57 protein-coding genes (1 of these 57 running past the window's edge) are annotated in these 55577 nt (G+C 63.9%); 28 read left to right on the top strand and 29 right to left on the bottom strand.

What is annotated here, in order from left to right; genetic code table 11:
• Nucleotides 1-336 precede the first annotated feature (336 nt).
• From AB0T83_RS15590 to hslV, 4 genes are all read left to right on the top strand, one after another.
• Nucleotides 337-846, top strand: coding sequence for a putative pterin-binding protein (locus AB0T83_RS15590; protein ID WP_366194143.1), 510 nt, complete (start codon nucleotides 337-339; stop codon nucleotides 844-846).
• An 11-nt stretch (nucleotides 847-857) separates the two neighbouring features.
• The gene (locus AB0T83_RS15595; protein ID WP_366194144.1) at nucleotides 858-3503 is read left to right on the top strand and encodes a hybrid sensor histidine kinase/response regulator; all 2646 of its coding nucleotides are present in this window, start codon (nucleotides 858-860) and stop codon (nucleotides 3501-3503) included.
• Nucleotides 3504-3651: 148 nt separating this feature from the next.
• Nucleotides 3652-4266 (top strand): response regulator, encoded by a 615-nt coding sequence (locus AB0T83_RS15600; protein ID WP_366194145.1) that lies wholly within the window; start codon nucleotides 3652-3654, stop codon nucleotides 4264-4266.
• A 67-nt stretch (nucleotides 4267-4333) separates the two neighbouring features.
• Nucleotides 4334-4888, top strand: coding sequence for an ATP-dependent protease subunit HslV (gene hslV / locus AB0T83_RS15605; protein WP_366194146.1), 555 nt, complete (start codon nucleotides 4334-4336; stop codon nucleotides 4886-4888).
• Here the strand turns inward: hslV and AB0T83_RS15610 are convergent.
• The 4 genes from AB0T83_RS15610 to AB0T83_RS15625 form a co-directional block, all read right to left on the bottom strand.
• The gene (locus AB0T83_RS15610; RefSeq protein ID WP_366194147.1) at nucleotides 4885-6120 is read right to left on the bottom strand and encodes an MFS transporter; all 1236 of its coding nucleotides are present in this window, start codon (nucleotides 6118-6120) and stop codon (nucleotides 4885-4887) included. The two genes, hslV and AB0T83_RS15610, sit on opposite strands and share 4 nt — an antisense overlap.
• Nucleotides 6121-6195: 75 nt before the next feature.
• Complete coding sequence (gene hslU, locus AB0T83_RS15615; RefSeq protein ID WP_366194148.1) at nucleotides 6196-7506, bottom strand: ATP-dependent protease ATPase subunit HslU; 1311 nt, start codon at nucleotides 7504-7506, stop codon at nucleotides 6196-6198.
• Between the two features lie 65 nt (nucleotides 7507-7571).
• Entirely contained in the window at nucleotides 7572-8210 is a 639-nt protein-coding gene (locus AB0T83_RS15620) for a Smr/MutS family protein (RefSeq protein WP_366194149.1), read from the bottom strand.
• A 27-nt stretch (nucleotides 8211-8237) separates the two neighbouring features.
• Complete coding sequence (locus tag AB0T83_RS15625) at nucleotides 8238-8903, bottom strand: Tim44/TimA family putative adaptor protein (protein WP_366194150.1); 666 nt, start codon at nucleotides 8901-8903, stop codon at nucleotides 8238-8240.
• Between the two features lie 109 nt (nucleotides 8904-9012).
• Here AB0T83_RS15625 and AB0T83_RS15630 point away from each other — a divergent pair, with 109 nt between their 5' ends.
• Nucleotides 9013-9513, top strand: coding sequence for an FxsA family protein (locus AB0T83_RS15630; protein WP_366194151.1), 501 nt, complete (start codon nucleotides 9013-9015; stop codon nucleotides 9511-9513).
• Between the two features lie 86 nt (nucleotides 9514-9599).
• Nucleotides 9600-10112, top strand: coding sequence for a protein-export chaperone SecB (gene secB, locus AB0T83_RS15635; protein ID WP_366194152.1), 513 nt, complete (start codon nucleotides 9600-9602; stop codon nucleotides 10110-10112).
• Between the two features lies 1 nt (nucleotide 10113).
• Here secB and dnaQ read toward each other — a convergent pair whose 3' ends face one another.
• Genes dnaQ through AB0T83_RS15655 form a run of 4 tightly spaced genes read right to left on the bottom strand, consistent with a single transcriptional unit; the run spans nucleotide 10114 to nucleotide 12833 of the window.
• The gene (gene dnaQ, locus AB0T83_RS15640) at nucleotides 10114-10827 is read right to left on the bottom strand and encodes a DNA polymerase III subunit epsilon (RefSeq protein ID WP_366194153.1); all 714 of its coding nucleotides are present in this window, start codon (nucleotides 10825-10827) and stop codon (nucleotides 10114-10116) included.
• Nucleotides 10820-11371 carry a dephospho-CoA kinase gene (gene coaE / locus AB0T83_RS15645; RefSeq protein ID WP_435891183.1) on the bottom strand — a complete coding sequence of 184 codons (552 nt, stop codon included), beginning with the start codon at nucleotides 11369-11371 and terminating at the stop codon, nucleotides 10820-10822. Before coaE ends, dnaQ begins: the two co-directional genes overlap by 8 nt.
• Before the next feature lie 35 nt (nucleotides 11372-11406).
• Entirely contained in the window at nucleotides 11407-12240 is an 834-nt protein-coding gene (locus tag AB0T83_RS15650) for a shikimate dehydrogenase (protein WP_366194155.1), read from the bottom strand.
• Nucleotides 12237-12833: a Maf family protein gene (locus AB0T83_RS15655; protein ID WP_366194156.1), complete on the bottom strand. Its 597-nt coding sequence runs from the start codon at nucleotides 12831-12833 to the stop codon at nucleotides 12237-12239. Before AB0T83_RS15655 ends, AB0T83_RS15650 begins: the two co-directional genes overlap by 4 nt.
• A 408-nt stretch (nucleotides 12834-13241) precedes the next feature.
• Between AB0T83_RS15655 and hemJ the strand changes: the two genes are divergently transcribed.
• The 7 genes from hemJ (at nucleotide 13242) to AB0T83_RS15690 (ending at nucleotide 20627) form a co-directional block, all read left to right on the top strand.
• The gene (gene hemJ / locus AB0T83_RS15660; protein WP_366194199.1) at nucleotides 13242-13697 is read left to right on the top strand and encodes a protoporphyrinogen oxidase HemJ; all 456 of its coding nucleotides are present in this window, start codon (nucleotides 13242-13244) and stop codon (nucleotides 13695-13697) included.
• 135 nt (nucleotides 13698-13832) lie between these two features.
• Nucleotides 13833-15116: a transcription termination factor Rho gene (rho, locus tag AB0T83_RS15665; protein WP_366194157.1), complete on the top strand. Its 1284-nt coding sequence runs from the start codon at nucleotides 13833-13835 to the stop codon at nucleotides 15114-15116.
• Between the two features lie 19 nt (nucleotides 15117-15135).
• Complete coding sequence (mnmE, locus tag AB0T83_RS15670; protein WP_366194158.1) at nucleotides 15136-16422, top strand: tRNA uridine-5-carboxymethylaminomethyl(34) synthesis GTPase MnmE; 1287 nt, start codon at nucleotides 15136-15138, stop codon at nucleotides 16420-16422.
• 2 nt (nucleotides 16423-16424) lie between these two features.
• Entirely contained in the window at nucleotides 16425-18302 is a 1878-nt protein-coding gene (mnmG, locus tag AB0T83_RS15675; protein WP_366194159.1) for a tRNA uridine-5-carboxymethylaminomethyl(34) synthesis enzyme MnmG, read from the top strand.
• Nucleotides 18299-18913 (top strand): 16S rRNA (guanine(527)-N(7))-methyltransferase RsmG, encoded by a 615-nt coding sequence (rsmG, locus tag AB0T83_RS15680; RefSeq protein ID WP_366194160.1) that lies wholly within the window; start codon nucleotides 18299-18301, stop codon nucleotides 18911-18913. The genes mnmG and rsmG overlap by 4 nt, the downstream gene beginning before the upstream one ends.
• Entirely contained in the window at nucleotides 18906-19706 is an 801-nt protein-coding gene (locus AB0T83_RS15685) for a ParA family protein (RefSeq protein ID WP_366194161.1), read from the top strand. The genes rsmG and AB0T83_RS15685 overlap by 8 nt, the downstream gene beginning before the upstream one ends.
• Nucleotides 19707-19772: 66 nt before the next feature.
• The gene (locus AB0T83_RS15690; RefSeq protein ID WP_366194162.1) at nucleotides 19773-20627 is read left to right on the top strand and encodes a ParB/RepB/Spo0J family partition protein; all 855 of its coding nucleotides are present in this window, start codon (nucleotides 19773-19775) and stop codon (nucleotides 20625-20627) included.
• Here AB0T83_RS15690 and AB0T83_RS15695 read toward each other — a convergent pair.
• Genes AB0T83_RS15695 through rph form a run of 4 tightly spaced genes read right to left on the bottom strand, consistent with a single transcriptional unit; the run spans nucleotide 20602 to nucleotide 23430 of the window.
• Complete coding sequence (locus AB0T83_RS15695; protein ID WP_366194163.1) at nucleotides 20602-20955, bottom strand: YbaN family protein; 354 nt, start codon at nucleotides 20953-20955, stop codon at nucleotides 20602-20604. The genes AB0T83_RS15690 and AB0T83_RS15695 overlap by 26 nt on opposite strands.
• A gap of 3 nt (nucleotides 20956-20958) precedes the next feature.
• A complete protein-coding gene (hemW, locus tag AB0T83_RS15700; protein WP_366194164.1) occupies nucleotides 20959-22122 on the bottom strand; it encodes a radical SAM family heme chaperone HemW in 1164 nt (387 codons plus the stop codon).
• Nucleotides 22115-22723 carry an RdgB/HAM1 family non-canonical purine NTP pyrophosphatase gene (gene rdgB / locus AB0T83_RS15705; protein ID WP_366194165.1) on the bottom strand — a complete coding sequence of 203 codons (609 nt, stop codon included), beginning with the start codon at nucleotides 22721-22723 and terminating at the stop codon, nucleotides 22115-22117. The genes hemW and rdgB overlap by 8 nt, the downstream gene beginning before the upstream one ends.
• Entirely contained in the window at nucleotides 22720-23430 is a 711-nt protein-coding gene (rph, locus tag AB0T83_RS15710) for a ribonuclease PH (RefSeq protein ID WP_366194166.1), read from the bottom strand. Before rph ends, rdgB begins: the two co-directional genes overlap by 4 nt.
• Before the next feature lie 96 nt (nucleotides 23431-23526).
• On the opposite strand from rph, the gene hrcA reads away from it, so the two are divergent.
• Both hrcA and AB0T83_RS15720 read left to right on the top strand, forming a co-directional pair.
• On the top strand, nucleotides 23527-24588 hold the full coding sequence (gene hrcA / locus AB0T83_RS15715; RefSeq protein WP_366194167.1) for a heat-inducible transcriptional repressor HrcA: 1062 nt from the start codon (nucleotides 23527-23529) through the stop codon (nucleotides 24586-24588).
• A 12-nt stretch (nucleotides 24589-24600) separates the two neighbouring features.
• Entirely contained in the window at nucleotides 24601-25203 is a 603-nt protein-coding gene (locus AB0T83_RS15720; RefSeq protein WP_366194168.1) for a nucleotide exchange factor GrpE, read from the top strand.
• Nucleotides 25204-25348: 145 nt separating this feature from the next.
• On the opposite strand, the gene AB0T83_RS15725 is transcribed toward AB0T83_RS15720, so the two are convergent.
• Both AB0T83_RS15725 and mutS read right to left on the bottom strand, forming a co-directional pair.
• Entirely contained in the window at nucleotides 25349-25771 is a 423-nt protein-coding gene (locus tag AB0T83_RS15725; RefSeq protein WP_366194169.1) for a hypothetical protein, read from the bottom strand.
• Nucleotides 25772-25865: 94 nt separating this feature from the next.
• Nucleotides 25866-28493 (bottom strand): DNA mismatch repair protein MutS, encoded by a 2628-nt coding sequence (gene mutS / locus AB0T83_RS15730; protein ID WP_366194170.1) that lies wholly within the window; start codon nucleotides 28491-28493, stop codon nucleotides 25866-25868.
• Between the two features lie 172 nt (nucleotides 28494-28665).
• Here mutS and AB0T83_RS15735 point away from each other — a divergent pair, with 172 nt between their 5' ends.
• Nucleotides 28666-30921: an NADP-dependent malic enzyme gene (locus tag AB0T83_RS15735; protein WP_366194171.1), complete on the top strand. Its 2256-nt coding sequence runs from the start codon at nucleotides 28666-28668 to the stop codon at nucleotides 30919-30921.
• 122 nt (nucleotides 30922-31043) lie between these two features.
• On the opposite strand, the gene msrA is transcribed toward AB0T83_RS15735, so the two are convergent.
• Nucleotides 31044-31715 carry a peptide-methionine (S)-S-oxide reductase MsrA gene (gene msrA, locus AB0T83_RS15740; protein WP_366194172.1) on the bottom strand — a complete coding sequence of 224 codons (672 nt, stop codon included), beginning with the start codon at nucleotides 31713-31715 and terminating at the stop codon, nucleotides 31044-31046.
• Between the two features lie 179 nt (nucleotides 31716-31894).
• Between msrA and AB0T83_RS15745 the strand changes: the two genes are divergently transcribed.
• Nucleotides 31895-32236: a DUF2853 family protein gene (locus AB0T83_RS15745; RefSeq protein WP_366194173.1), complete on the top strand. Its 342-nt coding sequence runs from the start codon at nucleotides 31895-31897 to the stop codon at nucleotides 32234-32236.
• A gap of 225 nt (nucleotides 32237-32461) precedes the next feature.
• Here AB0T83_RS15745 and AB0T83_RS15750 read toward each other — a convergent pair whose 3' ends face one another.
• Nucleotides 32462-33277: an LOG family protein gene (locus tag AB0T83_RS15750; protein ID WP_366194174.1), complete on the bottom strand. Its 816-nt coding sequence runs from the start codon at nucleotides 33275-33277 to the stop codon at nucleotides 32462-32464.
• 104 nt (nucleotides 33278-33381) lie between these two features.
• On the opposite strand from AB0T83_RS15750, the gene dapD reads away from it, so the two are divergent.
• From dapD to AB0T83_RS15785, 7 genes are all read left to right on the top strand, one after another.
• Nucleotides 33382-34209: a 2,3,4,5-tetrahydropyridine-2,6-dicarboxylate N-succinyltransferase gene (dapD, locus tag AB0T83_RS15755; protein ID WP_366194175.1), complete on the top strand. Its 828-nt coding sequence runs from the start codon at nucleotides 33382-33384 to the stop codon at nucleotides 34207-34209.
• Between the two features lie 306 nt (nucleotides 34210-34515).
• On the top strand, nucleotides 34516-34860 hold the full coding sequence (locus AB0T83_RS15760; RefSeq protein ID WP_366194176.1) for a DUF8846 family protein: 345 nt from the start codon (nucleotides 34516-34518) through the stop codon (nucleotides 34858-34860).
• Nucleotides 34857-36008, top strand: coding sequence for a succinyl-diaminopimelate desuccinylase (gene dapE, locus AB0T83_RS15765; protein ID WP_366194177.1), 1152 nt, complete (start codon nucleotides 34857-34859; stop codon nucleotides 36006-36008). The genes AB0T83_RS15760 and dapE overlap by 4 nt, the downstream gene beginning before the upstream one ends.
• Nucleotides 35999-36421, top strand: coding sequence for a GNAT family N-acetyltransferase (locus AB0T83_RS15770; RefSeq protein ID WP_366194178.1), 423 nt, complete (start codon nucleotides 35999-36001; stop codon nucleotides 36419-36421). Before dapE ends, AB0T83_RS15770 begins: the two co-directional genes overlap by 10 nt.
• Nucleotides 36418-37050, top strand: a complete 633-nt coding sequence (locus tag AB0T83_RS15775; protein WP_366194179.1) for a TIGR04282 family arsenosugar biosynthesis glycosyltransferase — start codon at nucleotides 36418-36420, stop codon at nucleotides 37048-37050. Before AB0T83_RS15770 ends, AB0T83_RS15775 begins: the two co-directional genes overlap by 4 nt.
• A gap of 198 nt (nucleotides 37051-37248) precedes the next feature.
• On the top strand, nucleotides 37249-39510 hold the full coding sequence (rnr, locus tag AB0T83_RS15780; protein ID WP_366194180.1) for a ribonuclease R: 2262 nt from the start codon (nucleotides 37249-37251) through the stop codon (nucleotides 39508-39510).
• 76 nt (nucleotides 39511-39586) lie between these two features.
• Complete coding sequence (locus AB0T83_RS15785; protein ID WP_366194181.1) at nucleotides 39587-40858, top strand: lytic murein transglycosylase; 1272 nt, start codon at nucleotides 39587-39589, stop codon at nucleotides 40856-40858.
• 45 nt (nucleotides 40859-40903) lie between these two features.
• On the opposite strand, the gene radC is transcribed toward AB0T83_RS15785, so the two are convergent.
• The 3 genes from radC to dnaK all read right to left on the bottom strand — a co-directional run bounded on the left by radC (nucleotide 40904) and on the right by dnaK (nucleotide 44870).
• A complete protein-coding gene (gene radC / locus AB0T83_RS15790) occupies nucleotides 40904-41680 on the bottom strand; it encodes a RadC family protein (RefSeq protein ID WP_366194182.1) in 777 nt (258 codons plus the stop codon).
• Nucleotides 41681-41724: 44 nt separating this feature from the next.
• On the bottom strand, nucleotides 41725-42879 hold the full coding sequence (gene dnaJ / locus AB0T83_RS15795; RefSeq protein ID WP_366194183.1) for a molecular chaperone DnaJ: 1155 nt from the start codon (nucleotides 42877-42879) through the stop codon (nucleotides 41725-41727).
• Between the two features lie 74 nt (nucleotides 42880-42953).
• Nucleotides 42954-44870: a molecular chaperone DnaK gene (gene dnaK, locus AB0T83_RS15800; protein WP_366194184.1), complete on the bottom strand. Its 1917-nt coding sequence runs from the start codon at nucleotides 44868-44870 to the stop codon at nucleotides 42954-42956.
• 212 nt (nucleotides 44871-45082) lie between these two features.
• Here dnaK and AB0T83_RS15805 point away from each other — a divergent pair, with 212 nt between their 5' ends.
• The 4 genes from AB0T83_RS15805 (at nucleotide 45083) to galU (ending at nucleotide 48482) form a co-directional block, all read left to right on the top strand.
• Entirely contained in the window at nucleotides 45083-45685 is a 603-nt protein-coding gene (locus AB0T83_RS15805) for an alpha-ketoglutarate-dependent dioxygenase AlkB (RefSeq protein WP_366194185.1), read from the top strand.
• 102 nt (nucleotides 45686-45787) lie between these two features.
• On the top strand, nucleotides 45788-46585 hold the full coding sequence (gene cysQ, locus AB0T83_RS15810) for a 3'(2'),5'-bisphosphate nucleotidase CysQ (RefSeq protein WP_366194186.1): 798 nt from the start codon (nucleotides 45788-45790) through the stop codon (nucleotides 46583-46585).
• 6 nt (nucleotides 46586-46591) lie between these two features.
• Complete coding sequence (locus AB0T83_RS15815) at nucleotides 46592-47386, top strand: 3-deoxy-manno-octulosonate cytidylyltransferase (protein WP_366194187.1); 795 nt, start codon at nucleotides 46592-46594, stop codon at nucleotides 47384-47386.
• Between the two features lie 202 nt (nucleotides 47387-47588).
• Nucleotides 47589-48482 carry a UTP--glucose-1-phosphate uridylyltransferase GalU gene (gene galU / locus AB0T83_RS15820; protein ID WP_366194188.1) on the top strand — a complete coding sequence of 298 codons (894 nt, stop codon included), beginning with the start codon at nucleotides 47589-47591 and terminating at the stop codon, nucleotides 48480-48482.
• A 78-nt stretch (nucleotides 48483-48560) separates the two neighbouring features.
• Here the strand turns inward: galU and AB0T83_RS15825 are convergent, their stop codons facing one another.
• The 10 genes from AB0T83_RS15825 to leuD all read right to left on the bottom strand — a co-directional run.
• On the bottom strand, nucleotides 48561-49025 hold the full coding sequence (locus AB0T83_RS15825) for a PTS sugar transporter subunit IIA (protein WP_366194189.1): 465 nt from the start codon (nucleotides 49023-49025) through the stop codon (nucleotides 48561-48563).
• Nucleotides 49026-49066: 41 nt separating this feature from the next.
• The gene (hpf, locus tag AB0T83_RS15830) at nucleotides 49067-49645 is read right to left on the bottom strand and encodes a ribosome hibernation-promoting factor, HPF/YfiA family (RefSeq protein WP_366194190.1); all 579 of its coding nucleotides are present in this window, start codon (nucleotides 49643-49645) and stop codon (nucleotides 49067-49069) included.
• A 236-nt stretch (nucleotides 49646-49881) separates the two neighbouring features.
• Nucleotides 49882-50640 carry an LPS export ABC transporter ATP-binding protein gene (gene lptB / locus AB0T83_RS15835; protein ID WP_366194200.1) on the bottom strand — a complete coding sequence of 253 codons (759 nt, stop codon included), beginning with the start codon at nucleotides 50638-50640 and terminating at the stop codon, nucleotides 49882-49884.
• A 20-nt stretch (nucleotides 50641-50660) separates the two neighbouring features.
• On the bottom strand, nucleotides 50661-51173 hold the full coding sequence (locus AB0T83_RS15840; protein WP_366194191.1) for an LptA/OstA family protein: 513 nt from the start codon (nucleotides 51171-51173) through the stop codon (nucleotides 50661-50663).
• A 21-nt stretch (nucleotides 51174-51194) separates the two neighbouring features.
• On the bottom strand, nucleotides 51195-51797 hold the full coding sequence (lptC, locus tag AB0T83_RS15845; RefSeq protein WP_366194192.1) for an LPS export ABC transporter periplasmic protein LptC: 603 nt from the start codon (nucleotides 51795-51797) through the stop codon (nucleotides 51195-51197).
• Nucleotides 51798-51800: 3 nt separating this feature from the next.
• Nucleotides 51801-52772 carry a KpsF/GutQ family sugar-phosphate isomerase gene (locus AB0T83_RS15850; protein ID WP_366194193.1) on the bottom strand — a complete coding sequence of 324 codons (972 nt, stop codon included), beginning with the start codon at nucleotides 52770-52772 and terminating at the stop codon, nucleotides 51801-51803.
• Nucleotides 52769-53383, bottom strand: coding sequence for a ribonuclease D (locus tag AB0T83_RS15855; protein WP_366194201.1), 615 nt, complete (start codon nucleotides 53381-53383; stop codon nucleotides 52769-52771). The genes AB0T83_RS15850 and AB0T83_RS15855 overlap by 4 nt, the downstream gene beginning before the upstream one ends.
• A 148-nt stretch (nucleotides 53384-53531) precedes the next feature.
• The gene (locus AB0T83_RS15860; protein WP_366194194.1) at nucleotides 53532-54443 is read right to left on the bottom strand and encodes a pirin family protein; all 912 of its coding nucleotides are present in this window, start codon (nucleotides 54441-54443) and stop codon (nucleotides 53532-53534) included.
• Between the two features lie 119 nt (nucleotides 54444-54562).
• A complete protein-coding gene (locus AB0T83_RS15865; RefSeq protein WP_366194195.1) occupies nucleotides 54563-55366 on the bottom strand; it encodes a class I SAM-dependent methyltransferase in 804 nt (267 codons plus the stop codon).
• Between the two features lie 152 nt (nucleotides 55367-55518).
• Nucleotides 55519-55577, bottom strand: partial view of a 3-isopropylmalate dehydratase small subunit gene (gene leuD, locus AB0T83_RS15870; protein ID WP_366194196.1) — the end only. The gene runs 547 nt beyond the window's last position; 59 of the gene's 606 nt are visible here — the last part of the coding sequence; its start codon lies off the right edge, out of view; its stop codon occupies nucleotides 55519-55521.

Here is a 55577-nt window from a genome sequence, read left to right on the forward strand (position 1 = left end):
TCAGTCGCTGAAACACGAACACACAAATCTGCGCGTCCCCAATCCCATCATCACCATCAAGAGAGACCGTTCAACAGATCATGCGGGCACCGCCGAAAATGGGTGAAACCGTCGCAATTTCAGGCGATTAGATAATACCGGCGAGGTTTGGGCCCGTGTACCTGTGCGGAATTTCGCACAGCCCAAGGCTGTGGCGTGCGAATTCTCGCGCAATATTCAAGGCCGCCTATGCTTTTGGATAGGGGGCTATGCAAAAGACTTGTTCGCGATTCCAAAGTGCGGACGATATGTTAGTTGACAGCCTTTGTCCCTGCCCGTTGTCCGTTGGAGATTGCAATGACCGTGCCAATCCGTGCATCTGCCGTCCTCCTGGCCCTGGGTGTCGCCACCGGCAGCGCCGCCAACGGGACCTTGCCGATGCCCACCGACACGGTGATCCTGACCCTCAGCGGCAGCATCCAACACACCAATGTCGGTGATCTGGCGCATTTCGACCGGGACATGCTGGCCGGGCTGCCGCGCGTCGAATTCACCACCGAAACCATCTGGACCGAAGAAGCGACCACCTTCAGCGGCGTGCCCCTGCTGGCGGTGCTTAAACATGTGGGCGCACAGGGCAGCCACATCGTGGCCATCGCCATCAACGACTACAGCATGGAAATCCCGATGGAAGATCTGGGCGACTATCCGATCATCGCCGATCAGGTGAACGGGGCGCCCATGTCCGTGCGCGACAAGGGTCCGTTGTGGATCGTCTATCCCTATGATCAGGACGATTCCTTCCAGACAGAGGTGATCTATTCCCGCAGTGTCTGGCAGCTTGGGCATATCCGGGTTCTGCCCTGAGGGTGCGGGAGATGTTTGCGAAGGTCCCTTCGGGCGCGCGTACCGGTCTCAAGACCGGAGCCAAACCGCGCACCACCTTGTTGCACTATGCCACTTTCGTGGTGGCGATCGCGACGCTGGCCGGCATGGTCTGGTTCGTCGCCAGCGATTTCGCCGCCAAGGTCGAAAGCCTGGCCAAGGCGCGGTCGGACAACGTGCAATGGTCGCTGTCGCAGGTCGAAGTCGAATACCTGGTCTTTGACCATGCCCTGCGCGACGTCGGCGTCCATGGCATCGACGCCCTGCCCCAGTTGCGCCAGCATTTCGACATCCTCTACAGCCGCATCGACACCCTGCGCAGCAGCGACCTGTTCCGCGAGGTGCGCGAGCAGGCCGATTTCCAGCCCGCGCTGGCCGAGACGTGGGCCGCCATCACCGACGCCCTGCCCTATATCGACGGGCCGGACCAGATGCTGCTGGACAACCTTGACGCGTTGATCACGCGGTTCGATGCGATCCACGACGATGTGCGGATGCTGGGGCTGCATGGCATCTCGTTCTTTGCGGAACGGTCGGACGAACGGCGGGAAGGCATTGCCGAAACCCTGAACCGCGTGGCCGCGATCACGCTGGTGCTGGTTTTCATCCTGACCTTGCTGATCTTCATGCTGTGGCGGTTTTCGCGGGTGTTGCACAGCCATGCGGAGGATGCCCGCCTGTCCGCCGACCGCATCTCGGCGGTGGTCACCACGGCGCTGGATGCGGTGGTGGTGTCGGACCGCAGCGGCGTTATCCAGGAATTCAACGGCGGCGCGGAGGACATCTTCGGCTATACCCGCGACGAGGTTCTGGGCCGCACCATCGAGGACGTGATGGTGCCCCCGCACCTGCGCAAGGCCCATGCCGAGGGGTTCCACCACTATGTCACCACCGGCGAGCGCCGGGTCATCGGGCGCGGGCGCATCAAGCTGGAAGCGCGGCGCAAGAACGGCAGCACCTTCCCGGTGGAACTGTCGGTCTCGGCCACCCGGCAGCAGGATGGCGCCGAGATCTTCGTGGCCTTCCTGCGCGACATCACCGGGCGGGTCGCCACCGAACAGGCGCTGCGGCAGGCGCGCGACAAGGCCATGGCGGGCGAACGCGCCAAGGCCGAACTGCTGGCCGTCATGAGCCACGAGATGCGCACGCCGCTGAACGGCATGCTGGGCACTCTGGAATTGCTGGGCGAGACCGATCTGTCCGCACGTCAGAAGAAATACCTGTCGGTCGCCAACCGCTCGGGCCAGTTGCTGCTGCATCACGTCAATGACGTGCTGGACGTGGCGCGGCTGGAATCGGGAAAGATGGGCATCGACCGGCGCGTGGTGGATCTGTCGGATCTGGTGCGCGACGTGGTCGAAGGCCAACAGACCGTGGCCGAGGCCGCAGGCAACGCCATAGAGGTCTCGCTGCTGCCGCCGGGAAAATCGCTGGTGGTGAGCGATCCGGTGCGCCTGCGCCAGATCCTGCTGAACCTTGTGGGCAACGCGGTGAAATTCACCCGCAACGGCATGATCCATATTTCGGTCGATCGGCTGGGCTATGACGACATGGTGGAAATCAGCGTGTCGGACACCGGGATCGGAATCGCACCCGAGGACATCGAGCGGGTGTTCAGCGATTTCGTCACCCTCGACGCCACCTATGACCGGCAGAACACCGGCACCGGGCTGGGTCTGGGCATCGCGCGGCGCATGGCCCGCGCCATGAACGGCGATATCGGGGTCGAGAGCGAACCCGGCGAAGGCAGCCTGTTCTGGATCCGGATCCCGATGCCCCCGGCACCCGTCGGCGCCACTGCCGAGGTGGATGTTCTTGCGCCGGTGGTGCCACTGCTGCCCGAGGCCACGACCCCGGCGGAGCGGGGTCAGGCACCCTTGCGGATACTGGTGGTGGAAGACAATGAAATCAACCGGTTAGTGGTGCGCGAGATGCTGGAAACCGCTGGGCATTCGGTGACCGAGGCCAAGGACGGCCTGGAAGGCGCTGACGCGGCGCGGGACCACAGCTTCGACCTTATCCTGATGGACATCTCGATGCCGCATATGGACGGGATCGAGGCCACCCGGCTGATCCGCGCCCGCGACGGCGCCTCCTCCGGCGCGCCCATCGTGGCGCTGACCGCCCATGCCATGCTGGAGGAAATCTCGCGCTTCAAGGCCGCGGGCATGGATCACAGCCTGACCAAGCCGATCACGCGCGAGGCGCTGCAAATCGCCCTGAACCTGGCGCGCGGCAAACCGGCCAGCCCAGACGAACCCGCGCAATCCGCACCCGACGCAGACACGCCCGTGGACCAGTCCCGGCTGGACACCATGGCGCAAGAGGTCGGGGCGGATCGTCTGGCCAAGCTGGTCGACGCTTTCCTCGCCGAGGCCGACAGAACCGTGGACGGCCTGACCGCCGCGCCGCAGGCTGCTTCCGACGACCATGCGCTACTGGCGACACTGCACCATCTGGCCGGCTCGGCGGCGGTGTTCGGCGCCCGCGACCTGCACGACTGGCTGGCCGAGATGGAACGACTGGGCAAATCCGGCCAGACCGGCCAGATGCACGACCGCCTGCCCGAGATCGCGGCGATCTGGGCGCGGACACGAAGCCGGTATTCGGATATGCAGACCGCCGACAGCCGGAAATGACACTGGTCAGCCACCCGTCGCGGACGCCGCCTTCCTACTGCCGCTGCGCCCCCGGCCCCAAGCAACTTGAAATTGTTTGCAGAACACGTCGAATTACCTGAATGTCAGGGCAAGACCCCGATCCTTCGGGTGACATGGAGCGTGAATTTTGGAAGTACTCATTGCCGACGATCATGATCTTGTGCGCGAAACTCTTGCGGCCTTTTTGACCGGACAGGGCGGGATCGAGGTGGAAACCGTCGAAAACCTTGATCTGGCCTGCGAGCGGATCAAGGCAAACGGCAGTTTCGACCTGGTACTGCTGGACTACACCATGCCCGGCATGAACGGCCTTGAGGGGCTGCACCGCGCCATGGATATGAACGACGGCAAGCCGGTGGCGATCATGTCCGGCACCGCGCCCAAATCCGTGGCGCAAGAGGCGCTGGATGCGGGCGCCGTCGGCTTTCTGCCCAAGACCCTGCCCGCCAAATCGCTGGTCAACGCCATCCGCTTCATGGCGGCGGGGGAGACCTATGTGCCCGTGGCCTTCATGACTGCCGAGGAAGAGGTCGAGGTCAACCCCATCGCCAAGAAGCTGAGCGAACGCGAGATGCAGGTCCTCAGCGGCCTGTGCCGGGGCATGTCGAACAAGGAAATCGCGCGCGAATTGGACCTGCAGGAGGTCACCATCAAGCTTCACGTCAAGACGCTGACCAACAAGCTGGAAGCGCGCAACCGCACCCATGCGGCGATGATCGCCAAGGAAGCCGGGCTGTTCTAAGCGCGCACCCGCCTTGTTCCCGCGCCGCAGCATTGCCATATACCGCAGCAGCAACTTCGGAGGCGGCATGAGCGACAATGAATTCCCCGGCTGGCATGGCACCACCATCATCGGCGTCCGCAAGGGCGGCAAGGTGGTGATCGCCGGCGACGGGCAGGTATCCCTGGGCAACACGGTCATCAAGGGCACGGCGCGCAAGGTCCGGCGGCTCAGCCCCGGCGGCTTCGACGTGGTGGCGGGCTTTGCAGGCTCGACCGCCGACGCCTTCACGCTGCTGGAACGCCTTGAGACCAAGCTGGAAGCCACCCCCGGCCAACTGGCCCGCGCCAGCGTCGAACTGGCCAAGGACTGGCGCACCGACAAGTACCTGCAAAAGCTGGAAGCGATGCTGATCGTCACCGATGGCAAGGAGCTTCTGGTCATCACCGGGGCCGGCGACGTACTGGAGCCGGAACATGACGTGACCGCCATCGGCTCGGGCGGGAACTATGCGCTGGCGGCGGCGCGCGGGTTGATGGAGTCGGATCTGGACGCCGAAGAGGTCGCCCGCAAGGCCATGGCCATCGCCGCCGATATCTGCGTGTTCACCAATGGCAACCTGACGGTCGAAACCATCGGCTAGACCCGGACCGGGGTTTCGCCGCGCCGGGCACTGGCCGCGAACCCCGCCGCCAGGATCACCGTGTTCACCAGAAAGATCAGTGAATACAGCGGCATCTGGCGATCCATCGGCACGCCGGCGTCGATCAGCGCGCCGGTGACCACCGGGCCGATGGCGCTGCCCAGCACCATGGCCGAGGCTGCTCCGGCGCGGATCGACCCCATGTGACGGGTGCCGTAGAACTCGGCCCAGAAAGCGCTGGCCACGGTCATGAAACCGCCCATGGTCGCGGCCATCAGCATCAGGCCCACCGCCGCCAGTCCCAGCCCCGTACCGAGCCCCAGCACCGCGAAGCCCACTGCCATCGGCAATTGAAACAGCGTCATCAGGCGGCGCGCGCCCAGACGGTCGATCAGGATGCCCGACCCGATGACGGCGCTGACCGACACCAGCGTCGCCAGCGGGAACAGCGTCACAAGTTGCGCATGGGCCAGCCCCTTGGCCTGCGCCAGATGCACCTGATGGAAGTAGAAGGCGGTCATGAAGATTGCCGGGCTCATGACGCTGGGCAAGGCGCACCAGAACAGCGGATGACGCAGCGCCTGCGCGCGGGTCCAGTGCCGCCCGGCCATGCCCGGCGCATGGGTGGCGTCCGACAGGCTTTGCGGAATGCGTTCGCGTCGCAACAATACCAACAGCACCGGGATCGCCAGAAGCGCCAGCACGGCGGCCAGTCCCCACAACATGCGCCACGACATCATCGGCTTCAGCGCCACGAACCCCACCGGCAGCAGCGCCTCGGCGGCGGCAACCCCCAGCGTGGCAAAGGCCAGCGCCTTGCCCCGGTTCGACGCAAACCACCGCGCCATGGCGATACTGGCCAGATTGGTGGACATGCCCTGACCGAAGAACCGCAGCCCCAGGATGACGATCACCAGCATCGCCGGAGACGCCACCGTCGCCATCCCCAGACAGGACGCCGCCATGCCCAGCACGATCAGCGCCCCAAGGCTGCGCACCCGCATCCGGTCGGCCCAGCCCCCGGCCCAGATCATCGCCAGCGCCGACAGCAGCGTGCCGGCACTGTAAAGCGCGCCCCAACCGGCATGACTGAGCCCGAATTCCGCCTGCAACTCCGCCGCGAAGACCGCGATGAAAAAGGTCTGGCCATAGCCCGACCCGAACGCGATCAGAAACCCGGCGCTGAGCCAAGGGGCGTTGGACCGCAGGAAGCGGGGATCGGGGATTTGCATGGTCGGGACTCGGGTTTGGGGGCAGGCGTGCGGTCAGACTATCTGGCCTGACCGCCGCTGCAAAGACCCGCCCGCCTACAACACGTAGCGGCTGAGGTCGGCGGATCTTGCCAGATCGCCCAGATGCTTCTCGACGAAGGCGGCGTTGATCTCGACCTGATCGCCGGAACGGTCCGGCGCGGTGAAGCTGAGATCTTCGAACACCCGTTCCAGGATGGTATAGAGCCGCCTTGCGCCGATGTTTTCAACGCTCTGGTTGACCTCGGCGGCAATGCGCGCCAGCGCGGCGATGCCGTCTTCGGTGAATTCGACGACAACTTCCTCGGTGGCCATCAGCGCCCGGTATTGCAAGGTCAGGGCGTTGTCGGTTTCGGTCAGGATGCGCACGAAATCGCCTTCGGTCAGCGCCCGCAACTCGACCCGGATCGGCAGACGGCCCTGAAGTTCGGGCAGCAGGTCCGAGGGTTTGGCGATGTGGAAGGCGCCCGAGGCGATGAACAGGATGTGATCGGTTTTCACGGTCCCGTGCTTGGTGGATACGGTGGTGCCTTCGATCAGGGGCAGCAGGTCGCGCTGCACGCCTTCGCGGCTGACATCGCCGCCGCGCACGTCCTGCCGGGCGCAGACCTTGTCGATCTCGTCCAGAAACACGATGCCGTTTTCCTGCACCGATTCCAGCGCGGCCTTGGTGACCACCTCGTCATCCAGCAGCTTGTCGGCCTCTTCCGAGATCAGTACCTCGTAACTGTCGCCCACGGTCAGCTTGCGTTTCACCGTGCGCCCGCCGAAAGCCTTGCCGAAGATGTCGCCAATGTTCATCATTCCCGCGCCGCCCATGCCGGGCTGACCGGGAATATCCATCATCGGGAAGGGGCTTGAGGTATCGGTGACCTCCAGCTCGATCTCATGACCGTCCAGATCGCCACGGTGCAGTTTTTCACGGAACTTTTCGCGGGTTCCTTCCCGGGCATCCTTGCCGGCGATGGCCTCAATCACCCGATCCTCGGCGGCCTGTTGCGCCTTGGCCTTCACGTCCTCGCGCATCTGTTCGCGGGTCTGGATGATGGCTGCATCCACCAGATCGCGGATGATCTGTTCCACATCACGGCCCACATAGCCGACCTCGGTGAATTTGGTGGCCTCGACCTTCAGGAAGGGCGCCCTGGCCAGTTTCGCCAGCCGCCGCGAGATCTCGGTCTTGCCGACGCCGGTCGGGCCGATCATCAGGATGTTCTTGGGATAAACCTCGTCGCGCAGGTCATCGGGCAGTTGCTTGCGGCGCCAGCGGTTGCGCAGGGCAACGGCGACGGCGCGCTTGGCATCGGCCTGGCCGATGATGAAACGGTCAAGCTCGGAAACGATCTCGCGCGGGGTCAGGGTGGTCATGGTCCGTCCTTTCGTTGCAGGCGATGTATGGTGCCTGCGGCCCGGTGCCAAGGGGCGCGTGGCAATCAGCGCTGCCGCTTGAGATAGACGTAATAGGCGCCGTCGCCGCCGTGGCGCAGATGCGCGGGCATCACCTGCAGCACCATCGCCGACAGGTTCTGCCCATGCAGCCAATGCGGCACCTGATGGCGCAGCACGCCGCGCGGCACCGGCATGGCATAGCCTTCGTCGCGATCCTTGCCCTTGCCGGTGATGATCAGGACCAGGCGGCGATGCTTGTGATAACTCTCTGCAATGAAACGCAAAAGGGCAGGGTGCGCCTGCGCCAGTGTCATCCCGTGCAGGTCCAGACGGCCCTCGGGACGCAACTTGCCGCGCCGGATCTTGCCCATGGTGCGGGCGTCCACGCGGCTTGGCATGTGCTTGAGATGTTCGGCGATGCCCGGCGCGGGCGTGTGCTGAACCGGGGCGGACGCCGGGGCGCGGCTGCCGATGCGAAAGGCGGGCAGGTCGGGGGCAAGGCTGGCCGTGGGCGCCGGGGCGGGCGCTTTCTGGACACGGGGGTCGGGCATCGGCGTGGCCGAACCCAGAAGATCACCCAGATTGGCCTTTTCCGGCTTCAGGGGCGCAATGCTTTGCGCCACCTGCGACCAGAGTTCGCGATCTTCATCCGTCAGCGAGGAACGGCGGCGACGGCGGGCCATGGCAGAACGCTCCCAACCGGTACGGGATCATTCGCCGGTGGCGACGAGCTGCCAGTTGGGATCGTCGGTGCCCATGACGCGGGCAAAGGTCCAGACATCGCGCTGGCGCTTGATCTCGTTCGGGTCGCCTTCGACGATCTCGCCCGACAGGTTGCGCACCACCGAGGTCAACTCGCCAACAAACCGCACCGTCAGTTCCCCTTCCGAGGTCGCCGGGTCGAAGGCGGCGGTCACCAGCTTGACCTCGCGCACGCCGACGAAACTGGCGTCGATGGACAGGCCCTGTTCTTCCCGCGCGGCGATCACCTCGGCAAAGCTTTCACGCACGTCGTCGGCCAGAAACGGCTCGATCTCGGAAATGTCGCCCTTTTCGAACGCCATCAGGATCATTTCATAGGCACCTCGTGCGCCTTGCAGGAACTCGCCCACCAGGAAGCTGCCGTCGACCCGCTTCATCTCGGCCAGCGCTTGCGCGGCCGGGCTGTCGGGGTCCACATGATCGACGATGTCGTGGTCCGGTCCGCCTTCGATCACTTCAAGATCGGGCCGCGACCTGTCATCGGACTTGGCGCCCGCAGACGTCAGGGGGGGTTTTTCGAAACCCTCACGGGTACCCAACACGCCTTTGAGCCGCAGGACCAGGAATACGGCGATCCCGGCAAGCACGAGGAGTTGGATAATTGACGAGCTCATGGAGACCTCTCAGGGCAATGGGATAGCAGAACGGGCATGAGTTTCTTATGTAGGTGACAGCATATCACAAGTCCACCAACTGGCCGGACGCAAAAACGCGAGAATTCACATGTGGCTACTGTTCGCCTTCATCGCCATCCCCCTGATCGAGATCGGTCTGTTCATCCAGGTCGGCGGCTGGCTGGGTCTGTGGCCCACGCTGGCGATCGTCGTCGGCACCGCCATTGCCGGCACGGCGCTGGTGCGTAGCCAGGGTCTGGCCGCGCTGGGGCAGATCCAACGCTCGTTCGAAGAGATGGCCGATCCCACCGGCCCGCTGGCGCATGGGGCGATGATCCTGCTGTCCGGAGTGTTGCTGCTGACACCGGGGTTTTTCACCGATGCGGTGGGCTTTGCGCTGCTGGTGCCGGCGGTGCGCGAGCGCGTGTTCACCTACCTGCGCAGCCGGGTGAAAGTAACGTCGTTTTCCACCGGCCCGGCGCAGAACAGCGGCCCCATGTCGCGGGGCAGGCCCGGTGACGGGGTGATCGACGGCGAATTCTACGAGGTCGACCCCGACGAGATCGAACCGCGCCCCGGCACCCGGCCGTCAAAGTGGACGCAAGACTGACCCTGCCCCGTGCCGCGCAATGCTTGTGACGCCGGGGCCTAGCTGATACGCCCACGGCAAATTGACTTCTATCTTCGGAGAAAACGATGAACGATGACGCCCCCGCACCCAACGGTGCTGCCCAGCAGACACCGGTCAAGATGCAGGTCCTGGCCCAGTACATCCGGGACATGTCCTTTGAGAACATCGTGGCCCAGAAAGGCATCAACGGCGATGTGAAGCCGGACGTGCAAGTACAGGTCAACCTGGACGCCAAGAAACGCCCGGTGGACAACCAGTACGAAGTGCTGACCAAATTCACTGTCACCTCGAAAAACAAGGAAGACCAGTCGGTTTTGTTCGCGCTAGAGCTGGAATACGGCGGTGTTTTCCACATCGAAGGCGTGCCCGATCAGCAGCTGCACCCCTTCCTGCTGATCGAATGCCCGCGGATGCTGTTCCCCTATGTCCGTCGCATCGTGTCGGACGTGACCCGTGACGGCGGCTTCCCGCCGCTGAACCTGGACAACGTCGATTTCGTGGCGATCTACCGTCAGGAACTGGCGCGCCGCGCCCAGGCTGAAGCCGCCGAGGCCGCGCCCGCCGTGCCGCAGGCCTGACCTAGCCCTTTGTCTCGGCGGCGGGCAGGTACCGCCGCCAGACCGCATCGTCGCCCAGGGCCTCGATGAACACCTCATGCGCCTGCGCCTCGGCCTCCGTCAGGCGTGCGGGCAGCGGGTTGGGCCGCGGACGCGGACGCCAGTCTTCGCCGCCGCGCTGATCCGCACCGCCGCCCCGGTTCTGCGCCAGCATGAACCCCGGCTGACGCCCCCCGATCAACTCCAGATAGACCTCGGCCAGAATTTCGCTGTCCAGAAGTGCGCCGTGCTTTTCGCGCGCCGAATTGTCGATGCCAAAACGGCGGCACAGCGCATCCAGCGAGGCGGGCGAGCCCGGAAACTTCTTGCGCGCGATGGCCAGCGTGTCCAGTGCCTGCGACATGGGCAGGGTACGCAACCCGGCCCAGCCCAGCTCGGCATTCAGGAATTTCATGTCGAACGAGGCGTTATGGATGACCAGCGTGGCGTCCTGCACGAAGTCGAGGAACTCCTGCCCGACCCGTTCGAACACCGGCTTGTCTGCCAGGAATTCTTCGCTGATTCCATGCACTTCGAATGCATCCTTGGGCATGCCGCGTTTCGGGTTGATGTATTGGTGATAGACCCGGCCGGTGGGCATGTGGTTGAGCAGTTCGACGCCGCCGATCTCGACCAGGCGGTGACCTTCGGAGGGCTCGAAGCCTGTGGTTTCGGTGTCCAGAACGATCTCACGCATGGCTTTGCCCAATCTCCTGCAATATCCGGTCCACATCCGCCTGTGTCTGCGCAAAGCTAGTGGAACGAATAATGTAATCCGCCCGCGCGCGCTTGTCTGCATCGGGCATCTGTTTTGCCAGAATGGATTCGAACTGCGCCTCGGTCATGGTGCCGCGCGCCAGCACGCGGTCGCGCTGCACCTGCGCAGGGGCAGACACCACGGCCACTGCATCCATCTGGGCCTCGGTACCATTTTCGAACAACAGCGGAATGTCGAAGACGGTGACCGGTGCGGTACTTCGCGCGGCAAAGTCATCGCGGTCGGCGGCCACGAGCGGATGCACGACCTGTTCGATACGGGCCAGCGCGCTGGGGTCCGCGTCGATCCACGCCTTCAGCGCCGGGCGAGAAACCGCACCATCCACCACCGCCTCGGGATGCAGGGCCGCCAGTGGCGCCACCGCCGCGCCACCGGGCGCGTACAGCCGATGCACCGCCGCATCGGCATCCCAGACATCGCAACCCGCGTCTGCGAACATCTTCGCCGCCGTCGACTTTCCCATGCCGATCGAACCGGTCAGCCCCAGCCGAAACGCGCTCACGGTGCCAAGACCACGTCCCGCAGGGCCGCATCCACCGCCGGCGAGGTTCCGAACCAGGCGTTGAACCCCGGAACCGCCTGATGCAGCAGCATCCCCAGCCCATCGACGGTTTCCAGACCCTGCTTGCGCGCCTCGATCAAAAACGGCGTGTCCAGAGGTACATAGACGATGTCGGTCGCCAGCGCGCCCTTGGCCGCCCCGGCCAGTGACAGGGTGAAGGGCGGTTGGCCCTCCATCCCCAGCGAGGTCGTGTTGACCAGCGTATTGGCCCCCTCGGCGGCGATCTCGGCCCGATCCCAGGCGATGACCGTGACCTTATCTCCGAAATGTTCGGCCAGCGCCTCGGCCCGTTCCCGCGTGCGATTGGTCAGCCGGATCTCGGGCACCCCGGCTGTCAGCAGCCCGTCGATGACCCCGCGCGCCGCGCCGCCGGCACCAAAGACCGCCGCTGGTCCGGCATCGGGCTGCCAGTCGGGCGCGTTCTGCTTCAGGTTGGCGATAAAGCCGTAACCATCGGTGTTGTCGGCATGGATCTTGCCGTCCTTGAACACCAGCGTATTGGCCGCGCCCACACGTGCCGCCCGGTCGCTGACCTCATCGGCGAGGGCCAGCACCGCCTCCTTGTGGGGAATGGTGACATTGCAGCCGACGAACCCCGCCTTTGGCAGGCTGTGCAGCACGGTCTCCAGGTCCTCGGGCGCCACGTTCATCGGGATGTAATGCCCCTTTATACCGAGGAAGTTCAGCCAATAGCCGTGCACGCGCGGGGATTTGGAATGCCAGATCGGCCAGCCGATGACGCCCGCCAGGGGGATAGGGTCCGCACTCATCCTTCGATATCTCCTCGCAGGGTCAGGGTGTTCAGAAGCTCCAGCAGCGGCAGCCCGAGAACGTTGAAATAGTCGCCCTGGATCCTGGAAAACAACCGCACGCCTTCTTCTTCCAGCTTGTAACCGCCGACCGAATCACCCAGCCCCGGCCAGTTGCGATCCAGGTAGCCCGCAAGGTAGGCATCGGAAAACTCGCGCATGGTCAGCCGAACCATGCCGACATGCCGCCAGATCGGCTGATTGTCGCGCACCAAAACCGCCGCCGAGAGCAGCCGGTGGGTCTTGCCGCGCAACTGGAGGAGTTGTTCGGCCGCTGCTTCGCGGTCGGCGGGCTTACCAAGAGCGCGGCCGTCAAAGTCCAGCACCTGATCGCAACCCAGCACCAGCGCGCCGGGTCGTTTATCGCTGATCTTGCGCGCCTTCATTTCCGCCAGAAGATCGGCAATGTCGCGAGGAGGGGCGCCTTCGGCTTCCATCGACGCGCGGATCGCGTCTTCGTCCAGCCGGGGCTTTTCAACCTCGAAGTCCAGTCCTGCCGCGGTCAGCATCGCCTGACGCGTCGCCGAACCGGAAGCCAGTACAAATTTCTGCATCTTGTGGATAACTCTGTGTGGGACTCTGCGGAGGGGCGGTGCACGACGTCGGGACGAACCGGGACAGTTTCGGCAACCTCTCGCGCGGGGGGGATAAAGTCAAATCCGCACCCAGGTTCGTCCCCGGTAGACAAGTTTTCCCATGCTGGTAGGTCAGCTTTAGTGACTCAAGGGGTATCCGCAAACTTATCCACAGGTTGTGTTTCAGCTTCGTCTGGCAAGTATCTGTTTTAAAATGTATTTTAGTTACTTTCCGGACATTCGATGTGTCAGGGGCAGAATCTACCCACATGGAACAATCCTGTTGATAAATCCTTAATCCCCAATATCCCCTGTACTACCTACAACATCATCTTTTCTTTTCTCTTTCTTTATTGTTTTGAAGTGCTGCCAACCAAGGGAGCAAACATGTCCGATCTGCTTGTCAACCTGTACCCGTGGACAAAATCCTTGCATGTCATCTCGGTGATTGCCTGGATGGCAGGGCTTTTCTACATGCCCCGCCTTTTCGTCTATCATGTAGAGCGGGTGGCTGCGGCCGGGCCGGAGACGGAAGAAATCTTCGAAACCATGGAACGCAAGCTTCTGCGCTTCATCATGAACCCGGCAATGGTTGCCACATGGATCTTCGGGCTGGCGTTGGCGTTCACGCCCGGAATCGTCGACTGGGGCGCGGTCTGGCCCTACACGAAAGCGGCGGCCATCATTGCAATGACCTGGTTCCATCACTGGTGCGGATACCGTCGCAAGGACTTCCTGGCGGGAAAGAACACGCGCACAGGCCGCGATTTCCGGCTGATGAACGAGGTTCCGACGGTCCTGATGATCGTCATCGTCGTGTCGGTGATTGCCCGCCCGTTCTGACGTTGGCGCGGTTTCGTTGACTTCGAATTGCGAAAGTCTATATACCGCTTGTAACGGGCGTCCGTCCGTCATTTTCCGACTGCCGCAAGTTGAGCTGAACCGTGATCCCGGATCACGAGCGCCGGAGCGCATTGTATGAATATTGCAGTTTCCCAGGACCGGGTGAACCTCTCGGACCTCAAAGCAAAAAGCCCCACCGATCTGCTGGCGATGGCAGAGGAACTCGAAATCGAGAACGCCTCGACCATGCGCAAGGGCGAGATGATGTTCCAGATCCTGCGCGAACGCGCGGAGGAAGGCTGGGAAATCTCCGGTGACGGTGTTCTTGAAGTTCTGCAGGACGGCTTCGGCTTCCTGAGATCGCCCGAGGCCAACTATCTGCCGGGCCCCGATGACATCTACGTCTCTCCCGACATGATCCGCCAATGGTCCCTGCGCACCGGCGACACCATCGAAGGGGTGATCCAGTCGCCACGGGACAACGAACGCTATTTCGCGCTGACCAAGGTCACGAAGATCAACTTCGAGGCGCCCGAACGCGCGCGTCACAAGATCGCCTTCGACAACCTGACGCCGCTGTACCCGGACGAGCGCCTGAACATGGAGATCGAGGATCCCACCATCAAGGATCGCTCCGCGCGTATCATCGACCTGGTGGCCCCGATCGGGAAGGGCCAGCGCTCGCTGATCGTGGCGCCGCCACGGACCGGTAAGACGGTTCTGTTGCAGAACATCGCCGCGTCGATCGCCCGCAACCACCCCGAGTGCTATCTGATCGTCCTGCTGATCGACGAACGCCCGGAAGAGGTGACCGACATGCAACGCTCGGTGAAGGGCGAGGTTGTCTCCTCGACTTTTGACGAACCGGCCTCGCGCCACGTCGGCGTGTCCGAGATGGTCATCGAGAAGGCCAAGCGTCTGGTCGAGCACAAGCGCGACGTGGTCATCCTGTTGGACTCGATCACCCGCCTGGGCCGGGCCTACAACACCACTGTGCCGTCCTCAGGCAAGGTGCTGACCGGCGGTGTGGATGCCAATGCCCTGCAACGTCCCAAGCGCTTCTTCGGCGCCGCACGGAACATCGAGGAGGGCGGGTCGCTGACCATCATCGCGACCGCGCTGATCGATACCGGCTCGCGTATGGACGAGGTCATTTTCGAGGAATTCAAGGGCACCGGTAACTCGGAAATTGTTCTTGACAGGAAAGTCGCCGACAAGCGCGTCTTCCCGGCGATGGATATCCTCAAGTCCGGCACCCGGAAAGAGGATCTGCTGGTCGACAAGATCAACCTGCAGAAAACCTATGTCCTGCGCCGTATCCTGAACCCGATGGGCACCACCGATGCCATCGAGTTCCTGATCTCCAAACTGAAACAAACCAAGTCGAATTCAGAGTTCTTTGACTCCATGAACTCTTGATATTGTGTAGGTTTGCGCTATGGACACCATATATGCCCTTGCTACGGCACAGGGCAAAGCGGGTGTCGCGGTCGTCCGGGTTTCGGGGCCGCACGCCCTTGATGCGGTAAAGACCCTGTGCGGTCGCGTGCCGGACCCCCGGCGCGCGACGCTGTGCGACCTGCGCGATGCCGATGGCGGCCTGATCGATTCTGCCCTGATCCTGACCTTTTCCGAAGGTGCGTCGTTCACCGGGGAGATATCTGCCGAATTCCAGGTGCATGGCTCGCGCGCGACGGTTGCGGCCCTGTTGCACGCCCTTTCACAACTTCCGCATCTGCGTCTCGCCGAACCGGGAGAGTTCACCCGCCGTGCCCTGGAGAACGGACAGCTGGATCTCACCGAGGTCGAAGGTCTGGCCGATCTGATCGACGCCGAAACCGAAGCCCAGCGGAAACAGGCGCTGCGCGTTCTGTCCGGCGCCTTGGGGCGGAAGACAGAAAGCTGGCGACACGATTTGATCCGGGCCATGGCGCTTCTCGAGGTCACCATCGACTTTGCCGATGAAGAGGTCCCGGTGGATGTGACACCCGAGGTCACGCAGTTGTTGCGCCGGGTGACCGCCAGCCTGTCGCAGGAGATTTCCGGATTTCAGGCGGCCGAACGAATCCGAGACGGATTCGAGGTTGCCATCGTCGGCCCGCCCAACATCGGGAAGTCCACGCTTCTGAACACACTGGCGGGGCGAGATGCGGCGATCACGTCGGACATCGCCGGCACCACCCGGGACGTGATCGAAGTGCGCATGGATGTTGGGGGGCTACCCGTGACGTTCCTGGACACGGCGGGCTTGCGCGAAACCGAAGATGTGGTCGAAGGGCTGGGCATCGAACGCGCCGTCGCGCGCGCGAACCTGGCCGATCTTCGCATTGTACTCACAGATGGAGCGGTTCCCGTTGGCGTGACGATCACACAGGATGATTTGATCCTGCGGGGAAAGTCAGACCTTGCCGCCAGTACTAGGCCTGGGATTTCCGGAAAGACGGGGGAAGGGGTCACCGACCTGCTATCCCATGTGCAGGAGTGTTTGCAGGGTCGCGCCAGCACGGCCGGGCTGGCGGTGCAAGAACGCCACCGTCAAGCGATGACGCACGCGCGCACGGTTTTGGAATCAGCCCTTAATGCGCTAGAGATGGGCGACCGTCCAACCGAACTGGCCGTCGAGGATATCCGTCTTGCGGTTGCGACACTGGACGCTCTGGTCGGCCGTATTGATGTAGAAAATGTGCTGGATGAGATCTTCAGCAGCTTCTGTCTGGGAAAATGACAATGTTTCACGTGAAACATGACAGCTTCGACGTGGTGGTGGTTGGCGGTGGCCATGCAGGCTGTGAGGCTACCCATGCTGCCGCGCGCCTGGGTGTTCGTGTCGCTCTGGTCACGCTGGATACCAGCAAGATCGGCGTGATGTCCTGCAACCCGGCCATTGGCGGTCTCGGGAAAGGTCATCTTGTGCGCGAGATTGATGCCATGGATGGCATCATGAGTCCCGTGGCTGACAAGGCAGGGATCCAGTTCCGGCTCCTCAATCGTCGCAAGGGCCCGGCCGTACAGGGTCCACGGGCGCAGTCGGATCGCAAGATCTACCGTGACACCATGCAGCAGAGGCTCGCGGCGGTACCAAACCTGTCGGTCATTGGTGCAGAGGTCACGGATGTCGCCATCAACGACGGTAGAGTGTCAGGTATTGTGCTTGGGGATGGTTCGGTTCTGCCCACCAGGGCCGTTGTCATCACCACAGGCACATTCTTGCGCGGCGTCGTGCATATAGGCGATGTCTCATATCCTGCAGGGCGGATGGGGGAGGATCCTTCCAACAAGCTTGCAGCCCGGTTTTCGGACATGGGATTGCCTCTGGGCCGCCTAAAAACAGGAACTCCCCCCCGTCTGGATGGTCGGACAATCGATTGGGGGGTTCTCGAGGAGCAGCCGGGCGACGATCAACCGACCTATTTCTCATTTCTGACGACATCCACCACGACACGTCAGGTCAGTTGCGGGATTACCCATACCAACGCGCGCACGCATGAAATCATTCAGAAAAACCTCACTCGATCCGCGATGTATGGCGGCCATATCGAAGGAGTCGGCCCACGATATTGCCCGTCAATCGAGGACAAGGTCGTGCGTTTCGCGGACAAGGACAGTCACCAAGTGTTCCTGGAGCCAGAAGGGCTGGACGATCCGACCGTCTACCCGAATGGCATTTCGACATCCCTGCCAGAGGATGTTCAAGAGGCTTATGTGCGGTCGATTGTCGGCCTTGAGAACGTCCGGATCCTCCAGCCCGGATACGCGATCGAGTACGACTATGTCGACCCGCGGGCGCTGAACCTGAACCTGGAGTTGCGGGAACAACCGGGCCTCTATCTGGCTGGCCAGATCAACGGCACCACGGGATATGAAGAGGCCGCGGCGCAAGGTCTTGTGGCTGGGTTGAATGCCGCACGACATGCAGTGGGTGAGGGGGGCGTGACCTTTGAGCGTTCCAACTCCTATATCGGCGTAATGATTGACGATCTCACCACCCGAGGTGTGGCGGAGCCATATCGCATGTTCACATCGCGGGCGGAATTCCGGCTGTCCCTGCGGGCCGACAACGCGGATCAACGCCTGACCCCCGTGGGTCTGGAACTTGGTTGTGTTGGTGAGACCCGGAAGGCCGCATTCCATCAGAAGATGGAAGATCTGGCTGGGGGGCGCACCGCCCTGGAAGCAGAAAGCTGGACGCCACGCGAGATTCTGGCGGCAGGCATCAAGGTTGCTGCCGACGGCGGTCGCCGCACCAGTTGGGACCTGCTGTCCTTCCCGAACGCTTCTTTCACCAACATTCTTGCACTGAACCCGGCCCACGAAAGCCTCGACCCAGAGGTGCAAACCCAGTTGTGGCGCGATGCGCTCTATTCCAAGTATCTGGACCGGCAGGCCAGGGACGTCGCCTTGTTGAAGCGCGATGAAGCGGTGAAAATTCCGGCGGACTTTGACTTTGACGGAATTTCCGGCCTTTCGAACGAATTGAAGACAAAGCTTAACCGGACACGTCCAGCATCCGTGGCGCAAGCGGCGCGACTGGAAGGGATGACACCGGCAGCCCTGTCGTTGCTGCTGGTGCGATTGCGCCCGGCGCGTCAGGAGAAACGGGCGTGACGCACAGCCTTGCAGGCCTCGATGTTTCACGTGAAACACTGGAAAAGCTGTCCATCTACGCCGATCTGGTGCGAAAATGGACGCGCAAGATCAACCTGGTGTCTCAGAAATCTCTCGACCAACTCTGGGACCGTCATATCGTGGATTCCGCGCAGGTCTATGCGGCTGTGACGCCCAAGGGCGGTTCCTGGGTTGATTTGGGAAGCGGCGGCGGCTTTCCCGGTGCAGTTGTTGCTATTCTGGCGCAGGAACTGGCGCGGGATGTCACCCTGACCTGCATTGAAAGCGACCAACGTAAGGCCGCCTTCCTGCGCACTGTTTCACGTGAAACATCCACGCCCTTTTCGGTTCTGGATGCGCGCATCGAGGCCGTCCCACCCCAGAATGCCCAGTATCTGAGCGCGCGCGCTTTGGCGCCTCTTGCCGAACTGTTGGGGTTTGCGGAGCGGCACCTTGCACCGAAGGGGACCGCCATCTTCCCCAAAGGCGCGCGCCATGCAGAAGAACTGTCTGAGGCCCGAAAGCACTGGCAGTTCGAGGTGCAAGAGATTACCAGTTTGACTGACGCCCAAGCAGTTTTGTTCAAGATCGGAGCCCCGAGACGTGTCTGAGTTCTCCACACCGCGCATTATCGCAATTGCCAATCAGAAGGGCGGGGTCGGCAAGACCACCACGACCATCAACCTTGCCTCGGCCCTTGAAAAGCGGGGATTTTCCAGCCTCGTTATTGATATCGACCCCCAGGGCAATGCCTCCACAGGTCTGGGCGTTGAGATGGGTGCGCGGGGAAAAAGCACCTACGACCTTCTGATCGACGGCGCGCCGTTGGGAGAGGTTCTGTGTGCAACGTCGATCGACAATATCCTGATCGCCCCGGCCACGACCGACCTCAGCTCCGCGGATATCGAGCTTGTCGCCAACGAGCGCCGCAGTTTCATCCTGCGGGATATCCTTCGAAGCCCGGTGATGGCCGAACTTGGTGTGGACTATGTCCTGATTGACTGCCCGCCGTCGCTGAACCTGTTGACCGTCAACGCCATGGTGGCCTCGGATTCCATCCTGATCCCACTGCAAAGCGAGTTTTTCGCGCTGGAAGGCCTGTCGCAGCTGATGCTGACCATCCGGGAGGTGCGCCAGACCGCAAACCCCGATCTGCGCATCGAGGGCGTGCTGCTGACGATGCACGATCAGCGTAATCGTCTGGCACAGCAGGTCGAGATCGACGCACGCGAAACCCTGGGCGAACTGGTGTTCAAGACCATCGTGCCGCGCAACGTGCGGGTGAGCGAAGCGCCGTCCCATGCGGTGCCGGTTCTGGACTATGATCCGAATTCGAAGGGCGCGATTGCATATGGGGACTTGGCAGACGAGCTTCTTGCGCGCTATCACAGCATATCGGCATAAAACAATAAGGCAGGGCTAGATATGGGTGGAGAGAAACGCGGATTGGGCCGAGGCCTGTCTGCCTTGATGGCGGATGTGGCTCCGATAGAGGCCAATGAGAGCGTCGCGCCGCGCGGCGAACTGGTGGTTCCCATCGAAGATATCGCACCGAACCCGGATCAGCCGCGGCGTCGGTTCGGGGATCAGGATCTGACCGACTTGGCCAACTCGATCCGCGAGAAGGGCGTGATCCAGCCCCTGATCGTGCGGAAATGGCCGAACGGGGATGCTAAGTATCAGATCGTCGCGGGGGAACGTCGCTGGCGTGCTTCGCAAATGGCGCAGTTGCACGAGCTTCCGGTTCTGGTGCGGGACTTCTCGGACACCGAGGTTCTGGAAGTGGCGATCATCGAAAACATCCAGCGGGCCGATCTGAACCCGGTGGAAGAGGCCGCCGGCTATCGCCAGTTGATGGACAAGTTTGGCCACACGCAGGAAAAGATGGCAGAGGCTTTGGGCAAGAGCCGGAGCCACATCGCCAACCTTCTGCGACTGCTGAACTTGCCCGCCGAAGTGCAGGCGTTCCTGGTTGATGGGCGGCTTTCGGCGGGACATGCCCGTGCGCTGATCACCACCGAAGACCCCGTGGCTCTGGCCCGCAAGGTGGTCGAGAAGGGGCTGTCGGTGCGCGATACGGAACGGCTGGCCAAGGCGGAATCCGAGCCCAAGCCGCCGCGCAAGGCGCGCGTGGTTGATGACGAGAAGGACGCGGACACGCGGGTTCTGGAACAGGATCTGTCGGCCAACCTGGGTATGAAGGTGCAGATCGCCCACAAGCCGGAAAAAGAGACAGGATCACTGACCATCAGCTACAAGTCTCTGGATCAACTGGATGAATTGTGCCGGATGCTCAGCCTTACACCGTCGGGCGCGTCCATATAAAGATCAGCACGGCACAGAGAACGAGGGCCTGGATCATCAGGATCTGGGCCCGAACCCCCAGAAGGACAGACAGCCCGAAGGCCACGGCGATCGACACCGTGGCCAGTTTCTTGGCGTTGCGATGAATGGCGCCCTTGGTGTGCCAGTCGCGGATGTGCTCGCCATAGACCGGATGCATCACCAGCCAGTTGTGCAGGCGCGGCGAGGATTTTCCAAAGCAGAACGCGGCCAGGATCATCAGCGGCACGGTGGGCAGCAGCGGCAGGAAGATGCCCAATGTGCCCGTTCCCACGGCCAGAAAGCCTGTCATCAACCAGAGCACGCGCATGGGTCAGTCCATCAGCAGTTCGCGCAACACGCCGTTCAGAACCCGGCGTCCGGCTTGGGTCGCACGCAGGCGCGATCCGGTCAATGCAACAAGCCCCAACTCTTGCAGATGTGACAGGCGCGCGGCGTCGGGGGCAAGGTCCAGACGGGCGAGCCGGGACAGGTCGCTGCCTTCGGACAGGCGCAGGCTCATCATCAGGTATTCGGCGGCCTGATCTGCGGCGGGCAGGGTGCTGCGCAGGGTTTCGCCGGTGCCGCGCTGTTCCACTGCTTGCAGCCACGCGCCGGGGGCGAGATGGGTTTCGCTGGCCATGCGGCCTTCGGGCGTGGTGACCCGACCGTGCGCGCCGGGACCGATGCCGATGTAGTCGCCATAGCGCCAGTAGATCAGGTTGTGTCGGCTTTCCGATCCGGGCGCGGCGTGGTTCGACACCTCGTAGGCGGGCATCCCATGCGCCGTGCAGATCTCTTGCGTCAGGTCATACAGGTCCGCCGACAGGTCATCGTCGGGCAAGTCGCGCAGCTTGCCGCGCGCGTAGCGGTCGCCGAAAGCCGTGCCGGGTTCGATCGTCAATTGGTAGGCCGAGAGGTGATCGACGGCCATGGACAGGGCTTCGGTCAGTTCCGCTGACCAGCCTTCGCGGGTTTGTCCCTGACGGGCATAGATCATGTCGAAACTGACGCGATCAAATTCTTTCCGCGCAATATCAAAGGCTTGACGTGCTTCCGCCACGCTGTGCATCCGACCGAGGCGGCGCAGGTCATCGTCGCGCAGCGATTGTACCCCCATCGACACCCGTGTGATCCCGCCTTGCCGGAAGGCGCGGAACTTCCCGGCCTCGACCGAGGTTGGATTGGCCTCCAGCGTGATTTCGGGATCGTTCGCCATGGGCCACAGGCGGCGCACCTCGTCCAGAATGGCGGCGACCGTGCCGGGGTCCATCAGGCTGGGGGTGCCACCGCCGAAGAACACCGTGTTCAGCACCCGACCATGCGTTTCGCGCGCCGCGCGCCGCAGTTCCGCCAGATAGGCCTTGCGCCAGCGGGTGTGGTCGATGGTGGCCGCGACATGGGAATTGAAGTCGCAATAGGGGCATTTGGCGGCGCAGAACGGCCAGTGGATATAAAGGCCGAACCCGCCGGCCTCCCAGTCTGGGCGCTCAGTCAAGCAGGCCCGCTTTCATCTTGGCGAAAGCATCGGCGCGGTGGCTCATGGAGTGTTTCTTTGCCTGATCCATTTCGCCAAAGGTTTCGGTCTCGCCATCGGGCAGGAAGATCGGATCGAAGCCGAAGCCCTGTTCGCCGCGCATGGGCCAGACCAGCCGCCCCGAGGCACGGCCTTCGAACAGCAGGTCGCTGCCATCCGGCCATGCCACGCACAGCGTGCAGCAGAAATGCGCGGTCCGGGGTTCCGGTGCGCCATTCTCCTCCAGCAGATCCCAGACCTTTTTCATGGCCATCGGAAAATCGCGCCCCTCGGGCGTTTCGGCCCAATCGGCGGTATAGACCCCCGGCGCGCCGTCCAGGGCATCGACCATGATGCCGCTGTCGTCCGACAGGGCCGGCAGGCCCGCCGCCTTGGCCGCCGCATGTGCCTTGATGCGCGCGTTGCCGGCGAACGTGTCCTCGGTTTCCTCGGGTTCGTCGAAGCCAAGCTCTTTCACCGACACGACCTCGATCCCGTAGGGCGCCATCAGCGCCCCGATCTCGCGGATCTTGCCCGCGTTGTGGCTGGCGATGACCAGCTTTTCGCCGATCCTGCCGGTCATGCGGTGGCAGCCTTCTGGGCGGCGACCAGTTCGGACACGCCCGCGTCGGCCAGATCCAGCAACTCACCCATCTGGGCACGGGTGAAGGCGGCGCCTTCGGCGGACATCTGCACCTCGACCAGCTTGCCGGACCCGGTGATGACGAAATTGCCATCGACGCCCGCGTCGCTGTCTTCGGGATAGTCCAGATCCAGCACCGGCTGACCGGCGTAGATGCCGCAGGAGACCGCCGCGATGGGATCGATCAGCGGATCCGAGATCACGTCGCCGGCCTTCATCAGCTTGTTGACCGCAAGGCGCAACGCGACCCAGCCGCCGGTGATTGCAGCACAGCGGGTGCCGCCATCGGCCTGGATCACGTCGCAGTCGATGGTGATCTGGCGTTCGCCCAGGGCGACGCGGTCCAGCCCGGCGCGCAAGCTGCGCCCGATCAGGCGCTGGATTTCCTGGGTGCGGCCCGACTGGCCGTTCTTGGCCTCGCGCCGCATCCGGCTGTGGGTAGCACGCGGCAGCATCCCGTATTCGGCGGTGACCCAGCCAAGGCCCGAGTTCTTCAGAAACGGCGGCACCCGCTCTTCCAGCGAAGCGGTGCAGAGCACATGGGTGTCGCCCATGCGGATCAGGCAAGAGCCCTCGGCGTGGCGGGTGACATCGGTTTCGATGGACACGGGGCGAAGTTCGTTGAGTTTACGGCCGGACGGGCGCATGACATTTCCTTGCGTTGGGATGCCGAACCCTTATCTTCGCAAGGCGGTGTGGTTCAAGCCTGCAAGGGCTGTGCGCGTGAGAACGGGACAAACGGGATGACCGACAGCAGCAAGGTACTGCAAGATCTGAACGACCGCTCCCGCGAGGTGTTCCGGCGGGTGGTCGAAGGCTATCTGTCCAGCGGCGATCCGGTGGGCTCGCGCACGCTGACTCGCTCCATGTCGGAAAAGGTCAGCGCGGCGACGATCCGCAACGTGATGCAGGACCTGGAATACCTCGGACTGCTGGGCAGTCCGCATATCTCGGCAGGCCGCGTGCCCACCGAGAAGGGCCTGCGCATGTTCGTGGACGGGTTTCTGGAAGTGGACCAGATGACCCTGCAGGATCGCGAGATGATCGACGCCACCGTAAAACGCTCGGACGGCGATGTGGGGGCGATTCTGGATGGCATCGGCTCGGCCCTGTCCGGGGTGACCCATGGCGCCAGCCTGGTTCTGACGCCCAAGCACGAAGCACCGATCAAGCATATCGAGTTCGTCAGCCTTGCCGCCGACCGGGCGCTGGTGGTGCTGGTCTTTGCCGATGGCCATGTGGAAAACCGGGTGTTCACGCCGCCGCCGGGGCAGACGCCCTCGTCCATGCGCGAGGCGGCGAATTTCCTGAACGCATTGGCCGAGGGCCGCACCGTCAGCGAATTGCGCCGGGTCATGGAAAGCGAGATCAAGCGCCGCCGTCAGGAGATCGACAAGCTGGCCCGCGACCTTGTGGAAAGCGGGCTGGCGGTCTGGGACGAGCAGGGCGAGGGCGCCGAACGTCTGATCGTGCGGGGCCGCGCCAACCTGCTGGAAAGCCAGGACGCCGTCGACCTGGAACGCATCCGGAGCCTGTTCGACGACCTGGAGCGCAAACGCGATATTGCCGAGTTCCTGGACCTGACTGAAACCGGCGAGGGTGTGCGCATTTTTATCGGCTCGGAGAACAAGCTTTTTTCACTTTCGGGTTCCTCTCTGGTCGTCAGTCCCTATATGAACGCGGATCGAAAGATTATCGGCGCCGTGGGCGTGATCGGGCCGACACGTCTGAACTATGGGCGGGTCGTGCCGATCGTGGATTACACGGCGCAACTGGTCGGCAGGATGATCTCCGACCGGAGTTGAGAAGGAGGGATCATGGCAGATCCGAAAGCCAAAGACGTGGGCGACATGGAAGACATTCTGCCGGGCGTCAGCGAAGACGACCTTGTCGATCTGGACACGCTGGCAGAACAGGTGCCCGATCTGGATATCGAAGTGGCGTCCCTGCGCGGCGAAGTCGAGGCTCTGAAAGCCGAGCGCGACGAAATGCACGACCGCTTCATGCGGGCGCTGGCCGACGCCGAGAACGCCCGCAAGCGTGGCGAGCGCGACCGCCGCGAGGGCGAGCAATACGGCGGTTCGAAACTGGCGCGCGACATGCTGCCGGTCTACGACAACCTGAACCGCGCCCTGCGCGCCGCACCCGAAACCGGCAGCGAAGCCGACAAGGCGCTGCTGGAAGGGGTGGAGCTGACCCTGCGCGAGTTGCTGAACATCTTCGAAAAGCACGGCATCCAGCGCGTCGCGCCGGAGCGAGGCGAGAAGTTCGATCCGCAACTGCACCAGGCCATGTTCGAAGCCCCGGTGCCCGGCACCAAAGCCGGCGAGATCATTGAGGTCATGGCCGAAGGCTTCCTTCTGCACGACCGCCTGCTGCGTCCGGCGCAGGTCGGCGTGTCGTCGATGCCGGCCTCCTGATCCGATCTTCATGACAACATGCGGCGCCCCGTATCCCGGTGGCGCCGCAATTCGTTGAGGCGGCGCACTCCCGCCCCCTTTTGGCCTGACGGCCGCAAGGCGTTGGGCCGGGCGCCGCTGCGCGGCGTTTGCATGGCGCCGATTGTCAGGTTCTTGGGACTGAAAAAACTATCCCTGCGAAAACTGTCTCACCATCGGCCTCAAACTCGCACACGGCTTCCCAGCGTACGCCGGGACCGGGATCCAAGTCCGCTTCAAACTCTTGCCGCTCCGGGTCGGTTACGGGTCGGCAAACAGACCAGGCACCTTGATACCACTCGGGCAAGTCCATTGCTGGATACGCGAAGTATCGCCGCTCAGGCCGAACATCCTCAACGTCAATCATGATGGCCCGAACTTCGCCGAACGGCAGCAAAAATGATCCAATTGGACGCTCTGGAACCCTATGATAGCCGGCCTTGAAGTAAACATACACTTCATAGCCAATAAAAATTACCAGAACGGCCAATATTCCACGTTTGAGCCACTTCCACATCTTGACCAGACCTTCACAAGTTTTTTCGGTCATTTAAAAATTTGGGAAAACAAAGTCTATCGAGGCATGAAAAATGCATTAACCGAGTTATTCGAATGCCAAGCTTCGGAGCGACTCCCAGCGCTTCTCAACCGTCCCGCACCATCCCGCGCAGTTCGTAGAGCAGGCTCAATGCCTGGATCGGGGTCAATTGGTCGGGCTGCACCTCGGCCAGCCGGTCCACCGCCGGATGGGTCTTTTCGACAACGGGGGCGGGCGGCGGTGGGGCTGCGAACAGGGGCAGATCATCGAGCATCGGGGCACGTTTGCCGCCTTCGCGGTCGCCGGCCTCGAGGGTTTCCAGCACCTGCCGCGCGCGGGCGATGACCGGGGCGGGCAGGCCGGCCAGTTTCGCCACCTGCACCCCGTAAGAGCGATCGGCAGCGCCGGGGCGCACCTCGTGCAGGAAGATGACCTCGCCTTCCCAATCCTTGACCGCCACGGTGGCGTTGCTGGCATGGTCCAGCTTTTCGGCCAGCGTGGTCATTTCGTGGTAATGGGTGGCGAAAAGCGCCCGGCAGCGGTTCACGTTGTGCAGGTGTTCCAGCGTCGCCCAGGCGATGGACAGCCCGTCGTAGGTGGCGGTGCCGCGGCCGATCTCGTCCAGGATGACGAGAGCGCGCGTGTCGGCCTGGTTCAGGATGGCGGCGGTTTCCACCATTTCCACCATGAAGGTCGACCGGCCCCGCGCCAGGTCATCGGCGGCGCCGACGCGGCTGAACAATTGCGACACTGTGCCGATGCGGGCCTCGCGCGCCGGCACGAAGGCGCCGGACTGGGCCAGCAGGGCGATCAGCGCGTTCTGCCGCAGCCAGGTGGATTTGCCGGCCATGTTCGGGCCGGTCAGCAGGCAGATGGCGGCGCCGTCGTCTTCGGCGCTGAGGGCGCAGTCATTGGCGACAAAGGACGCTCCCGACTGGCGCGCCAGCGCAGCCTCGACCACCGGGTGACGTCCGGCGCGCACGTCGAAGGCGCGGCTGTCCTCCATCCGGGGGCGGGTCCAGTCGGACCCGGCGGCCAGATCGGCGAACCCGGTGGTCAGGTCGATCTCGGCCAGCGCGCGGGCGGCGTGGCCGATCGATGCCGCGGTGTCCAGACAAGCTCTGCACAGACGCGCGAAGATCTGCTTTTCCAGCTCCAGCGCGTGCGAGCCTGCATTCAGCAGCCCGCGTTCCAGTTCTGACAGCTCCACGGTGGTGAAGCGGATGGCGTTGGCGGTGGTCTGGCGGTGGATGAAGGTTTCCGTCAGCGGCTCCGAGGTCATCCGGGTGCTGTGGGTTGCCGGAGTTTCCACGAAATAGCCCAACACGTTGTTATGCTTGACCTTCAGCGAACCGATGCCGGTCAGCTTGGTATATTGCGCCTGCAGTCCGGCGATCAGGCCCCGGCCTTTGTCGCGCAGGGTGCGGGCCTCGTCCAGCGCGGTGTCATAGCCGGTGGCCACAAAGCCGCCATCGCGGGCCAGCAGGGGCGGGTCGGCGACAAGGGCTTCATCCAGCAGATCGGTCAGCGCCTCGTGCCCCAGCAGATCCTGCGCGGCCCGGACCAGACGCTCGGGCAGATCGTCGGGCAGCATCGCGGCGATGGTGCCGGCCTGAGCCAGCCCGTCGCGCAGGGCGGTCAGGTCGCGCGGCCCGCCACGGTCCAGCGACAGGCGGCTGAGGGCGCGATCCATGTCGGGCGCGCGTTTCAGCGCGTCGCGCAGGTCGTCGCGCAGGCGGGGATTGTCCAGCAGCGCCTCGACCGCGTCATGCCGGTCGCGGATTTCCGCCAGATCCTGCGAGGGCGCCGACAGCCGCCGTTCCAGCAGCCGCGCGCCGCCTGCCGTCACTGTCCGGTCCACGGTCGCCAGAAGCGAGCCGTTGCGCCCGCCCGACAGGCTTTGGGTGATCTCGAGATTGCGTCGGGTCGCGGCGTCGATGGCCATGGCACCGCCCGGCGCTTCGCGCACCGGCGGGCGGATCAGCGGCAGTTTGCCCTTCTGGGTGATCTCAAGATAGTTGACCAGTGCGCCAAGGGCTGCGGTTTCGACCCGGTCGAACTGGCCGAAGGCGTCGAGCGACGCCACCGCGTACAGCGCCTTCAGCCGGGCCTGCCCGCTTTCGCTGTCGAAACTGGCGGCGCCCAGCGGCACAAGGGCAGCGCCGGTTTCCTCGGCCATGCCGCGCAACTCGGGTTCCAGCGCGTCGGGACAGAGGATCTCGGGCGGCGACAGGCGGGACAGCAGATGCGGCAGCATCACCCGTTTGCAGGGCGCCACGGTCATCTCGCCGGTGGAGATATCCACCCAGGCCAGGGCGCCGGTGCCCCGGATCTCGGCCCAGGCGGCCAGGTAATTGTGCCGCCGCGCGTCCAGCAGGCTGTCCTCGGTCAGGGTGCCGGGGGTCACGACCCGTGTCACGCCGCGCTTGACCACCGCCTTGTAGCCGCGCTTTTTCGCTTCAGCCGGGTTTTCCAGCTGTTCGCAGATGGCCACGCGAAATCCCTTGCGGGTCAGGGTCAACAGATACCCCTCGGCGGCATGGACCGGCACGCCGCACATGGGGATATCCGCGCCCTCGTGCTTGCCGCGTTTGGTCAGGGCAATGTCCAGCGCCGCCGCCGCAGCCACCGCATCGTCGAAGAACATCTCGTAGAAATCCCCCATCCGGTAGAACAGGATGGCACCGGGATGGTCGGATTTGATCTTCAGGTACTGCGCCATCATCGGCGTCATGGGGCGGCTCCGGGGCTGCGATTTGCGTCTCATGGGTGTAGTGGGTCGGGCGAAGCGGCAAAAGCCCCGATCGGTCCGATCCGCCTTATCTGCGCCTGTCTGCGCTAACACGCGTTGAGACCGCACGGTGCCTCGCGTAAGACGGCGGGAACCGACGGAGGAGACCCCGCCCATGTCCAAGACCAAGATCACGCCCGAAGACGCGCTGGCGTTTCACCTGCTGCCGCATCCGGGCAAACTGGCCATTCAGGCCACGGTGCCGATGAGCACGCAGCGGGATCTGTCGCTGGCCTATTCGCCCGGCGTTGCGGTGCCGTGCGAGGCCATCGCCGCCGACCCGCAGGCGGCCTATGACTATACCACCAAGGGCAACACGGTGGCGGTGATCTCGAACGGAACCGCCGTGCTGGGGCTGGGCAACCTGGGCGCGCTGGCGTCGAAACCGGTGATGGAGGGCAAGGCGGTGCTGTTCAAGCGCTTTGCCGATGTGAATTCCATCGACATCGAGCTGGACAGCGAGGACCCCGAGGAGCTGATCGCCGCGATCCGGCTGATGGGGCCGACCTTCGGCGGCATCAACCTGGAAGACATCAAGGCGCCCGAGTGTTTCATCATCGAACAGCGCCTCAAGGAAGAAATGGATATCCCGGTCTTCCACGACGACCAGCATGGCACGGCGGTGATCTGTGCCGCCGGGCTGATCAACGCACTGCATCTGTCGGGCAAGAAGATCGAGGATTGCCGTATCGTGCTGAATGGCGCGGGCGCGGCGGGCATTGCCTGTCTTGAACTGGTCAAGACCATGGGCGCCAAGCATGACAACTGCATCATGTGCGACACCAAGGGCGTGATCTATCAGGGCCGCACCGAGGGCATGAACCAGTGGAAATCGGCCCATGCGGCGCGCACCGATCTGCGCACGCTGGAAGAGGCCATGCAGGGGGCCGACGTGTTCCTGGGCGTGTCGGTCAAGGGCGCGGTCACCCGCGAGATGGTCGCCTCGATGGCCGACAACCCGGTGATCTTCGCCATGGCCAACCCCGATCCCGAGATCACCCCCGAGGAAGCCCACGACGTGCGGCTGGACGCCATCGTCGCCACCGGGCGGTCGGATTATCCCAACCAGGTCAACAACGTGCTTGGGTTCCCCTATCTGTTCCGGGGGGCGCTGGACATCAACGCGCGCGCCATCAACGACGAGATGAAGATCGCCTGCGCCCAGGCGCTGGCCGAACTGGCGCGCGAGGATGTGCCCGACGAGGTCGCCATGGCCTATGGCCGCAAGCTGAGCTTCGGGCGTGACTACATTATCCCGGCGCCCTTCGACCCGCGCCTGATCCACCGCATTCCGCCGGCCGTGGCCAAGGCCGGCATGGACACGGGCGTGGCGCGCCGTCCGATCATCGACATGGACGGCTACAAGCGGTCGCTCAAGGCGCGGATGGATCCCACCGCCTCGATCCTTGAAGGTCTGCACGCGCGGGCACGCCAGAACCAGGCGCAGATGATCTTTGCCGAGGGCGACGACATCCGCGCCCTGCGCGCCGCCGTGGCCTATCAGCGCTCGGGTCTGGGCAAGGCCCTTGTGGTGGGCCGCGAGGCGGACGTGAAATCCAAGCTGGAAGCGGCGGGACTGGGCGATGCGGTGCGCGAATTGCGCATCATCAATGCCGCCAACACCGTGCACCTGGACGCTTACAAGGACTTCCTCTACGACCGGCTCAAGCGCAAGGGCTTCGATGCCTCGGACGTGCATCGTCTGGCGGCGCGCGACCGGCATGTGTTCTCGGCACTGATGCTGGCGCATGGGCACGGCGACGCGATGGTGACCGGGGCCACCCGGAAATCGGCGCATGTGATGGAACAGATCAACCATGTCTTCGACGCCGATGCCGAACACGGGGTGGTCGGGGTCACGGCGCTGTTGCATCAGGGCCGGATCGTGATGATCGCCGACACGCTGGTGCACGAATGGCCCGATCAGAACGACCTTGCCACCATCGCCGAGGGCGCGGCCAGTGTCGCCCGGTCGCTGGGGCTGGAGCCGCGCGTGGCCTTCGTCAGCTTCTCGACCTTCGGCTACCCGGTGTCGGAACGGGCCGAGAAGATGCATATGGCGCCGAAAGTGCTGGAAGCCCGCGGCGTGAACTTCGAATTCGAAGGCGAGATGACCGTGGATGTGGCGCTGAACATGACCGCCATGGAGTCCTATCCGTTCTCGCGCCTGTCGGGCCCGGCCAACATCCTGGTGGTGCCGGCGCGGCACTCGGCCTCGATCTCGGTCAAGCTGATGCAGGAAATGGCCGGGGCCACGGTGATCGGCCCGATCCTGTCGGGCGTGGCCAAGCCAATTCAGCTGTGTTCGACCAATGCCACCGAGAACGACATCCTGAACATGGCGGTGCTTGCGGCGTCAAAGGTCGGCTAGGGGCGGAAACGGTGGAAAGGGCCCCGCTGCGCGGCGCCCCTTTTTGAGTATTTTTGCCAAGAAAAAGCGGGGGCGGTCCGCAGTTGGTGCGATGCGCCCGCCTTGTGGCAGCCGGCGTCGGGTCAGCTGCCGGTGAAGGGGGCGGCGTCGCCCCAGATGGCGCGGACCCGGGCGTTGCGGCCACAGGCGTCACGGTATTTCTTGTAGGCGGAGGCCTTGGACTGGGGACCAAAGCGGGTCAGGATCAGCCCGTCCTGCTTGTAATAGTCCTGATGGTAGTCTTCGGCGGCGTAGAAAGGGGCGGCCTCGCGCACGGGCACCTTGGTTCTGCGTCCGAGATCGTCCTCGGCCCGGGCAATGGCGGCCTCTGCCGCGCGCGCCTGTTCGGGGGTCAGGGCGAAGATGGCCGGGGCATAGGTGTGGCCGCGATCGCAGAACTGTCCGCCGTCATCGTAGGGATCGATGGAGCGCAGGAACAGGTCGAGGATCTGATCATAGGAGATGACGTCCGGGTCGAAGGTGATCTGCACCACTTCCGAATGGCCGGTGCCGCCGCGCGTCACCTGTTTGTAGCTTGGGTTGGCGACGGTGCCGCCGGCAAAGCCCGAGACGGCATCGGTCACGCCCTTGACCTTTTCGAAATCGGCCTCGACGCACCAGAAGCAGCCACCCGCCACCAGCGCGGTTTCCCGGCCTGCCGCGCCGGCATCGCTGGCTTGCAGGCTTAGCCCCAGGGCAATGGCCAGTGCCAGAAGCGCGGGTTTCAGGGTCTGGAGTTTGCGGAACAGGGTCATGGCGTTGCCTCCTTTGGGCAAACCCTGACGCCATATCCCGCCCTCGTTCAACGCTGGATTCGCAATGTCACGCAGGGTTGAGGGGCCGTGAAAGGGTGCAAGCCTCTGTCATTTCAGGGTGGATCGGCTAGGGTTTTCGGTGCGGGGACAAGGGTTTCCCGGACAAAATGGAGGATAGGATGAGCAAACGTGACGACCTGATTGCGGTCTATGCCGAGGATCTGGCCAGCAAATGCGGGGTGACCCCGGACAGCGACCTTCTGACCAAGGTGGTGATCGGTCTGGGTCCGGCGATCTACAATGCCGACAGTTCGATGGTGGCGGGCAGCGATCCGTCGGAACTGGAGACCGTGCGGAAGAACTTCCTGATCGGCAAGCTGGGTCTTGCGGACGGGCCGGAGCTGACCGCCGGGATCGACGCGGTACTGGACATTTATGGCCGGTCCGAACGTCAGAAGCACCGTGCGGTGGTCTACTATCTGCTGACCAGGCATTTCGGCAAGGAAGACGTCTACGCCTGAAGCCGAAATTTGCGAGACTTTTGAGACGATTGCGCGACAGAAGTCTTTTGCGCCGGGGCGATGGATCGGCTATCAAGGTCCTGTCCTGCCAGGATGGCTGGAACCGAAATTCGAAACACGTGTGGTGCGAAAGCACGTGGGGTGAAGGGAGGTCCGGCTTGGCGGGACCTCCCTATTTTTTTGGTCGTTTGTGTCGGGGTCTGCCGCCGGAGAGCGTCGTTGCGATCAGAGCGTGCCGGCGGCTTGCAGTGCCGCGAAGGCCTCATCGGCGGTTTCCACGAAGCGGAACAGGTTCAGATCCGTGTCCGAGATGGTTCCGGCGCGGGCCAGCGCGTCCCAATTGACGATCTCGCGCCAGAAGGATTCACCGAACAGCAGGATCGGGACCGGGCTCATGCGCTTGGTCGAGATCAGGGTCAGCGCCTCGAACAATTCGTCCAGCGTGCCGAAGCCGCCGGGAAACACGGTGATCGCATTGGCGCGCATCAAGAAATGCATTTTGCGGATGGCAAAATAGTGGAAGTTGAAGCTGAGTTCGGGTGTCACATAAGGGTTCGGCGCCTGTTCGTGCGGCAGCACGATGTTCAGCCCGATGGACACGCCGCCCGCGTCCAGCGCGCCCAGATTGCCCGCCTCCATCACCCCCGGTCCGCCGCCGGTGACCACGACGTTCTCGGTATTGCCGGTGGCGACGCTGCATTCGGTGACCAGCCGGGCGAAGGCGCGGGCCTCGTCATAGAAATGGCTGAGTGCGCCCAGGGCCGGGGTGCGCGCCGTGTCAGTGTTTTCCGGTGCAGGGATGCGCGCGCCGCCAAACAGCACCACGGTGGAGCGGATGCCGGCCTCGTCCAGGGTCAGCTGGCTTTTCAGCAGTTCCAGTTGCAGGCGCACCGGACGCAGGTCGTCGCGGCACAGGAAATCGCTGTCTGTGAAAGCCAGCCTGTGGGTGGGTGATCGGGTCTGCGGGGTGTCGGGAATGCCGCGCGCCCGTTCGATGTCGTCGCGGGCATGGGGCAGGGGATGGGCCTTCTGGTCCGTCATTGGGGTGTCCTCGCCACTCGATCGCGCGTCGTTGCGCCTTGGGTCTTGCCGAAGTATAGCCTTGCCGGAGCTTGAGCCAGAGTAAACGCGCGAAAGGGTCGCCCATGTCGAATGCCGCCTTGGAAACTGCCATCGAAGCTGCCTGGGAGGCACGCGACAGCATCACTCCCGAAACCAAAGGGGAAACCCGAGACGCCATCGAAAGCACGCTGAACGCGCTGGACAGCGGCAAGCTGCGTGTCGCGGAACGGCAGGCCAATGGTGATTGGCGTGTGAACCAATGGGCCAAGAAGGCCGTGCTGCTGGGCTTTCGTCTGAAGGACATGGAGAAACAGTCCGGCGGGCCGCAGGACGGCGGCTGGTGGGACAAGGTCGACAGCAAGTTTGCCGGCTGGAAGAAGAAGGACTGGAAGGCGGCTGGGTTCCGCGCGGTGCCGAACTGCGTGGTGCGCAAGTCGGCCTATATCGCCCCCGGCGTGGTGCTGATGCCGTCCTTCGTGAACCTTGGGGCCCATGTGGACAGCGGCACCATGGTGGACACCTGGGCCACCGTCGGCTCCTGCGCGCAGATCGGCAAGAACGTGCATCTGTCGGGCGGTGTGGGCATCGGCGGTGTGCTGGAGCCGATGCAGGCCGGGCCGACGATCATCGAGGACAACTGCTTCATCGGCGCCCGGTCCGAGGTAGTCGAAGGCTGCATCGTGCGCGAAGGCTCGGTTCTGGGGATGGGCGTCTTCATCGGCCAGTCCACCAAGATCGTCGATCGCGAGACCGGCGAGGTCATGTACGGCGAGGTGCCGTCGGGCTCGGTCGTCGTGGCCGGGTCGATGCCGTCGAAGAACGGTGTAAACCTGTATTGTGCGGTGATCGTGAAGCGGGTGGACGCGCAGACCCGCTCCAAGACCTCGATCAACGATCTTCTGCGGGACTGATGCGCTGAGCGCCGGGGGCGGCTCCCGTCCCCGCGCGGCCCCTTCGGGCCTTGCGGCCTTGGGCCGGGCGCCGCTGCGCGGCGCAAGATGAGTATTTTTGACAAGAAAAAGAGATAGTCGCGACGGAATCCCCGAGCCGCGCCGTAACAGTCTTGTTCCATTCCGGGAGGCAAGAATGTTCAAGGACGTAACGCTTGTATTGGCCATTGCCCTGGGGGTCCTCGTACACGATGGGTTCGGGATTGTGCCCCCTGTCCTCGGCTAGGGGCATTGACCCGGCCAGGCGCGCCGCATACCTCCGATCCCATGACCAAGGAAAAGAAACCTCAGCAGGTGTTCACCCTGCTTGTCGAGATCGGCCGCAAGCCCGGCGATGGCCTGCCCAAGGGCGCCACCGGGGCCGCATTGATGTGCTATGCCAGCGGTGTGGATGAGCCTGAAGCGGTGCGGGAAACCGTGGCGGTTCTGAAGCAGGCGGAGTTGGCGCCACTGGATGTCAACGGCTATGGCACTCTTGAGGAGCGGCTGGAGCAGGGCCACGACATTTCCGACGAGGAACGTGGCCTGATGGAGCGCGCCCTTGCCGAGAACTCGGTGATCGTGGCGCAGATGACCCCCTTCTTCGAAGATACCGCCGGAGGCCCGCATTGACCCCCGTTGATCCCGTTGCCCTGACCGCCGACCTTGTGCGCTGCCCCTCTGTCACGCCGAAGGAAGGCGGGGCGCTGGATCTGTTGTCCGCGCTGCTGACGGAGGCGGGCTTCACCTGCACGCGGGTGGATAGGGCCGGCATTCCCAACGTCTTTGCCCGCTGGGGCGAGAAGGGCCATGCCCGCAGTTTCGGCTTCAACGGCCATACGGATGTGGTTCCGGTCGGCGACGCGGCCGCCTGGACCTGCGATCCGTTCGGAGCAGAGGTCCGCGACGGTTGGATGATGGGCCGGGGCACTACGGACATGAAATCCGGCGTCGCGGCCTTTGTCGCGGCCGCCATCGACCTGGTGCGCGAGACGCCGCCCGACGGGGCCATCATCCTGACCATCACCGGGGATGAAGAAGGCGATGGCGTCGATGGTACCGATGCGATCCTCGACTGGATGGCGCGGCAGGGTGAGGCGATGTCCCTATGCCTTGTGGGCGAGCCGACCTGCCCCGAGACCTTTGGCGAGATGATGAAGATCGGGCGGCGCGGGTCGTTGACCACATGGTTTACCGCCAGCGGTGTTCAGGGGCATTCGGCCTATCCGCATCGCGCGAAAAACCCGATCCCGGCGCTGGCGCGGCTGGTTGACCGGCTGTCGTCGCACGAGCTGGACCAGGGCACGGCCCATTTCGATCCCTCGACGCTGGCGGTCACCGGCTTTGACACCGGCAATGCGGCCAACAATGTCATTCCGGCGCAATGCACGGCGATGGTCAACATCCGTTTCAACGATACGCACAGTTCCGAAGGGCTGTTGGAGTGGCTTCGGGACGAGGCCGACAAGGTCACCGCCGAGACCGGCATTAGTTTCGAGATGACCAGCAAGGTGTCGGGCGAAAGCTTCATCACGCCGCCGGGAGAACTGTCAGAGCTGATCAGCCGGGCCGTGCAGGCCGAGACCGGGCTGACGCCGGTGCTGTCGACCAGCGGCGGCACCTCGGACGCGCGCTATGTGCGCAATCACTGCCCGGTGGTGGAGTTCGGCCTTGTCGGCAAATCCATGCACCAGGTGGACGAGCGGGTCGAGGTGGCGCAGATCCCACGCCTGAAATCCGTCTACACCCGCATCCTGAAAGACTATTTCGGGTGCAACTGACCATTGACGAGGTCTCGGACCCCACGGCCTGTTTTGCGCTGCGGCGGTCGGTCTTCGTCGAAGAGCAGGGGTTTCGCGAGGCCGAGGAATTCGACGATCTGGATGCCACGGCCCGGCATCTTCTGGCCAGTGATGACACCTTCCCCGTAGCCACGGCGCGGCTGATGATCCGTGGCGACACCGGGCGCATCGGCCGGATCTGCGTGGTCAAACCCTATCGGGGTAAGGGCGTCGGCGCGGCGCTGGTGCGCGATGCACTGGACCGGTTGCGCGCCACACCCGGTGTTCATCGCGCGGTTCTGGGGGCGCAGGCGCGGGCCGCGGGGTTCTACACGGCCTTGGGCTTTTCGGTCTGCGGGCCGCTCTACGACGACGGTGGGGTGCCGCATCACGACATGGAGATTGCCCTGTGACACCCAAGCTGGTGGTCATGGTGAAAGAGCCGCGACCGGGCCGGGTCAAGACCCGACTGGCCGCTGGGATAGGGACAACCGCCGCCGCCTGGTGGTTCCGGCATCAGACCGCACGCCTGCTGCGCGACCTGCGCGATCCGCGCTGGCAGACGATCCTCGCCGTCGCGCCGGACCGCGAGGGGCTGCGCAGCCGTGTCTGGCCCGCCGACGTGCCACGCTGGCCGCAGGGGCGCGGCGATTTGGGCTGTCGCATGGGCCGGATCTTTCGCGCGCTGGCGCCCGGTCCGGTGCTGATCGTCGGCGCCGATATTCCGGGGATCACACCGGCCCTTGTCCGCGACGGTTTCCGGGCTTTGGGCGACCACGATGCGGTCTTTGGCCCGGCGCAGGACGGCGGCTATTGGTTGATCGGTCTGGCGCGCCGCCGTCCGGTGCCGCCGGGGTTGTTCGCCGGGGTGCGCTGGTCCAGCGAACACGCGCTGTCCGACACCATCGCCACCCTGCCCGATCACCGCATCGCCCAACTGGCGTGCCTGCGCGATGTGGATACGCTGGAAGATCTGCACGCCCTCGCCGCCGCGGGTCAAGGATCGCGCAGCGACCGCGCGCCCCGCGCGGCGTGTCCTTGACGCGCCGCCCGCCAAACATCCTTGAACCGGTGTCTGAGACGCACAAGCGTCCCTCAGACACCTCCCCAGCCGACCTGCTGAGTCGCGCAGCGACTCAGCCCGGCCCAACGCCGCACGCGTTTCTTCGAAACGCACCGCGGGGGCGGGAGCACGCCCTTTCCCGGTGACGTGCGCCGATGCCCGTGCTAGGCCAGCCTCATGACCCGTATCCCCACCAAGGACGAGATCCTCGACTGGATCGCCGCCCATCCCACGCAAAGTTCGAAACGCGACATCGCCCGTGCCTTTGGCATCAAGGGGGCAGATCGCATCCCGCTGAAGGCGCTGCTGCGCGCGCTTGAGGCCGAGGGGCATCTGGAAAAGCGCCGCAAGACCTATCGCGACCCGGATCGCCTGCCGCCGGTCAGCGTGCTGCAGATCCTGCCGGTGGGCAGCGATGGCGACCTTTATGCCCGGCCGCTGGAATGGCACGGCGAAGGGGCCGAGCCGAAGGTGCTGTTCATCCCGCGCGGCGGTGAGCCTGCGCTGGGGGAAGGCGACCGGATCCTCGCCCGTCTGGCAAAGATCGAGGATCAGCCCCACGCCTATGAGGCGCGGCTGATCCGGCGCATCGGCACCAATCCACTCCGCATCCTTGGCATCTTCCGCAAGGGGGCCGAGGGCGGGCGCATCCTGCCCATCGACAAGAAATCCGACAAGGAATACCGCGTCGCGCCCGGCGCAACCTACGGCGCGAAGGATGGCGAGCTGGTCGAGGGCGAGCAGGCCGGACCGCGCACGCGGCTGGGTCTGCCGTCGGCCCGGATCGTCTCGCGGCTGGGCGACCCCAGCGCGCCGCGTGCGGTGTCGCTGATCGCCATTCATGAACACGGCATTCCCGATGCCTTCCCCGACGAGGTGATCGCCGCCGCCGATGCCGCCAAACCAGCGCCGCTGGGCAAGCGCGAGGATCTCCGCGACCTGCCGTTGGTGACCATCGACCCGGCGGATGCGCGCGACCATGACGACGCGGTCTATGCAGAGGCCGACGACGATCCCGACAACCCCGGCGGCCATGTGGTCTGGGTCGCCATCGCCGATGTGGCCCATTACGTCACGCCGGGCAGCGCGCTGGACCGCGAGGCGCGCAAGCGCGGCAACTCCAGCTATTTCCCGGACCGGGTGGTGCCGATGCTGCCTGATCGGCTGTCGGGCGATCTGTGTTCATTGCACGAGGATGTGCCGCGCCCCTGCATTGCCGTGCGGATGCAGCTGGATGCGACCGGCGAGAAGATCGGCCACCGCTTCACCCGCGCCATGATGCGTTCCGCCGCCTCGCTGACCTATGACGAGGTACAGTCGGCAATGGATGGTGAACTCTCGGGCCGCATCGTCCCGATGATGAGCACCGTCGTGCGCCCGCTCTATGCTGCCTATGCCACCATCCGAAAGGCGCGGGAGCGTCGCCAGCCGCTGGAACTGGACCTGCCCGAACGCCGGATCGAGCTGGGCGAGGATGGCAAGGTCGCCTCGGTCGCCTTCCGGCCCCGCTTTGACGCGCACCGGCTGATCGAGGAATTCATGATCCTCGCCAATGTCTGCGCCGCCGAAACGCTGGTGGCCAAGCGCCGCGCGCTGCTGTTCCGCGTCCACGAGGAACCCAGCCCCGAAAAGCTGGAGTCCCTGCGCGAAACCGTGCAGGCGGCGGGGTTCACGCTGGCCAAGGGGCAGGTGCTGCAAACCCGGCACCTGAACCGCCTTCTGGAACAGGCCGCCGGCACCGACGAAAGCGAGTTGGTCAGCATGACCACGCTGCGCTCGATGACGCAGGCCTATTACAACCCCGAGAATTTCGGGCACTTCGGGCTGGCCCTGAAGAAATACGCGCATTTCACCTCGCCGATCCGGCGCTATGCCGACCTGATCGTGCATCGCGGCCTGATCTCGGCGCATGGCTGGGGCAAGGACGGGCTGACCCCCGAGGATGAAGAGAACCTCGAAGAAACCGCCAAGCAGATCTCGGACACCGAGCGGCGCTCGATGCTGGCCGAACGCGACACCACCGACCGCTATCTTGCCGCTTATCTGTCGGAACGGGTCGGGACCGAGGTGGCGGGCCGGATCTCGGGCGTGGCGAAATTCGGGTTGTTTGTCCGCATGGACGATACCGGCGCCGACGGGCTGGTGCCGGTGCGCACGCTGGGCGCGGAGTTCTTCCACTACGATCCCGAAAGCCAGACCCTGATGGGGTCGGACACCGGCGTCGTGCTGGGGCTGGGCCAGCGGGTCATGGTCCGCCTGGCCGAGGCCGAAGGTCTGACCGGGGCCATCGGGCTGGAATTGCTGGAGGTCGAGGGCAAGGCGCTGCCGCGCAGCGGCCGGAGCTACGGCGGTCGCGGCAAGCCGGTCAAGCGCAAGGTCGGCAAGGCAAAGGCGAAGGCTGCCAAGACCAAGCGAAAGGTCGCCCGCACCCGACGCTGACCCCTAGCCGGAAACCACCATTTGCGCTACCTTTTGTTCAAAACACTACATACTGGGTTTCGAACAGGGGATCCCCATGAGGTTTTTCAAGCAGTTACTACCCGTCGTCTTCAGTTTGACCGCCACGGCACTGGTCGCGGAATCCGCGCTGGTCAGCCAGGCGGCCAATGTTTCACCGCGGCCTGTGCTGCGACCCGAGGTCAGCAACGTGACATCCGTATCCGTCAGCAATCTGGGATTTGAACGCTGGCTCAACGGGTTCCGGTCCCGCGCCCGCGCGCAGGGCATCTCGGAGCAGACGCTGAACGCCGCCTTCAGCGGCATCCAGTACAACACCAATGTGATCTCGCGCGATCGCAACCAGTCGGAGTTCACCAAGGCGCTGTGGGAATACCTCGACAGTGCCGTGTCGAATACCCGGATCGACAACGGTCGCGCGGCCTACCGCAAGTATCAGCAGACGCTGGCCGCGATCGAACGGAAATACGATGTCGAGGCCGAGGTCGTCGTCGCCATCTGGGGGCTGGAAAGTGCCTATGGCACCTATCGGGGCAACACCGATGTGATCGAGGCGCTGGCGACACTGGCGTATGACGGGCGGCGCGGGAACTTCTTCGAAGAACAGCTGACCGCGTCGCTGAAGATCCTGCAGGCCGGCGACGTGAGCCCGCGCAACATGACCGGAAGCTGGGCCGGGGCAATGGGGCACACGCAGTTCATCCCGACCTCTTATCTGGCCTATGCGGTGGATTTCAGCGGCGATGGCAAGCGCGATATCTGGTCGAACGATCCGACCGACGCGCTGGCCTCCACCGCCGCCTATCTGAGCCGGTTCGGCTGGAAGAAGGGGCAGCCCTGGGGCGTGGAAGTGCGGCTGCCCGGCAGTTTCAACTATGGGCTGGCGGGCCATGGCACGGCGAAAACGCCCCGGCAATGGGCGGCGCTGGGGGTGCGCGGCATGGATGGCCAGCCGGTGCCGAACCATGGTCGCGCCTCGATCCTGCTGCCTGCCGGATCGCAGGGACCGGCCTTTATGATCTTCAAGAATTTTAACGTGATCGAGCGCTATAACGCCGCCGACAGCTATGTCATCGCGGTGGGCCACCTGAGCGACCGGATCAAGGGCAAGCCCGATTTCATCGCCAGTTGGCCGCGCGGCGACCGCACCCTGCGGCTGTCCGAACGCAAGGAGTTGCAACAGCGGCTGAGCGCGGCGGGCTATTCCACCGGCGGCGTCGATGGCCTGATCGGTCCCAATACGATCGACGCGATTCGGAACTATCAGAAATCGGCCGGTCTGGTGCCCGATGGCTATGCCTCGGTCGAACTGTTGAAAACGCTGCGCTAGCCAATCCCCAACGGGCCGGTACACCCCGGCCCGCAAGCCCTGCGCTCAGAATTGATCGAGCAGCCCTTCGGCGCGAAAGCTCAACTCCCGCGATTTTCCGATAATGACATGGTCGTGCAGGGTCATGCCCAGCACCGAGGCCGCGTGGTCAATGCGTTCGGTCATGGTGATATCGGCCTCTGACGGTGTCGGGTCGCCCGAGGGATGGTTATGCACAAGGATCAGCGCCGTGGCATTGAGTTGCAGCGCCCGTTTCATCACCTCGCGCGGGTAGACCGGCACGTGATCAACGGTGCCCTGCGCCTGCTCTTCATCCGCGATCAAGGTGTTCTTGCGATCCAGATAAAGCACCCGGAACTGCTCCACCTGGCTGTGCGACATGGTGGTGTGGCAATAGTCCAGCAGCGCGGGCCAACTGGACAGAACCTCGCGATCCAGCACCTTGGAGCGGGCCAGCCGCGCCGCTACCTCGCGGCTGAGGGCGAAGTCGAGCACCACCGAAGCGCCGACGCCGGGAATTTCGGTCAACCTTTCGGGCGGGGCCGCAAGCACATGGGTGAGATCGCCGAAGGTCTTGAGCAGCGCGTGCGCAATCGGCTTCACGTCGACGCGCGGCAAGGCCCGGAACAGCATCAGTTCCAAAAGTTCGTAGTCGGGCACGGCCTTGGGGCCGCCGTCCAGGAACCGCTGGCGCAGTCGCTTGCGATGATCGCGGATGTAGGAGGGTTGCGGTTTCCGGGTCGCAGGAACCGCTGCCGACACCGGCGTGGCGGGGCCATCCAGCGGCAGAAAGGGTTCGCGAAAGGCGTCAGAGGTCTCCATGGGCACCAGATTTCGCGCCCATGGATAAAGTTTGTCTTAACGGGTCAGCTTTTCATGCTGTCCCAGAAGCCCTTGACCTTGCCGAAGAAACTGTCGGCTTCCGGATGGTTGTCGGCAGACAGCCCTTCGAATTCCTTCAGCAGCGCCTTCTGCCGGGTGGTCAGGTTGACCGGAGTTTCGATGGCCATCTCGATGAACATGTCGCCCTGTCCGCCCCCGCGCAACGCGGGCATGCCCTTGCCGCGCAGGCGCATCTGCCGGCCCGACTGACTTCCGGCGGGCACTTTCACCCGGCTGCGGCCGCCATCAATGGTGGGCACCTCGACATCGCCGCCCAGGGCGGCTGTGGCCATCGGCACCGGCACCCGGCAATACAGGTTCACACCGTCGCGCTGGAACAGATTGTGCTCGGCCACCTCGATGAAGATGTAGAGGTCCCCCGTGGGACCGCCGCGCATCCCGGCCTCGCCCTCGCCGGCAAGGCGAATGCGGGTGCCGGTTTCGACGCCGGCGGGGATGTTCACCGACAGCGCGCGTTCCTTCTCGGTCCGGCCCTGGCCATGACAGGCAGGGCAGGGGTTCTTGATGATCTGGCCAAGCCCGGAACAGGTCGGGCAGGTGCGTTCAACGGTGAAGAACCCTTGCTGCGCCCGTACCTTGCCCATGCCGGAACAGGTCGGGCAGGTCACCGGCTCGGCGCCACCCTCGGCGCCGGTGCCGCTGCACGATCCACAGGTCACGGCGGTGGGGACGGTGATGGTCTTTTGCAGGCCGCGATAGGCGTCTTCCAGCGAGATCCGCAGATTGTAGCGCAGGTCGGCCCCGCGCGCGGCGCGCTGGCGTCCGCCGCCACGTCCGCCGCCGCCCATGAAATCGCCGAACAGATCGTCGAACACATCCGAGAAGGCCGAGGCAAAATCGCCCTGCCCGCCGGGATGCCCGCCACGCGGTCCGCCGCCGCCGCCCATGCCGCCTTCAAAGGCTGCATGGCCGAAACGGTCATAGGCCGCTTTCTTCTCGGCGTCCTTCAGAACCTCGTAAGCCTCGTTGGCTTCCTTGAACTTGCCCTCGGCATTCGGGTCGCCGGTATTCCGGTCGGGGTGAAATTCCTTGGCCTTCTTGCGATAGGCCTTCTTGATTTCGTCCGCCGATGCGCCGCGCGCGACCCCGAGAACGTCGTAGTAGTCGCGTTTTGCCATTTGCGCAGTCCTCTTTCACAACACAGAACCGGCCCCACCCGAGGGGCAGGACCGGTCCAGGCGTCACATGGCGCTTAACCGCGCTTGCTGTTGTCCAGATCCTCGAAGTCGGCGTCGACGATATCGTCATCCACACCAGAGGGTTCGTCGGCCCCGTCCGGGGCCGCTTCGCCGGACTGTTCCTGCTGCGCCTTGTAGATGGCCTCGCCCAGCTTCATCGAAGCTTCGGTCACGTTCTGGATGCCCGAGCGGATCTTGCCCGCGTCTTCGGTCTCCAGCGCTTCCTCAAGCGCGCCAATGGCCAGTTCGATCGCCTCGACCGTGGTCGGATCGACCTTGTCGGTATGTTCTTCCAGCGACTTCTTGGTCGAATGGATGAGGCTTTCGGCCTGGTTCTTGGCCTCGACCACCTCCTTGCGCTCCTTGTCGGCCTCGGCATTGGCCTCGGCGTCGCGGACCATTTGGTCGATCTCGTCGTCGGACAGACCGCCGGACGCCTGGATGGTGATGTTCTGCTCCTTGCCGGTGCCCTTGTCCTTGGCGCTGACCGCAACGATGCCGTCGGCGTTGATGTCGAAGGTCACTTCGATCTGGGGCAGACCGCGCGGGGCCGGCGGGATGTCTTCCAGGTTGAACTGGGCAAGCATCTTGTTGTCGCCAGCCATTTCCCGCTCGCCCTGGAACACGCGGATGGTCACCGCGTTCTGGTTGTCCTCGGCGGTCGAGAAGACCTGAGACTTCTTCGTCGGGATCGTGGTGTTGCGGTCGATCAGGCGGGTGAAGACACCGCCCAGGGTTTCGATGCCCAGCGACAGCGGGGTCACGTCCAGCAGGACCACGTCCTTGACGTCGCCCTGCAGAACACCGGCCTGAATGGCGGCGCCCATGGCGACAACCTCATCCGGGTTCACACCCTTGTGCGGCTCCTTACCGAAGAACTTGGTCACTTCTTCCATGACCTTCGGCATCCGGGTCATGCCGCCGACCAGAACCACCTCGTCGATGTCCGAGGTCGACAGACCGGCGTCTTTCAGCGCGGCCTGGCACGGCTTCATCGAGGCCTTGATCAGATCGCCGACAAGGCTCTCCAGCTTGGCGCGGGTCAGCTTCATCACCATGTGCAGCGGCTGGCCGCCGTTGGGGTCCATCGAGATGAACGGCTGGTTGATCTCGGTCTGGCTGGAGGACGACAGTTCGATCTTGGCCTTTTCCGCGGCTTCCTTCAGACGCTGCAGGGCCATCTTGTCCTTGGTCAGATCGACGCCGTTTTCCTTTTTGAACTGATCGGCCAGATAGTTCACGATCCGCATGTCGAAGTCTTCACCGCCCAGGAACGTGTCCCCGTTGGTGGATTTCACTTCGAACAACCCGTCATCGATTTCCAGGATGGTCACGTCGAAAGTGCCGCCGCCAAGGTCATAGACCGCGATGGTTTTGGCTTCTTTCTTGTCCAGACCATAGGCCAGGGCCGCGGCGGTCGGTTCGTTGATGATCCGCAGCACTTCCAGACCGGCGATCTTGCCGGCATCCTTGGTGGCCTGACGCTGGGCGTCGTTGAAATAGGCCGGGACGGTGATGACCGCCTGGGTCACTTCCTCGCCCAGATAGCTTTCGGCGGTTTCCTTCATCTTCTGCAGGATGAAGGCCGAGATCTGGCTGGGGGAATATTTTTCGCCACGGGCTTCGACCCATGCGTCGCCGTTGCCGCCGTTGATCACGGTGAACGGCAGGTTCTTCATGTCTTTCTTCAGGTTCTCGTCATCGAACCGGCGGCCGATCAGGCGCTTCACACCGAAGATGGTGTTGTCCGGGTTGGTGACGGCCTGACGCTTGGCCGGCTGGCCGGCAAGACGTTCGTTTTCGGTGAATGCAACGATGGACGGGGTGGTGCGGGCACCTTCGGCGTTTTCAATAACGCGGGCTTGCGACCCATCCATGATAGCGACGCAAGAGTTGGTGGTCCCGAGGTCGATACCGATCACTTTGGCCATGTGTATGTACCTTCTTTCTTTGGCGATGTTTGGGGACGGCCCGAGAAGCGGCGCCTGTCCCCGATCCCTAACTTGATGCCGGTGTTCCGGCTGACTGGGCAGTATATAGGTGGCGTATCTTTGGGCTGCAAGCGACGCATGGCGCAGGAAAACCGGTGAATGCGGGGAAATTTGCGGCCAATGTGCGGGGAAATGGCGCGGAGGGGGGCGAAATGCCCGAACTGGATCTGAACGGGGTGCGCCTGCTGCCCGGCCATCTGGACGCCAAGGCGCAAGCGGCGCTGGTGGGCACGGTGCGCCGCATCTGCGCCGCGGCACCCTTGATGCAGCACGTCACACCGCGCGGCCAACCGCTGTCGGTGCGGATGACGGCGGCGGGACAGGTCGGCTGGATCAGTGACAGGCAAGGCTATCGCTATGCCGCGCGACACCCCGGCGGCACCGACTGGCCGCCGATCCCCGACTTGCTGCTGCGGCTGTGGGCCGATCTGCTGCCAGAAGCCCGCGCGCCGGAATGCTGCCTTGTGAATTTCTACGGCGAGGGCGCCCGCATGGGCCTGCATCAGGACCGCGACGAGGCCGATCTGAGCCAGCCGGTGCTGTCGGTCTCGCTGGGCGACGACGGCTTGTTCCGGGTGGGCGGCACCGCGCGCGGCGGCAAGACCCGTTCGGTCTGGCTGAAATCGGGCGACGTGGCGATCCTGCAAGGAGCGGGACGGCTGGCCTATCACGGCGTCGACCGCATCCGTTTCGGCAGTTCTCCGCTGTTGGCGCAGGGCGGTCGGCTCAACCTGACCTTGCGCGTGGTGACCTGAGCCGCGATGCTGCGCCGAATGCGCCCAAATTCGCAGTCCGCGCTTGTCGTCGGCGCAAACGCGGGGAACAAGGGGGCCAGTGGATAGCGTGGAGTGGTACTGATGGATTTTGGTAAACTGGAAACGGAAATGCGCCGTCTGGCTCTGGAAGCCGGCGATGTGATCATGGAGATCTACGGGCGCGAGGATTTCGACGTGAAGGCGAAATCCGACGACAGCCCGGTGACCGAGGCCGACGAGGCCGCCGATGCGCTGATCTCGGCCGGGCTGCGGGCCGCTTTCCCCGATGTGCTGCTGGTGACCGAGGAACAGGCCGCCTCGCACAGCGAATCCGCCTCCAGCTTCCTGATTGTCGATCCGCTGGACGGCACCAAGGAATTCGTCAAGCGGCGCGGCGATTTCACCGTGAATATTGCCTATGTGGAAAACGGGGTGCCGATCCGGGGCGTGGTCTATGCGCCGGCCAAGGATCGCCTGTTCTATACCGATGCCAGCGGCAAGACGGTCGAGGAGGCCGCGCCTTTCGCCAAGGATGCCAAGGGCGCGGTGACCGAAGTTTCGGTCAAGACCCCGGACAATTCCGCGCTGCTGGTGGTGGCGTCGAAAAGCCACCGCGATCAGGCCACCGACGACTATATCGCCAAATACAATGTGGCCGACATGAAAAGCGCGGGTTCGTCGCTGAAGCTGTGCCTTGTGGCCACCGGCGAGGCGGACATCTATCCGCGCCTTGGCCGCACGATGGAATGGGACACCGCCGCCGGGCAGGCGGTGCTGATGGGTGCGGGCGGCAAGATGATCCGTTTCGATAACCACGCCCCGTTCACCTATGGTAAACCGGGGTATGAGAATCCATTCTTCATCGCCCATGCGCCGGGCGTGGACCTGAAGGAAGCCTGATCGCCCATGTCCGTCGTCATTGTCATTCCGGCCCGCTATGCCTCGACCCGCTATCCGGGCAAGCCGCTGGTCCTGCTGCACGGGCCCGATGGCAGCGCCAAGAGCCTGATCCAAAGATCGTGGGAAGCCGCCTCGGCGGTCTCGGGCATCGACCGCGTCGTGGTCGCCACCGATGACGACCGCATCCGCGCGGCGGCGGAGGCGTTTGGCGCCGAGGTGGTGATGACCGCCGAAAGCTGCGCCAATGGCACCGAACGCTGCGCCGATGCGCTGGAGCGTATGGGCGGCGGGGCCGAGATCGTGGTCAACCTGCAGGGCGATGCGCCGCTGACGCCTGCATGGTTCGTCGAGGATCTGGTTGCAGGGCTTCAGGCCGCGCCCGATTTCAAGGTGGCGACCCCGGTGCTGCGCTGTGACGGCGCGGCGCTGTCGGGGTTTCGCGCCGATCGCCGGGCCGGACGGGTCGGCGGCACCACGGCGGTGTTCGATCGCGATCACCGGGCATTGTATTTCTCGAAGGAAGTGATCCCCTACACCTCGGCGGACTATGCGGATACGGCGGACACGCCGGTGTTTCATCACGTGGGCTGCTACGCCTATCGCCCGGACGCGCTGACCGCCTATGGTCAGTTGCCCGAAGGGCGGCTGGAAGCATTGGAGGGGCTTGAGCAATTGCGCTTTATCGAAAACGGCTGGCCCGTGCTCTGTGTCGAGGTCGAAGGCCGCGGCCGGGCGTTCTGGGAACTGAACAACCCGGAAGATGTTCCGCGAATCGAATCCATGCTTAAATTGATTGGATAACGTGGGGTCTTGTCAGTCCTGCGGGTGTCGGATGAAATGGGGCGTCTCGTTGACGCGGAACTCGGTTCGGACGTGCAGCCGCAGAAAGTTGTCATAAAAGCAGAGTAGTCCCTTGCCGGGTCGGGAGTACCGAACTTGCAACGGGGTGGGCCGCAGGTCATCATTTACACGCGGTCGTTAAGGTAAAGGAATGGGTATAGCTATGACGCGTAAGGTCACCAAAGCCGTGTTTCCGGTGGCCGGAATGGGAACAAGGTTCCTGCCGGCAACGAAATCGATCCCCAAGGAAATCATGACTCTGGTGGACCAGCCGTTGATCCAGTACGCGATCGACGAGGCGCGCGCTGCGGGCATCACCGACTTCATCTTCGTGACCTCGCGCGGGAAATCCGCGCTCGAGGACTATTTCGACGGCGCGCCGCTACTGGAGCAGACCCTGAAGGAAAAGGGCAAGACCAAGCTGCTGAAGGCGCTGCACAAGACCGACATGCCGTCCGGTGCGATTTCGTATGTGCGCCAGCGCGAGGCGCTGGGGCTGGGCCATGCGGTCTGGTGTGCCCGCCGGCTGATCGGGGATGAACCCTTTGCTGTACTGCTGCCCGACGACGTGATTGACAGCGAAACCCCCTGCCTAGAGCAGATGGTCGACGCTTATGAGCACACCGGCGGTTGCATGGTCGCGGCCATGGAAGTGCCGCATGAAAAGATATCCTCCTATGGCGTGCTCGACGTGGCCGACGACAGTGGTGCCACCGTGTCGGTGAAAGGCATGGTCGAAAAACCCAGGGCCGAAAACGCGCCGTCGAACCTCGCGGTCATTGGCCGCTACATCCTGTCGCCCGCGGTTCTGGACAGTCTCAACGACATGAAGATGGGCGCCGGGGGCGAGATCCAGCTGACCGACGCCATCGCCGCGCAGATCAACACCGCCGAAGGCGTGCACGGCCACCGCTTCAACGGCCAGCGATTCGACTGCGGATCGAAAGCGGGTTTCCTGCAAGCGACCGTGGCCTTCGGTCTGGCCCGCGAAGAACTGTGCGACGAATTCCGCGCCTTCCTGCACGAATACCTCGCCATCCGCAGCGCCGCCGAATAATCCCGGCGCAGCGCCGGGCATGAAAAAACCGCCGTGGCATCCGCGGCGGTTTTCCTGTGTCTGGGCTGCGCTTGCGCGTCAGGCGGCCTTGGATTCCTCGGCGCCCGCCAGGATCGTGTACAGGATCGACGGGTCGTCGTTGGCCCGCAATTGCGCCTGGATCTTGGGGTTGCGCAGCGCCCGCGACACGACGGCCAGCGCCTTGAGGTGCTGGACGCCGCTGTTTTCCGGCGCGAACAGGGCAAAGACCAGATCCACCGGCTGATGATCGACCGAGTCGAATGGCAGGGGGCGTTCCAGCTTCATGAAGGCGCCGACAACCTTGTCCAGACCATCCATGCGGGCATGGGGAAGGGCGATGCCGCCCCCCACGCCGGTCGGGCCGATGCTTTCCCTGTCCAGCAGGGCATCGACCGCATCATCCGGACACAACCCATAGACGGATGCCGAAAGATCACTGAGATCGCGCAGGAGTTTCTTCTTGCTGGACATGCCAGCCACCACCTTCACGGCCTCGGGGTTCAGTAGGGATCCTAGAGTCATGCCTTGGGCTTTTCCTTCCCGCTGCTGAGCGGTCTCTGATGTCACGCGGGGGCGGTGCTGGGCTCGATCCAGCCGATGTTGCCGTCCTCGCGACGGTACACGACGTTCACGCCATCCGTCCCTTCGTTGCGGAACACCAGCACCGGCGCTTCGGCCAGTTCCATCTGCATCACCGCTTCGCCCACCGAGATCGACGGGATGCGGGTTTGCATCTCGGCGATGATGACCGGGGTCAGCGAGTCAGGCTCCGAGTCTTCGGTGCTGTCATCCGCCGCGATCACATAGGACGAACCGCCGATCACATCAACCGGTTGTTGACGATCCTTGTGGTGGTCTTTCAGGCGGCGCTTGTAGCGGCGCAGCTGCTTTTCCATCTTCTCGCCGCAGGAATCGAACGCGGGATAGATGTCGAAGGCATGGGCCTTGGCCTGCACCGTCAGCCCGGTCGAGAGGTGAATGGTCGCCTCGCATTGAAACTCCTGAGCGTTCTTGGAGAAGACGATCACCGCATCGGTCGGACGTTCGGCATACTTGTCCAGAAGGCCCGTCATTTCGGTCTTCACATAGGTTTGCAGCGCATCGCCAATGTCGATTTGTTTCCCGGTGATCTGATAACGCATGTTACCTCCAGTGCGTTGCGGCATCCCGGTTCCCGGCTCAACAGGGCTATCGCCCGGTTGGTAAAGGAACTGTAAACGCCAGTGTCAAAACTGACTGCGGCCCGGTTAGGGGACCCGACAACTTTGGTCGGATCCAAGGCGCGAGGCAAGCAAGATGAAGCATATCGGACCTTCAGAGGTCAGACATTGCCCCAAGTCAAACTGCGCTCGGATACCTGTCATTCGCCGGCCGAAACTCAATCAATGCGGAATCCTTCTCCCAGGTAGACCCGGCGGACATTTTCGTTCTGAACAACGTCTGTCGTCGACCCGCTCATCAGAACCTTGCCGTCATGGAGTATATAGGCACGGTCGACAATTTCCAAAGTCTCGCGGACATTGTGGTCGGTGATCAGCACGCCGATCCCGCGGGTTTTCAGTTGCGAAACAAGGGCCCGGATGTCGCCGACGGCGATGGGATCGACCCCGGCAAAGGGTTCGTCCATCAGCACATACCGGGGATCTGCGGCCAGGCAGCGGGCGATTTCGACCCGGCGACGCTCGCCCCCCGACAAGGACAGGGCGCGGGACCGGCGCAGGTGTTCGATGGAAAATTCCGACAGGAGTTCCTCAAGCCGTTCGCGCCGAGTGGTGCGGTCGGGCGTCGCAATCTCCAGAATCGACAGGATGTTGTCTTCCACGTTCAGCCCGCGGAAGATGCTGACCTCCTGCGGCAAATAGCCGATTCCCATGCGGGCGCGGCGGTACATGGGCAGCAGCGTCACGTCCTGGCCATCCAGGATGACCTTCCCGCCTTCGGGCGTCACCAGCCCGGCGATGGCGTAGAAACAGGTGGTCTTGCCCGAGCCGTTCGGCCCCAGAAGCGCCACAACCTCGCCGCGCTTCAGATCCAGCGAGACATCGCGGATCACCGGTCGTTTGCGATAGCTCTTGCGCAGGCCGACCACATGCAGCCCCATGTCGCCGTCGGTCGTCACCAATTGCGGGTCTGGCATTTTCGCGGAACGGGGCGCGATCACGGCTGCTCGTCCTGCGGTTGCAGGATGGTGCGGACCCGGCCCGCGACCTGGCCGATGCCGGTTTCCAGATCCACCACCAGCCGCTCTCCGGCGACGGTGTTGGCGCCCTGGGTCAGCAGCACGTTGCCGGTCATCACCACTTCGTTGGTCAGGGGGGTATATATCGCCTCGTCGCCCTCGGCGGCCTCTTCCGGGGTCACCAGAAGCACATCATCGCGCGCGGTTATGGTCTTGATGTCGCTGCCCAGCGAGCCGTCTTCCAGCACCACGTATTCCACCAGAACCCATTGTGCCGACAGCCGCATGTCGCCCTGCACCGCCACCACGTTGCCGGTGAACAGCGCGGTGCCGGCATCGCGGGTCAGATCGAGCTGGTCCGAGGTGACCTCGACCGGGGCATCAGGATCGGCATTGCGGAACCCGCCCGTGGCCACGCTGGTCTGCGCGGCGACGGGCTGCGCCAGGCCCAAGGCGACCAGTCCCAGGATAATCCGAAAATGTCGTCGCATGGCCTACCCCCGCCGTTCCCCTCAGGGGATGTATACCAGTCGCACGCCACCCGTGAAGAGCATCCGCGTGCGCGTGTCGTCCTCGGGATCGGTAAACACTTCCATCCGGCCCGCGTCCAGTGTTCCCAGCGGCCCGTCGGCCGAGATCGGCGTAAGGGTTCGCATATAGGTCAGGTCCGAGCGCAACTCCAGTGCATCGGTGCGGATGCGGTAGCCGTCCGAGGTCAGGATCAGCACGTCCTCGGTCAGGCGCGACACCATGTTGATGTCATCCATGACCCCGGTGCGCGAGGTGATCTCGTAGGTCTGTGCATCCTGTGTCAGCAGTTCGGCGAACAGATCCGTACCATGAGTTACGCGCGGCAGATCCTCGTCGGGCAACAGTGCCTTGGCAGTGATCTTGACCTCGGCCCCGTCCGCGGTGACCGAGGCATGCACCGGCGAACCCAGCCGCTGCTGGTCTGCCAGTTCGGACACGGAATCGTCGGCAAAGCGCAGGGCCTCGCCCTCGGGCGGGGTGCGGGCCAGCAGGAACAGGGTCGACATCAGGCCGATCGCCCCGAGCGGCAGCAGGATCTTTGCCGCCACCACCAGCCGGGAATAGGTGTTCCCGTGCGTGCTCACGGATCAGACGACCCCGGCACGCAGACAGTCGTGGATGGTCAGGATGCCCACGGCGCGGGCCGATTCCGTGCCATCGACCACGAACAGGCTGGTGATCTTGCGCTCTTCCATCATGTGCACCGCTTCCTCGGCCAGAACCTGCGGTGGCACGGTCTTGGGGTTGGCGGTCATCACGGTCTCGGCGGTCTGGCCCAGCAGCCCGTCCATGTGGCGCCGCAAGTCGCCGTCGGTGATGACGCCCACAAGGGCACCGCCCGCATCGGTCACGCCGACCACGCCAAAGCCCTTCTGGCTCATGATGACCAGCGCTTCGGTCATTGGGGTTGTCTGCGCGACCAGCGGGATCTTCTCGCCGGTGTTCATCAGGTCGGCCACTTTTGACAGTTGCGCGCCCAGCTTGCCGCCGGGATGGAATTTGCGGAAATCCTGCGGCGTGAAATCGCGATGTTCCATCAGCGCCACGGCCAGCGCATCGCCCAAAACAAGGGTCATGGTGGTCGACGAGGTCGGTACGATGCCGGTGCCGCAGGCTTCGGGCGCTTGCGGCAGCACCAGCGCCACATCGGACTGGCGCAGCAGCGTGCTGTCGGGGCGGCTGGCAACGCCGATCAGCGGAATGCCGAAGCGGCGGGTGTGGGCGATCATGTCGGCCAGTTCCGGGGTTTCGCCGGAATTGGACAGCATCATCACCACGTCGCCTTCGGCCAGCATGCCCAGGTCACCGTGGCTGGCTTCCGCCGGATGCACGAAATGCGACGGCGTGCCGGTCGAGGCCAGCGTGGCCGCGATCTTGCGCGCGATATGGCCCGATTTGCCCATGCCCGAGACGATGACCCGGCCCGAGGCTTCCAGCAGCAACGAGACCGCCGCACCGAAGCTGTCATCCAGCGCGTCATCAAGCTGTCGCAGTGCTTCGGTTTCAATGCCAATGACGCGGTGGCCGGTGTCCAGAAAGGCGTGTGTATCCTGTGTCATGCGTGCGCGAATATATCCGTGTCGGGCCAGCCCTCCAGATCAAGCCGGGCCCGTGTGGGCAGGAAGTCGAAGCAGGCCTGTGCCAGCTTGGTGCGGTCTTCGCGCGCAAGCCGTTCGTCCAGCTTCTCGCGCAGGGCGTGCAGGTGCAGCACGTCTGAGGCAGCATAGTCCAACTGGGCGTCGGTCAGGGTCTTGGCCCCCCAGTCGCTGGTCTGCTGCTGCTTCGAGATATCGACACTGAGCAGTTCGTTTACAAGGTTCCGCAAGCCGTGGCGGTCCGTATAGGTGCGCACCAGCCGGGAGGCGATCTTGGTGCAATAGACCGGGGCCGCCAGCGCGCCGAACGCGTGATACATGGCGGCAATGTCGAAACGGCCGAAGTGAAACAGCTTCAGCACGGTCGGGTCGCGCAGCATCCGGGCAATGTTCGGTGCCTCGGTCTGGCCCTTGGCGATCTGCACCAGATGCGCATTGCCGTCGCCGCCCGACATCTGGATCACGCACAGCCGGTCGCGGTGCGGGTTCAGCCCCATGGTCTCGCAGTCGATGGCCACCACGGGCCCAAGGTCCAGCCCATCGGGGAGGTCGTTCTGGTAAAGGTGGTTTGCCACGGTCAGCCCTTCGTCGTTTTCCGGATCGGTAGTCCACCACGCCCGCCATGTCAAAACATTGGCGGTATTTCGGGCTTTTGGCACACAGCGTCCGGGCCGGGGCCGAAACGGGTCGGCCCCGGCATGGGGGAACGGATGGCTGGCGCGGCTAGTGCGCCGGCTTGATGAAGGTGCCGTTGCGCAGGTCGCGCATGGCGGTCATCAGCTCCTCGCGGGTGTTCATCACGATGGGGCCGTGCCAGGCCACCGGCTCCTGGATCGGCGCGCCCGACACCAGCAGGAAGCGCACGCCCTCGGGGCCCGCCTGCACCGTGACCTCGTCCCCGGTGCCGAAGCGGATCAGGGTGCGGTTGCCGGACAGGTCGCGAATGTTCACCTCTTCGCCGCTGACCTCTTTCTCCAGCAAAACACCGGTAGGGGCCGAGGCATCGGCAAAGGCCGCCGATCCGTCGAAGACATAGGCGAAGGCCCGGCGATAGGTGTCGACCTTGAAGGTCTTCTTCACCCCGGCGGGCACGAAGATGTCCAGGTACTGCGGATCGGCGGCAATGCCGTCCACCGGTCCGCGCTTGCCCCAGAATTCACCGATGATGACCTTCACACGGGTGCCGTCGTCGTCGATCACCTCGGGAATATCCGCCCCCTTCACATCCTGATAGCGCGGGGCGGTCATCTTCAGGCTGGACGGCAGGTTGGCCCACAGCTGGAAACCGTGCATCTGCCCCTGCGCGTTGCCCTGCGGCATCTCCTGATGCAGGATGCCCGACCCGGCGGTCATCCATTGCACATCGCCCGCGCCCAGCGTGCCGGTGTTGCCCAGGCTGTCGCCATGGTCCACCGTGCCGTTGAGCACATAGGTGATGGTTTCGATGCCGCGATGCGGATGCCACGGAAAGCCCTTCAGGAAGTCCTCGGGGCGGTCGTTGCGGAAGTCGTCGAACAGAAGGAATGGATCCAGCTCCTCGGGATCCTGAAATCCGAAAGCGCGATGCAGTTTGACGCCGGCCCCTTCGAGGGTGGGCACGGCCTTGCGTTGATTTGCGACAGGTCTGATGGACATGAGCCTATCTCCTTTCCCTAGGGAAGATAGGGCGCGATCGGTCTGCGCTCAATGGCACAGGGTGTGCTGGGATGCGCGTTGTCTGTGCGCCTGTGCGAGGTGGTCGACACCGTCTGGGACTATTGCGGCTTGCGGGCCGTGACGATGTGGGCCGTGGCGGGGAACTCTGCCTGTCCGGATGCCCTGCGATACTTGAAAAGCCTGCTATCCGAGATATCGAGCACCGCTTCAATCGTTTGTTCATCAAGATGGATGCCGAACAGGGGCAGCCAGCCACGCAACTCGCCTTCGACGATGGTGCGTGGATTTTGGAATCGGGCCGTTTCGGTCCGTGTCGCCACAGAAACCTGGTCGTATCCCGCTTCGGAAAGGGGGTTGGTCACACTCACCGGATCGCCCATGCAGAAGGGCAGTCGCACCGCATCGGCGGCCTCCGAGGAAATCGTTTCCTTCAGAATGCGCACCACCTCCGCATAGGCCGGGTTCTTTTCGACCGAGTCCCAGACGGCCACGCTCAGGGTGCCGCCCGGTTTGGTGACCCGGTGCATTTCCTGGGCCGCTGCGGCCAGGTCGCGAAAGAACATCATCCCGAACTGGGAAATCACGCTGTCGAATTCGGCCTGGGCAAAAGGCAGGTCTTCGGCCTGTCCCGCGACCCATTCGATTTGCGGGGCAATCTCGCGGGCGGTGGCCAGCATGCCGGGCGCCGGGTCCAGACCGACCACGCGTCCTGAAGTGCCGCACAGGGCATAGACGTCGCGCGTCAGCACGCCGGTACCGCAGGCAACATCCAGAACATGGCTGGTGTCGGTAATGCCGGCCCCCGCAATCACATGGTGGGTCCAGGGCGCAAACAGCGCCGGAACGAAAAGCGCCTCGTATCCTCTGCCGGCCTCAAGCTCTTTCTGGGTAGGGTCTGTCATCTCTCCCCCGCTGCCGCGATTTCGGATGTGACAAGGAGAAGTCTAGCAAATTTCGGGCCGCGCGGGAACTGTGACGGGCATCGGTGCGCTGCGCCATACCAAAAGGCCCGGCGCAGGGGCCGGGCCTTGAAGATTGAGACCGAAAGCCGGGCCTACACCCAGGGGCGCGCGGCGCTGGCATTGGCTTCGAAGGCGTCGATGGCGGCGACCT

The organism is Meridianimarinicoccus marinus (genome assembly GCF_040689105.1).
GTDB lineage: Bacteria > Pseudomonadota > Alphaproteobacteria > Rhodobacterales > Rhodobacteraceae > Meridianimarinicoccus > Meridianimarinicoccus marinus.

What these genes read in the sequence shown, in the direction of transcription:
- AB0T83_RS15590 (WP_366194143.1), top strand. Translation starts at nt 337, where the DNA reads ATGACCGTGCCAATCCGTGCATCTGCCGTCCTCCTGGCCCTGGGTGTC.
- AB0T83_RS15595 (WP_366194144.1), top strand. Translation starts at nt 858, where the DNA reads ATGTTTGCGAAGGTCCCTTCGGGCGCGCGTACCGGTCTCAAGACCGGA.
- hslV (WP_366194146.1), top strand. Translation starts at nt 4,334, where the DNA reads ATGAGCGACAATGAATTCCCCGGCTGGCATGGCACCACCATCATCGGC.
- AB0T83_RS15610 (WP_366194147.1), bottom strand. Translation starts at nt 6,120, where the DNA reads ATGCAAATCCCCGATCCCCGCTTCCTGCGGTCCAACGCCCCTTGGCTC.
- hslU (WP_366194148.1), bottom strand. Translation starts at nt 7,506, where the DNA reads ATGACCACCCTGACCCCGCGCGAGATCGTTTCCGAGCTTGACCGTTTC.
- AB0T83_RS15620 (WP_366194149.1), bottom strand. Translation starts at nt 8,210, where the DNA reads ATGGCCCGCCGTCGCCGCCGTTCCTCGCTGACGGATGAAGATCGCGAA.
- AB0T83_RS15625 (WP_366194150.1), bottom strand. Translation starts at nt 8,903, where the DNA reads ATGAGCTCGTCAATTATCCAACTCCTCGTGCTTGCCGGGATCGCCGTA.
- AB0T83_RS15630 (WP_366194151.1), top strand. Translation starts at nt 9,013, where the DNA reads ATGTGGCTACTGTTCGCCTTCATCGCCATCCCCCTGATCGAGATCGGT.
- secB (WP_366194152.1), top strand. Translation starts at nt 9,600, where the DNA reads ATGAACGATGACGCCCCCGCACCCAACGGTGCTGCCCAGCAGACACCG.
- dnaQ (WP_366194153.1), bottom strand. Translation starts at nt 10,827, where the DNA reads ATGCGTGAGATCGTTCTGGACACCGAAACCACAGGCTTCGAGCCCTCC.
- coaE (WP_435891183.1), bottom strand. Translation starts at nt 11,371, where the DNA reads ATGGGAAAGTCGACGGCGGCGAAGATGTTCGCAGACGCGGGTTGCGAT.
- AB0T83_RS15650 (WP_366194155.1), bottom strand. Translation starts at nt 12,240, where the DNA reads ATGAGTGCGGACCCTATCCCCCTGGCGGGCGTCATCGGCTGGCCGATC.
- AB0T83_RS15655 (WP_366194156.1), bottom strand. Translation starts at nt 12,833, where the DNA reads ATGCAGAAATTTGTACTGGCTTCCGGTTCGGCGACGCGTCAGGCGATG.
- hemJ (WP_366194199.1), top strand. Translation starts at nt 13,242, where the DNA reads ATGTCCGATCTGCTTGTCAACCTGTACCCGTGGACAAAATCCTTGCAT.
- rho (WP_366194157.1), top strand. Translation starts at nt 13,833, where the DNA reads ATGAATATTGCAGTTTCCCAGGACCGGGTGAACCTCTCGGACCTCAAA.
- mnmE (WP_366194158.1), top strand. Translation starts at nt 15,136, where the DNA reads ATGGACACCATATATGCCCTTGCTACGGCACAGGGCAAAGCGGGTGTC.
- mnmG (WP_366194159.1), top strand. Translation starts at nt 16,425, where the DNA reads ATGTTTCACGTGAAACATGACAGCTTCGACGTGGTGGTGGTTGGCGGT.
- AB0T83_RS15690 (WP_366194162.1), top strand. Translation starts at nt 19,773, where the DNA reads ATGGCGGATGTGGCTCCGATAGAGGCCAATGAGAGCGTCGCGCCGCGC.
- AB0T83_RS15695 (WP_366194163.1), bottom strand. Translation starts at nt 20,955, where the DNA reads ATGCGCGTGCTCTGGTTGATGACAGGCTTTCTGGCCGTGGGAACGGGC.
- rdgB (WP_366194165.1), bottom strand. Translation starts at nt 22,723, where the DNA reads ATGACCGGCAGGATCGGCGAAAAGCTGGTCATCGCCAGCCACAACGCG.
- rph (WP_366194166.1), bottom strand. Translation starts at nt 23,430, where the DNA reads ATGCGCCCGTCCGGCCGTAAACTCAACGAACTTCGCCCCGTGTCCATC.
- hrcA (WP_366194167.1), top strand. Translation starts at nt 23,527, where the DNA reads ATGACCGACAGCAGCAAGGTACTGCAAGATCTGAACGACCGCTCCCGC.
- AB0T83_RS15720 (WP_366194168.1), top strand. Translation starts at nt 24,601, where the DNA reads ATGGCAGATCCGAAAGCCAAAGACGTGGGCGACATGGAAGACATTCTG.
- AB0T83_RS15725 (WP_366194169.1), bottom strand. Translation starts at nt 25,771, where the DNA reads ATGACCGAAAAAACTTGTGAAGGTCTGGTCAAGATGTGGAAGTGGCTC.
- mutS (WP_366194170.1), bottom strand. Translation starts at nt 28,493, where the DNA reads ATGACGCCGATGATGGCGCAGTACCTGAAGATCAAATCCGACCATCCC.
- AB0T83_RS15735 (WP_366194171.1), top strand. Translation starts at nt 28,666, where the DNA reads ATGTCCAAGACCAAGATCACGCCCGAAGACGCGCTGGCGTTTCACCTG.
- msrA (WP_366194172.1), bottom strand. Translation starts at nt 31,715, where the DNA reads ATGACCCTGTTCCGCAAACTCCAGACCCTGAAACCCGCGCTTCTGGCA.
- AB0T83_RS15745 (WP_366194173.1), top strand. Translation starts at nt 31,895, where the DNA reads ATGAGCAAACGTGACGACCTGATTGCGGTCTATGCCGAGGATCTGGCC.
- AB0T83_RS15750 (WP_366194174.1), bottom strand. Translation starts at nt 33,277, where the DNA reads ATGACGGACCAGAAGGCCCATCCCCTGCCCCATGCCCGCGACGACATC.
- dapD (WP_366194175.1), top strand. Translation starts at nt 33,382, where the DNA reads ATGTCGAATGCCGCCTTGGAAACTGCCATCGAAGCTGCCTGGGAGGCA.
- AB0T83_RS15760 (WP_366194176.1), top strand. Translation starts at nt 34,516, where the DNA reads ATGACCAAGGAAAAGAAACCTCAGCAGGTGTTCACCCTGCTTGTCGAG.
- rnr (WP_366194180.1), top strand. Translation starts at nt 37,249, where the DNA reads ATGACCCGTATCCCCACCAAGGACGAGATCCTCGACTGGATCGCCGCC.
- AB0T83_RS15785 (WP_366194181.1), top strand. Translation starts at nt 39,587, where the DNA reads ATGAGGTTTTTCAAGCAGTTACTACCCGTCGTCTTCAGTTTGACCGCC.
- radC (WP_366194182.1), bottom strand. Translation starts at nt 41,680, where the DNA reads ATGGAGACCTCTGACGCCTTTCGCGAACCCTTTCTGCCGCTGGATGGC.
- dnaJ (WP_366194183.1), bottom strand. Translation starts at nt 42,879, where the DNA reads ATGGCAAAACGCGACTACTACGACGTTCTCGGGGTCGCGCGCGGCGCA.
- dnaK (WP_366194184.1), bottom strand. Translation starts at nt 44,870, where the DNA reads ATGGCCAAAGTGATCGGTATCGACCTCGGGACCACCAACTCTTGCGTC.
- AB0T83_RS15805 (WP_366194185.1), top strand. Translation starts at nt 45,083, where the DNA reads ATGCCCGAACTGGATCTGAACGGGGTGCGCCTGCTGCCCGGCCATCTG.
- cysQ (WP_366194186.1), top strand. Translation starts at nt 45,788, where the DNA reads ATGGATTTTGGTAAACTGGAAACGGAAATGCGCCGTCTGGCTCTGGAA.
- AB0T83_RS15815 (WP_366194187.1), top strand. Translation starts at nt 46,592, where the DNA reads ATGTCCGTCGTCATTGTCATTCCGGCCCGCTATGCCTCGACCCGCTAT.
- galU (WP_366194188.1), top strand. Translation starts at nt 47,589, where the DNA reads ATGACGCGTAAGGTCACCAAAGCCGTGTTTCCGGTGGCCGGAATGGGA.
- AB0T83_RS15825 (WP_366194189.1), bottom strand. Translation starts at nt 49,025, where the DNA reads ATGACTCTAGGATCCCTACTGAACCCCGAGGCCGTGAAGGTGGTGGCT.
- hpf (WP_366194190.1), bottom strand. Translation starts at nt 49,645, where the DNA reads ATGCGTTATCAGATCACCGGGAAACAAATCGACATTGGCGATGCGCTG.
- lptB (WP_366194200.1), bottom strand. Translation starts at nt 50,640, where the DNA reads ATGCCAGACCCGCAATTGGTGACGACCGACGGCGACATGGGGCTGCAT.
- AB0T83_RS15840 (WP_366194191.1), bottom strand. Translation starts at nt 51,173, where the DNA reads ATGCGACGACATTTTCGGATTATCCTGGGACTGGTCGCCTTGGGCCTG.
- AB0T83_RS15850 (WP_366194193.1), bottom strand. Translation starts at nt 52,772, where the DNA reads ATGACACAGGATACACACGCCTTTCTGGACACCGGCCACCGCGTCATT.
- AB0T83_RS15860 (WP_366194194.1), bottom strand. Translation starts at nt 54,443, where the DNA reads ATGTCCATCAGACCTGTCGCAAATCAACGCAAGGCCGTGCCCACCCTC.
- AB0T83_RS15865 (WP_366194195.1), bottom strand. Translation starts at nt 55,366, where the DNA reads ATGACAGACCCTACCCAGAAAGAGCTTGAGGCCGGCAGAGGATACGAG.